We start from the raw sequence: 57,671 nt of genomic DNA on the forward strand, positions 1-57,671 counted from the left end.
GCATGTATTAGGCACGCCGCCAGCGTTCGTCCTGAGCCAGGATCAAACTCTCCATTAAAGACCAACCGAAGTTGGTTATAGAAAGAGCGATTTGCTCATTTTGAAACTGACGAGATAAAATATCTCATTGTTTGATTTTGCGAACAAAATCAGTTTACTCACTCGTTGTTCAGTTTTCAAAGATCAAACATTCTTTGTTTGCTTTAGGTTTTCTTTCGTTCCCCTCAGCAACTTTTATAGTATATCATGTTATTCAGGTTTGTGTCAACACTTTTTTTCAAGAGTGTTTTCTGCTTCTTTTATTTCAACACTTGAAGCGACAAGAAAGAATATATCATAAATCCACTATATTGTGCAACTGTTTTTTTAAAAAAACTCAGTTAAGTAACAATACACTCGATATAAAGCTCTCTTTGAAGCATCAGGTTAATGATCTCGCCATCTACTTGAATCAACGGACGAGTCGGGTGGTCTCGATCAGCAAATATAATTTCCCCTGTACGGTTATCATTGAGACGCACCTTGGTCCCATTATTAAATTGGGTTAGCTTTTGAATGAAGACTTGCACGACACTTGGGTCCAGCTTTCCAAATGATTCTGATTTGATTTGCTCTAGAACCAGATACGGTGATTGGGCAGGTCGGTATGTTTTCTCCAGAGTCATGGCATGGAATACATCAGCCACCCCTACGATTTTAGCGTATATGTGGATTTGCTCCCCTTTAAGACGCAATGGATATCCAGTACCGTCCACTTTCTCGTGATGCTGAAGAGCTGCCAAACGCACACCTTCGTTAATAGCCTTCACATTTTTAAGCAATTGGTATCCTAGTGATGTATGGCGGCGTACTTCTTCTTGCTCTTCCCGCGTTAGTTGGGAGGGCTTGTACAGAATGGACGGGTCCATCTTAGCATTCCCTATATCATGAAGCAACCCGGCAAAAGCCACCTGCATCCAATCCTTTTGAGGCAACCCAATCCATTGTGCAATGGAGTAAGAGGTAAGGGAGGTTAGCACGGCATTGTGAAAAATATAGTCCACTTCGATCATACCAGGCGGAGTATAGGTCATTACATTATAGCGTTGGATATGCGCCAGCAAGGACTCTAGTTGTCCCCGCAACTCATATATAGATAAATTAGAGACGAGCACTGATTGAAACGCATTCTTAACAAGCATCACCATTTTGTCATACTCATCCTGGAATTGTTCAGATTCATCTCGCCCATCTAACGAAGCTCCCTGCGATTCAGCTGTCCCAGATCGAACAGTGGTAGGCTCGCTACCGGATTTTGCAATATCATCCGTCCCTACCTCTACTTGTTGAATCAGGAACGCCTCTAAAATCTCTAAGTCACGTGGTAGCAGAATTCGCCCTTTCGGTAGTAGCAAGCTGCCCATTTCAGTAAAAACGTCGCTTTGCAATTTAAGTCCTGCTTTTAATTCGGATACGGGTACAGTTGTCATGGTCAACCTCTCTGTTCTCACAACAGCTGCTCCAGCTGCCAGTTATGATGTCATTATATTACTTGGAAATGATCCTGTACATTCATTTTATGCCATTTAAAACGTACTGGTCTGAATTGATCAGCCTGAACAAGAAAAAAAGACTCTCTTGACCAAATAGCCAGAGAGTCTCTTCAATCTTTGTTGTTTCTATATTCAGGCCTTATTCGTCCTCAGAAGATTCTGAATCGTTACCTTCCGTATCTTCTGTATTCACTTCAAGAGTTGGTTCAGCAGATGATAGAGTTGGCTCCTCACCAGTTCCTCCATTCTCTAATAAATCCTCAAGCAGTTCATCTTGCTCCTCATTCTTGTTCGCACGACAAACCGTTGCAACCGAATCATCATCGCGAATATTAATCAGTCTTACCCCTTGCGTATTCCGACCCATCGTGGAGATTTCCCCCATGCTAGTCCGGATCAAGGTGCCACTAGCTGTAATGATCATCAAGTCCTCTTCGGCTTTTACAACCTTGAGGCCGACAACTGGACCATTTTTATCGGTAACGTTAATCGTCTTGATTCCCTTGCCTCCACGGCTCTGAATACGATAATCCACAGCAGGGGTGCGTTTGCCATAACCCTTGGCTGTTACGATCAGAATATCCAGGTCGGTATTGACGATATCCATGCCGATTACAGCATCACTTTCATCAAGACTAATCCCTTTAACTCCTGTAGCACTACGTCCCATAGATCGTACATCACTTTCAGGGAAACGGATAGACATACCTTGTGCTGTGCCGATAATCATTTCCTGCTGTCCATCAGTCAGCTTCACTTCGATCAGGGCGTCATCTTCGCGCAAGTTAATGGCAATCAGGCCACCTTTGCGGATATTCGCATAGTCATCAAGAGGTGTTTTCTTAATAATCCCATGTTGGGTCGCAAAGAATAGATAACTGTCCTCCACAAATTCCTCAATTGGAATTACCGCATTGATCGACTCACCCTGTTCAATCTGAATCAGGTTAATAATCGGTGTCCCCCGAGCTGTCCGGCTTAAGTCTGGAATCTCATAAGCCTTAATCCGGTATACCTTGCCCTTGTCCGTAAAGAATAACAAATGATGATGTGAATTCGTAATGAACAGATGCTCTACGAAGTCCTCATCTTTGGTATCCATACCTACTACACCACGACCACCGCGTTTTTGACTGCGATACGTAGTAACAGGAAGGCGTTTGATATATCCAGTATGGGTTACAGTAATAATAACGTCTTCACGCGGAATGAGATCCTCATCAAGAATACTTTCTTCACCCACTGTAATTTCAGTGCGACGATCATCGGCGAAGCGTCCTTTCAGCTCATTCAGCTCTTCGCTAATGATGTTGAGTACCAGATGCTCATTCGCCAAAATTTCACGGTATTCCATTATCTTTTGAATTAGCTCGTTATATTCGTTCTCGATCTTCTCACGTTCCAAACCGGTTAAGCGTTGCAGACGCATATCGAGAATAGCCTGAGCCTGCTCAAGAGTCAGCGAGAAACGCTCAATCAGTCCTTCACGGGCTGCTTCTGCAGTTTGGGAAGAACGAATCAAGGAAATAACTTCGTCCAGATGGTCAAGAGCAATACGCAAGCCTTCCAGAATGTGTGCTCTAGCTTCGGCTTTTCTCAGATCGAATTCTGTCCGACGACGAATAACCTCAACCTGATGCTTGAGATAATAATACAAGACATCTTTCAGGTTCAAAATCTTCGGCTCATTGTTTACAATCGCAAGCATATTGATACCAAAATTGGACTGCATGGCTGTATGTTTAAACAAATTATTCAGAACGACGTTCGGGTTCACATCTCTACGCAACTCGATAACGATACGCATACCCGTACGGTCGGATTCATCTCGAAGATCCGTAATGCCTTCAATACGCTTGTCACGTACTAATTCAGCAATTTTCTCGACCAGGCGAGCCTTGTTCACTTGGTAAGGCAGTTCATGCACGATAATCCGTGCTTTATTGCCAATCTCTTCTATGGTGGTCTTCGCACGCATGGTCACAGATCCGCGGCCAGTCTGATACGCCTGGCGAATGCCTGAGCGACCTAAGATATAACCTGCTGTCGGGAAATCCGGCCCTTGAATGTAATCCATAAGTTCCATCGGCGTAATGTCAGGGTTTTCGATCAGCGCTTGTACACCATCGATAACCTCTCCCAAGTTATGCGGAGGAATATTGGTTGCCATACCAACTGCAATCCCGCCGACACCGTTAACCAGCAAGTTAGGATAACGTGCAGGCAATACGACAGGCTCGTTCTCTTCACCATCGTAGTTAGGCATAAAATCAACGGTCTCTTTGTTCAAATCACGGAGCATTTCCATGGCTATCTTGGACAGCCGTGCTTCAGTGTAACGCATTGCTGCTGCCATATCTCCATCCACGGAGCCAAAGTTACCGTGTCCATCCACCAACATATAACGCAAGGAAAAATCCTGCGCCATCCGCACCATCGTATCATACACAGCCGTATCACCATGAGGGTGGTACTTACCGATAACTTCACCGACGATTCTTGCCGATTTTTTATAAGGCTTATCTGGCGACATGCCTAGCTCGGACATCGCGTACAGAATACGACGGTGTACCGGCTTCAGTCCGTCCCGCACATCAGGCAAGGCACGGCTAACAATAATACTCATGGCATAATCCATAAAGGATTCGCGCATTTCCACTCCGATATCCCTATTGATGATTTGCGAGTTATTTTGATCCGCCATGCTGGTCCTCCTTCTCATCCTTCAATACAGCGCTCTCTATGTGAAAAGCCTAACAAGACACTGCCTATATACTCCGCTCCTTGCGCAGGATTTTGGCTGAAATCCTCATCTGTATAATTATATTACTTTCACAAAAAGAGCACAATTAAACGCATTTGTCCTCTTTACAGCGTAAAACCCTCGTCATTCCCCTTCTGCCTGTAGCAGATTGCTATTTTCTTGTACAACTTACAAGCCCTGATTATAACAAATTCCCCTGAACTGGGGATTAGCCCCCACCCTAAGGGCCTTTTCCACATACAATACGTATACGGTCAGGGTTCTACTTAGCAAAATTCCGAAAAACGCCGTATTTCTCTATTATATCATTGTTTTACGCGCTTGTCCTTTAGTTTCCCTTGTTTTGTTAAAGGGTGTGAATTCCAGGTACATGACTCATATATCGAAAAGAAAGGGATGAGAATACTTGTCTATTCAGCGAGTATCCAGTAAGTGGGCCAAAACAAATGCCATTCTTCCCCATCCGACATTGGCCGCTTATATACCGGAAACACGTTTGTACACGTTTGAGCACCTGAATGAAATGTTGGCGGTGTATGGAACTGTCTATATTAAGCCGGATAATGGTACTTATGGTAAAGGGGTTATGCGCGCAGAAAGGCAGACAGAGCAGCTTCCGCCGACAGAAGAAGGAATCATCGAGGAGAGAACTTGGTATGTGCTTCGCTATGAAGTAGATATCCTCACCTTTGAAAGTCTGGATGAGTTGCATAGGGCGGTTTCTTCTCGTATAAAGAAACGTCCATATCTAATACAGCGCGGAATTCCTCTTCTTCAGCATGAAGCCCGTCCCTTCGATCTGAGGGTATTAACCCAGATGAACTTGAGGCGTCAATGGGAAACAACGCTTATTGTAGGACGTGTAGCTGCTCCTGACAAAGTCGTCACCAATCATCACAGCGGTGGGACAACGCGCTTTTTCAATGAATTGGTGGCTCCATACATGGATGTAAAGGAAGCCGTTCGACTGGAGCAAAAATTATCGAAAATGGGCGAGCGAGTAGCTTGGCAGCTACAAAAAAGATACCCTCGTTTAAGGGAAATCGGGTTAGATGTAGGATTGGACCAGCAAAACTATCCGTGGATTTTGGAGGTCAATACAAGACCAGCCATCAAAGTGTTCGCTTCTCTCCCAAACAAAAGCCTCTATCATAAAATATTCAGATATGCAGTAGGCTACGGCCGGTATACGGCATCCACAGGTAAACCTGTACGCTCTAAGAAAAAGGCCTAAAACATTGAAATTAAATATTCAAATCCATCCGGGCTGGTTAATGAAAAGAAAAGGGACGCCCCATTTGGGCGCCCCTTGTGCACTCTTTCCTATACAATCCTAATGAACAGATATAACATAGCCATCAGGATGAAATAACACACATTAGAAATCTAGGTTTTTCACGTACTTCGCATGTTCTTGGATAAAGTCGCGGCGAGGTTCTACATTGTCACCCATTAAGGTATTGAACAGCGTATCAGCCAGCATCGCGTCACTGACAGTTACCTGCAGCATTGTACGGCTCTCTGGGTCCATCGTGGTTTCCCAAAGTTGGGTCGCATTCATCTCACCCAAACCTTTATAACGCTGTACATTGTACTTCGCATTTTCTCCAAATTCCTTAATGATCTCGTCACGTTCCGCCTCAGAGTTCGCATAACGAACAACTTTGTTACGCTCAACTTTGAATAGTGGTGGCTGAGCAATGTATATATAGCCCGCATCAATGATTTTGCGCATGTAGCGATAGAAGAACGTCAGCAACAATGTGCGAATATGAGCACCATCGACATCGGCATCTGTCATGATAATGACCTTGTGGTAACGGGCTTTGGTGATGTCAAAATCATCTCCGATCCCTGTACCCATTGCTGTTACCATTGAACGTATTTCATCACTGGACAAAATACGGTCCAAGCGTGCCTTTTCAACATTCAGGATTTTACCGCGAATTGGCAAAATCGCTTGAAAGTGACGATCACGCCCCTGCTTGGCCGATCCCCCTGCTGAGTCACCTTCGACGATGTACAATTCACTGATCGAAGCGTCCTTAGAGGAGCAATCCGCCAGCTTACCTGGGAGCGAACTAATTTCCAACGCACTTTTGCGACGTGTAAGTTCACGCGCTTTGCGCGCTGCTTCCCGGGCTCGAGCTGCTTGTAATGATTTATCAACCACACGGCGGGAGACGGACGGGTTTTCCTCCAGGAATTCCTGGAGTTTCTCTGCGAACAGAGACTCGACAATTCCTCGCACTTCACTGTTGCCGAGCTTTGTTTTAGTCTGACCCTCAAACTGTGGTTCTGGGATTTTGACGGAGATGATCGCTGTCAAACCTTCGCGTACATCGTCACCGGTCAAATTGGCGTTGTTATCCTTAATCAAGCCATTTTTGCGTGCATAATCGTTAATAATCCGGGTTAATGCACTCTTGAAACCTGATTCATGAGTTCCGCCCTCATGGGTGTTGATATTGTTGGCAAAAGAATAAATATTCTCGGTGTAGCTGTCGTTATATTGCAATGCAACTTCGACCTGAATCATGTCACGAGAGCCTTCGACATAAATTGGCTGTTCATGCAGTGCTTCTCTTTTTTGATTCAGAAACTGCACATATTCACTGATTCCACCCTCATAGTGGAATGTATCGCTGGCGCCTGTCCGTTCATCGGTCAAGCTAATTGCAATGCCTTTGTTCAGGAAAGCCAGCTCACGAATCCGCGTCTGCAGCGTATCATAGTCATATACGGTCGTTTCGGTAAAGATTTGTTCGTCCGGATAGAAGGTTGTTTGGGTACCTGTCTCTTCTGTATCACCGATGACTCTGACATCATACTGTGGAGCACCACGATGGTATTCCTGCTCATATACATGTCCATCCCGTTTGACATGAACGATCATTTTGCTGGAGAGAGCGTTCACCACGGATACACCAACCCCGTGCAGACCACCAGACACCTTGTACCCTCCGCCTCCGAATTTACCACCTGCGTGAAGTACGGTCATTACGACTTCCAGCGCTGATTTTTTCATTTTGGCGTGTTCACTTACCGGAATACCGCGGCCGTTATCTGTAACGGTAATGCTATTATCTTTGTGAACGACAACTTGAATGCTGTTACAATAACCCGCCAGCGCTTCGTCAATACTGTTGTCCACAACTTCCCAGACCAGATGATGGAGCCCCTTGACGCTCGTGGAGCCAATATACATACCGGGACGTTTCCGAACCGCTTCCAGGCCTTCGAGGACCTGAATCTCGCCCGCATCATAAGACGGTTGATTCATAGACATGCCTTTCACCTACTTCTATAGATTTCTATGGTTAAGCATTGGCAACAAACTGGTTTGCCCGCTTTTTGAGTGTTGTTGAGGAGATGGGGGAATAATACACCGTATTCTGAGTCACTACGATGGACTTGGCTTCCTCTTCACCAATCATCTCGACATGCTTTTGCTGCTGAGCGTGGTTCACGTATTGTTTGGAGATTTTAGAGGATTTTTCAATCGAGATATCGAAAATAGCCACAAGCTCTGACGAGCGGATGATCTTTTCTCCACCCAGATGAATATACATACCGGTCACTCACTCCTTAGTGTTCCACATGCCCGTCGTGGACGTGATAAATATGGGCACCCTTAAGTCGTTCTGCGTTCAACGTCTCAATCCCGGTTGCCGTGATAAAGGTCTGTACCTTGCTTTGGAAAGTCTCGATCAGCTGAGTCTGACGATAGGGGTCCAGCTCGGACAATACATCATCCAGCAGCAGGATAGGATACTCCCCAATTTCCTCATGAATTAATTCTATTTCGGCCAGCTTCAAAGACAGGGCCGTCGTCCGCTGCTGCCCCTGAGAGCCATACGTATGCACTTCTCTGCCGTTAATGGCAAAGGCCAAATCATCACGATGGGGTCCCGCCAAAGTCATGCCACGGCGGATTTCCTGTTCCCTCATTTGGGATAACTTTATCATAAATCGCTCCAATAAGACAGCTTCATCTTCTTCCTCTGGCTCACCGAAAGAGGGAACATAGGTTAATTTTAACTCTTCTGTCCCACCTGCAATCCCTTCATGAATGGCCTGGGCCCACTTTTGTAGCTTTGTTATAAATTGTTTCCGCTTTTTTACAATTTTAACACCATGCTCAACAAGTTGCTCATTCCATACCTCCAGCATCAGCTGCACGGACGCCATATCTTTACCCCAAGCTTGCTTGAGCAGGTTATTCCGCTGAACCAGCACTTTCTGATATTGCTGCAAATGATACAAATATCCTGGCGCAACTTGTCCAATTTCCATGTCAAGAAACCGGCGGCGAACCCCCGGTGTTCCTTTGACAATTTCCAGATCCTCGGGCGCAAACATGACCACGTTTAACGAACCGATAAAATCGCTCAGCTTTCGCTGCTCTAGCCCGTTGATCTTTGCTTTTTTGCCTTGTGTGGATAACGAGAGATCCAACCTGATTTTCCCATATTTCTTATCCACATCGGCAGCTAGATGGGTGGAAGTAGCCCCGAAAGAAATTAATTCCTTGTCGCGGGACGTTCGGTGACTTTTAGTTAAAGCCAATACAAAAATCGCCTCAACCAGATTCGTTTTGCCTTGCGCATTTTGTCCGATCAGCAAATTAACGGGCCCGAATTCATTCAGCTCCAGCTGTTCATAGTTCCGGTACTGCTGCAAAACAATGTTGTTCACAAACACATAGGGTCCCCCTTGTTATTCCGCACCTAAAAGGAGTCCTTGCCGTTCAGGCGATCATGCTCCTGCCGTAACCTCGAAACGTCCAATGTCCTCTACTTCTACGGTATCGCCTGGGTACAATTTTCTTCCGCGACGTTCTTCTGGCTCACCATTAACGCGGACTTGCCCCTCCTGCAGTAGGGCTTTAGCCATGCCTCCTGTGGATACACAATCGGCTAATTTCAAAAATTGATCGAGCTTGATGTATTCGGTCTGTATAGATATTGCTTTCAAGGCCTGTTCATCCTTTCGCTTGTTCGGGTGGGTGACGCTAGTTGGTTGTGCGATATGGCAGGATGATATACAGCGCATTGCTGGAATCTGCCGGTTTTAAAATAATGGGGCTCATAATGCCGGTAAAAGCAATCGTCAGCTGCTCGCTGTCAATTACCTTCAGCACGTCGAGCATATATTTGGAGTTGAACGAGATTTTGAGTGGTTCTCCCTCAAATTTAGATACATTTACTTCCTCACGCACTTTACCAAGTTCAGATGAGCTGGAGGAAATCTCTAGATCACCGTTTTCCAACGATTGCATTTTTACAATATTCGTTTTTTCCTCACGGGACAGCAAATAAGCACGGTCAATAGACTCGCTCAAACTTTTTGTGTCCACAATCAGTTCTGTTTTGTAAGAAGTCGGAATAATTCTAGAAGTATCAGGATAGGTGCCGTCCAAGATGCGGGAGTAAAATAACACGCGATCCACCTTAAATAATACCTGATTGTCCGCTACGACGATATCCACAAGCATATTTTGATCCGGAATAATTCTGCTCAGCTCATTGAGCGTTTTGCCTGCAATGACAACATTGCTAAAACGCAAGCCTTCAGACGTCTCCAAATGAGCGCTACGGGTGGCAAGGCGGTGGCGGTCCGTTGCGACAAATTTCAATTCGCCCTCAGCCAGATTCCACAATACACCAGTCAAAATAGGTGTCGTTTCATGGGTAGAGATGGAGAATACCGTCTGTTTAATCATATTTTTAAGCAAATCACCTGGCACAGAGATCACTTGATTTTCCTCAATGTTGGGAAGCACCGGAAATTCTTCAGGGTCCAAACCAACGATCTGAATTTCAGTAGCACCGGATGAGATAAAGGTTTGGAATTGGTCTTTTACCTCCATACGGATCTCCTGAGACGGCAACTTTTTGATAATTTCGACAAAGAATTTAGCGGGTAGCACTACACTGCCGGGTTGTTCGATCTGAACGACCGTTTGGTCACCATCCTCCATCGGAATAAAGGATTGAATAGAGATATCTGTATCGCTGGCGGTCAGTGTGACTCCCTGGTGATTCACATCCAGCTTAATACCACTCAAAATTGGAATTGTCGTCCGACTGGATATCGCTTTGGATACATGTTGTATGGCCTCGTTCAAAACGTTTTTCAGAATGCTAATCTTCATAAGTTCCTCCTACGGGTTTTAATCCTTCAAGCACGCGTTGACGCGGGCCTTATATAGGTGATGTATATCTTTAAAATATATTAGTAATAGTAATAGGCGCACTGAATATGTGGATAACTATCTGTAACCCTAATAAAATCAAGCCTATCCACATGTGTATAAATTGTGTATAGGCTCCGAACTTGTTCAGGTTGGATTTTTGATTTTTTCTATTAGGTTGTTGATAACTTTAAATAGATCCTGATCCACTTGAATGGATTTGGAGATTTTTTCGTGCGCATGAATGACAGTCGTATGATCACGTCCGCCGAAAGCTTCACCGATTTTCGGCAAAGAATAGTCGGTTAACTCACGGGAAAGATACATGGCAATCTGCCGTGGAAAAGCCACAGCCTTCGTCCGCTTACGTGCTTTGAAATCTTCCAGTCGTAGATTATAAAATTCCCCGACTTGATGCTGTATATCCTGAATCGTGATCATTTTTGGACGGCTGGATGGGATAATATCCTTTAACGCCTCAGCCGCGAGATGGCTTGATACATCCTGATTGGTTAAGGAAGAATAAGCGACAACGCGAATGAGCGCTCCTTCCAGCTCACGGATGTTTGTATCAATTTGATTCGCGATATACATCATGGCCTCATTAGGAATATCCAGGTTTTCCGCCCGCGCCTTTTTCCGAAGAATAGCAATTCTCGTCTCCAGATCCGGCGGTTGAATATCCGTAATCAGTCCCCACTCGAAGCGAGAACGCAGCCGTTCTTCCAGCGTTGGAATTTCTTTAGGCGGCCGATCGCTTGAGATTATAATCTGCTTGCGTTCCTCATGAAGCGCATTGAACGTATGAAAGAATTCCTCTTGCGTCGATTCCTTGCCCGCAATGAATTGAATATCATCAATGAGCAAAATATCAATGTTGCGATATTTATTCCGGAAACTTTCCCCACGGTTGTCGCGGATGGCATTAATGAATTCATTCGTAAACTTCTCCGACGATAAATAAACGACCTTGCTGGTCGGATTGTGCTCCAAAATATAGTGTCCGATAGCATGCATCAGATGCGTTTTCCCCAGACCTACACCACCGTATAGAAACAGCGGATTGTAAGCTTTGGCCGGCGCCTCGGCGACGGCCAGCGATGCCGCATGGGCAAAACGGTTCCCCGATCCGATGACAAATGTATCGAATGTATATTTGGGATTCAGCATATGGGACACAGCTTCTTCTTGAACGACTGGCTGCTGCTGAGGTTGTTGCTGAAGGTCGACCTCGGCGGGCTTGTTCTCTTCAATAACGAACTTGACCTCTAAATGCTTGCCCAAAATCTCATAAACCGTTGCTCCGACTAACTTGGTATAGCGGCTTTCAAGCCATTCCACGGCAAAAGTTGTCGGTGCAGAAATCACAATGGAGTGGTCATTTAGTTTCGCTGCCTTGGTAGCCTTAAACCAAGTATCGTAACTCGGCTTACTCAGCTTGGTTTGTATAATGGATAGAATTTGCTGCCATAGTTCAGAGGTATGGCTGTCCACAGACGTCACTCCTTTTAAATCCTGACATTTTACCGAATTAAGCTGCAGAGAGCTGCTCTCGGCGCTTCGGCAAAACGCCTAAAATCACAAAAATATTGTTTGAAGGCCATAAAAAGACATACCGCCGCCTAAATCATGCGGCAGTGTAGTGAGAGAACGCAGCACAAAATGCCCTGAAAAATAGTAATGGAAAATTCCACTGCTGATCAGCAGAAGAAGGGCGATATTTCTCAGGAGGGAATGTGCGGCACGATCCGTTCTCTTGATCCCGCAGGCCAAAACGGGACTGCAATATGTCGAAATCAAATGAAAAATGTAGAATATATCCCCAGAATCCCGAATCCGCACAAAAATAAAAAGATGGATAAATTGAACTTGTTCACAACTTTATCCACAGGGTGTTGATAATATGGAGGGTAAAACAACATATTCACATTCAAAAGTAATATCATCATAGCAAAAGAAGCCTTGTATTTCAATGACTCGTGGTTATTTATCCACAAATTCAATCTGTTGTGTACAATTTTTATTCACAACACAAGATATTGTTTATAATTTGTTCAGTTTTCGACAATAACTCTTTTTCACTCTAAAATGTTATGCACAGGTTATGACCATTTAAATCACAATTCCATTCTTTTTGTGGATCTGTGTATAACACCTGTTGCCTTTTGGTTACAGCGGCTTGTTTTTGTGTTGAAAATTTCCGGTAACGTTTCCGACATTATTTTTGGCAAATCAGATGGTGGGGATCTGAAACGATGTGGGTTCAAATGCGGAACTAAATAAATGAAAAAAAGAGCAGTTAAAAGAGCGGTATATGTGAGGGACGAAATTCACAGTAAAATGTTGATGAATCTTGAGCATGGAGAAGAAGCGAAAAAATCAGGAATAAAGGGGAAGAAAAGAGTAGAGTGAATGATGGGGGAGACGGAGAGGGTTACTGAATGTGAAAAAGAGGGAGAGAATTCAGAAGTACATTGACTTTGGCCGCTATTTGTGGTTAAATGTACAAAGGTGTTTTTTGTGGAGATTGCTATGTTAGGTATATTCCATATAAAACGTATTCCTTGTAAGGAGGTGCAGCACAATGAGACCGACTTTCAGACCGAATGTCAGCAAACGTAAAAAAGTTCACGGCTTCCGTAAAAGAATGAGCACGAAGAATGGCCGTAAAGTTTTGGCAGCTCGTCGCCAAAAAGGTAGAAAAGTATTGAGTGCGTAATGCGTGCATAAAGACCACTACGGTGGTCTTTTTTTTCATAATTGAAGTATTTATGGATCGGATTGCTTCTTCTGATTGTAGAAATGTAGTGTAAAAAGAGGGACAAGTCCTGCATCCTGCTCTATATTAGATGAGGTTTTTGAAAACGGATATAAAATAAGCGAGATTACCATGTTGGAATATTGTCCATACTTCTTACTATATAAGAGGTAAGGGTTGCTTACCGATATGTGTAAAAGAGATGAGCAAGGAGAAGCGCCGTGCAAAAAAAATTGCGTCTACGAAACCGGGCGGACTTTGGGCGCGTATACCGCCATGGCAAATCTTTTGCCAACCATCAGTTTGTGGTGTACTGGTTCCGCCGCAGAGAGGTAGAGCAGTTCCGCGTCGGAATTTCGGCTAGCAAGAAGATCGGCAATGCAGTTGTCCGCAACCGGATGCGCAGGATCGTTAAGGAAATCGTGCGCCATCATGAGCAGGAATTGGTGGAGCAAATTGACCTGATTTTTATCGTTCGTAAGGGTGCGGTTACAAAGTCGTATCAAGAGCTGGAGAAAAGCGTGCTGCACGTTTTGCGCAAAGCCTCGCTGCTCAAGTCTACGCGCCGATAGTCAGTATCTTTGTCCTACAGGATATGGTATGATTTACGTTGGAATGGATTGGTTAAGAAAGGGGTTATGAAGTGTCGCGTTTGAAGACTCAACGGGGAAAATGGTTCCTCCTGATTGCCTTATTGGCACTTGTTGCTGTGCTGTCCGGATGTACCCAGGCGGCTCACAATTCTTACACGACGGCAGACTTGGCCAATGGATCTTGGTGGCAAAGATATGTCGTTTACTGGTTTTCGTATGCGCTGGATACATTTGCCCAATGGTTCTCTGGAGAATATGGCCTGGCCGTACTGATTCTGGTGATCATCGTGCGTACCATTATTTTGCCGCTTACACTCAAGCAAGTACGCAGTTCCAGAGCAATGCAGGCTATTCAGCCGCAATTAAAAGAAATTCAAGCGAAATACAAGGATACACCTGAGCGAGTTCAGCAAGAAACGATGAAATTGTTTCAAGAAAACAAGGTTAACCCAATGGCGGGCTGTCTGCCTTTGTTAGTACAGATGCCCATTTTTATCGCGCTTTATAATGCCATTTATTATAACTCGGCATTGCGGGATCATGACTTTTTGTGGCTCCAGTTAGGTAAACCGGATCACTTCTTTATCCTGCCGATTCTAGCAGCGATTACGACTTTTATCCAAACTTGGATGATGATGAAAATGAATCCGACACCGCAGCAAGGACCAATGCAATTTTTGCTGTATGTCTATCCGGTGCTGATTCTATTCATGTCGTATAACTTCCCGTCTGCTTTGCCGTTGTACTGGTTTTTCAGTAATATTTACACGATTGTTCAAAACTATTTCCTTTATCGGAATAATGATAAGGACGCAGCATTGGCTAATGTGAAAACAGCCAGTCTCACGAAAACAGGTTCCTCTAATAGTAAGAAAAAAAGTGGTAAAAACACGAAGGGGGCTAAAAAGTCGAGATGACCAAAGTCGTGACATCAGGAAAAACCGTTGAAGATGCTGTAAGACAAGGACTCTCCCAGCTGGGAGTAAGCCGTGAACGGGTAACCGTAAACGTGTTGGAACAGCCGTCAAAAGGATTCCTGGGGTGGCTAGGGGTCAAAAAGGCGAAGGTGGAGCTTACGCTGCTTTCTGAGCCGTCTCCTGAAACCACACACACGGCTGAACCTCATGTATCGGCTCAAGCACCTTCTGACGTGGGACAGGCTGTATCACAAGCTGGGTCTGTTGCGCAGGAAGCGCAGAGGAACATGGAAGCATCCAGGGGACATATAGATCCTTATGAAGAGGCGGTGCGTTTCATCCGTGAAACTGCTGCAGGCATGGGACTGGACGTCGAAGTCGATGTCCGTCATCGCAAGGATGAAAGTACTCTGGATATCTCCGGTCCATCGCTCGGTATGCTAATTGGCCGCAGAGGACAGACATTAGATGCCTTGCAGTACCTGACGAATATTGTTGCTAACCGTCATTCTGATAAATTTATCCGAATTGTGCTGGATGCCGAGCAATTTCGTGCACGTCGGCGGAAAACGCTGGAGGATTTGGCGGAACGATTAGCGAACCAAGCTGTTCGCTATGGCAAGGAAGTGGTACTGGAGCCAATGCCGTCCCAGGAGCGGAAGCTGATTCACGCCAAGCTCCAGCAGCATGCGCTGGTTAGAACATACAGCAAGGGGGACGAGCCTAATCGGCGCGTTGTCATTGCCAAGAAATAATCCGACGCAATGGCTCTCTGCAAGCTGCAGAAGCCATTGCTTTTTTTCTTATATTTCACACTGAAACGGGTGCCGTCCTTGATGAAGGGCGGCAATGCCGTTTTTACTTGATAGGAGGTAGAAACGATATGCTGAGCGATACCATAGCTGCCATTGCAACGGCTGTCGGCGAGGGCGGCATTGCAGTTGTGCGGGTCAGCGGTCCAGAAGCGGTCACGGAAGTGGAGGCTTTGTTCCGTAGTAAAACGCCCTTAAGTAAGGTTCCGACGCACACGGTACACTATGGACATATTATAGATCCTCAAAGCCAAGAGAAGGTGGAGGAAGTTTTAGTTACAGTGATGCGGGCACCACGCTCTTTTACAACAGAAGATGTGGTAGAGATCAGCACTCATGGCGGGGTGGTAGCCGTTAAACGAGTGATGGATTTGTTACTGCTGCAAAATATACGTCTGGCTGAGCCAGGTGAATTTACGAAACGTGCTTTTTTGAATGGTCGTATTGATCTGAGTCAAGCGGAGGGCGTCATTGACTTAATTCGCTCCAAATCGGATAAAGCCTTTTCGATGGCTTTGAAGCAGGTGGATGGTCAACTGTCCCAGAATATTCGTCGTTTGCGTCATGTTTTGGTTGAGACACTTGCTCATATCGAAGTAAACATTGATTACCCTGAGCATGATGTAGAATCCTTTACGTCTGAGTTAATCAAGGATAAAAGCAGCCAGGTCATGGCGGAAATTGATCGGCTGTTGCATACAGCGGAGCAGGGGAAAATTTTGCGTGAAGGGCTGACTACAGCGATTGTCGGAAGGCCGAATGTAGGCAAATCGTCACTGCTAAACACACTGGCTCAGGGCGAACGGGCGATTGTGACCGATATTCCGGGTACGACCCGTGACGTTATTGAGGAGTATGTGACGATTAATAATATTCCGCTCAAGTTGCTGGATACAGCTGGAATCCGGGAAACGATGGACGTCGTGGAACGGATCGGGGTAGAGCGTTCGAGAACGGCAGTGAGTGAAGCGGATCTGCTGCTCATCGTCATTAATGCCAACGAACCACTGCACGAGGATGAAATGGCATTAATGGAACAAATCCGCGGTAGACAAGCGATTGTTATTATGAATAAAATGGACTTACCGGCCCAAATAGACCGGGATTTGTTGCTGCGCTATGTTCCTGAAGAGCTTATTGTGCCGATGTCTGTGAAGGAAAATGAGGGAGCAGATCGGCTGGAGCAGGCTATATCGAATTTATTCTTTAGCGGCAAGCTGGAATCAGCGGATATGACGTATGTCAGCAATGTACGGCATATTGCTTTGCTGAAGAAAGCGCGCCAATCATTGGTAGATGCCTATGAAGCTGCTGATCAATTAGTTCCGATTGATATGATCCAGATTGATGTAAGGCTGGCATGGGAGCAGTTGGGTGAGATTGTAGGCGATACTGCGCATGATGCGTTAATAGATCAAATATTTTCACAATTCTGTCTGGGTAAGTAGAACATTCAAGCATGGCTGTTTTAAGCCTGCTATCGTTATAGATACACAAGAACATACTCGGGGTGAAAACTCGAATGTATAAGGAGGTAAGAGAGGTATGGGATATCAAGGAGGCGACTATGATGTGATTATCGTCGGTGCGGGCCATGCGGGCGTAGAATCCGCCTTGGCAGCAGCACGGATGGGCTGTCGTACATTGATGATCACAATTAACCTGGATATGGTCGCATTCATGCCCTGCAACCCGTCTATTGGTGGTCCCGCAAAGGGTCATGTAGTACGGGAAATTGATGCATTGGGCGGCGAAATGGGTCGGAATATCGACAAGACATTTATCCAAATGAGAATGTTAAATACTGGCAAGGGTCCTGCCGTGCATGCCTTGCGTGCGCAAGCAGACAAGTTTTCTTATCAGCATGCGATGAAGGAAACGATGGAGAAGGAACCGAATCTGACCTTACGCCAAGGTATGGTTGAAGAACTGATTATAGAAGACGGTAAATGCGTAGGTGTAATTACGAAGACGGGCACAGAGTATCGTAGTAAAGCAGTTGTCCTGACTACTGGCACCTATCTGCGCGGGAAAATCATTATGGGTGAGCTGATGTATGAGAGTGGTCCGAACAATCAGCAGCCTTCGTTGAGACTTTCTGAACATTTGAGAGAGCTTGGTTTTGATCTAGTTCGGTTTAAGACAGGAACACCACCACGTGTGCATAAGGATACAATTGATTTTAGTAAAACAGAAATACAGCCAGGCGATGATCAGCCGAAGTTCTTCTCCTATGAAACGAAGTCCTCGGATAATGAGCAGCTTCCTTGCTGGCTGACGTATACTTCAGTGGAAACACATCAGATTATTAATGATAATTTGCATCGTGCACCGATGTTCTCTGGTCTGATTGAAGGAACGGGACCACGTTATTGCCCATCTATTGAAGATAAAGTGGTGCGTTTCAGTGATAAGCCGAAGCACCAAATCTTTTTGGAGCCTGAGGGTAAAAACACATCTGAATACTATGTTCAAGGCTTGTCGACAAGCTTGCCAGAGGACGTGCAATTAGCAGTACTACGTACCATTCCAGGGATGGAAAAGGTAGAAATGATGCGTAACGGTTACGCTATTGAATACGATGCGATGGTACCAACTCAATTGTGGCCTACTTTGGAAACGAAAAAAGTACCTGGCTTATTCACGGCAGGTCAAATTAACGGGACATCTGGTTATGAAGAAGCTGCGGGTCAAGGAATTATGGCTGGTATTAATGCAGCTCGTAAGGTGCAGGGCAAAGAGCCCGTCGTACTGGATCGTTCTCAAGGCTACATTGGGGTTCTGATTGACGATCTGGTGACGAAGGGTACAAATGAGCCATATCGCTTGCTGACCTCCCGTGCAGAATACCGTCTGTTGCTGCGGCATGATAACGCGGATCTGCGATTGACTCCGATCGGGCATGATATCGGCCTGATTACTGATGAACGATACGAGCGCTTTTTGGATAAAAAACAAAAGGTAGAGCAAGAAATTGAGCGTTTGCGTTTAGCTAAAGTTCGTCCGGTTGATGTAAATGAGATGCTGGAGCAAGGCGGATCTGCACCGATACAGGACGGCAGTAATCTGTTGACGGTGCTGCGTCGACCTGAGATCAGCTATGCACAAGTGGCACAAATTTCACCTTCACCTGTAGCCCTTACTGAGGAAGAGCAAGAACAGGTGGAAATCCAAATTAAGTATGCGGGCTACATTGAAAAGCAGTTGATGCATGTAGAACGACTGCAAAAGATGGAGAAGAAGAAGCTTCCAGAGGATATCGCATACAATGAAGTTCAAGGCTTGGCCATTGAAGCCAAGCAGAAACTTGAGAAGATTCGTCCGATGTCCATTGGTCAGGCATCCCGTATCTCCGGTGTAACCCCTGCAGATATTTCCATTTTGCTGGTTTATCTGGAGCACTATAACCGTGTAACGGCAGCGAGGGGATCTTAATGGACGCGATACAACAGCAGTTCAAGCAGCGGCTGGCAGAGCATAGCATTGTGATTAATGACAGTCAGTTAGAGCAGTTTGAAACATATTACCGTGTGCTGGTTGAATGGAATGAAAAAATGAACCTGACGGGTATTACTGAGCGAGAAGCGGTGTACACCAAGCATTTTTACGATTCTGTTTCACTTGCCTTTTATGTTCCGTTAAATGATGTGGAGAGCCTGGCTGACATTGGGTCAGGCGCAGGTTTCCCTGGTATCCCTTTGAAAATATGTTTTCCACATATTCAATTGACCATCGTAGACTCATTGAACAAACGGATACAATTCTTAGCACATGTTGTAGAGCAGTTGGGACTGGAAAATGTCGAACTGATTCACAGCAGGGCAGAGGAATTGGGACGCAAAGCAGGATATCGTGATAGCTATGATCTGGTCACAGCCCGAGCCGTTGCCCGTCTCGCGGTACTAAATGAATTTTGTCTGCCTTTTGTCCGTGAAGGTGGGCACTTTGCAGCGATGAAGGGTAGCGATCCAACCGAAGAAATCAAGGAAGCTTCCTACAGTTTGAAAGAGCTGAAGGGGAGAATCAAGCATGTTCAGGCCTTCCAGCTACCTGTTGAGGATGCAGCCAGACATATGATTATTATTGAAAAAAGAGCAGCTACACCACGGAAATACCCGCGTAAGCCAGGTACTCCTTTGAAGGCTCCGTTAGTGTAAATGTTTGAAAGAAAGTGAATGTTTCACGTGAAACATTCACTTTTTTTATGGTTTATAGATCTTTGCTTAAGAAGACTCCTTGCGTAATACCCTCTACATAATTTTATTCTTTTATCCTTTCGAAAAGCTGGTAGAGACGATAGGATTATGACTGGAAAAGTGATAGAATAGAGATAATCGTTTTAGTGTAAGTTGGCTGCTTCCCGTACTCATGATTTCAGATATACATATAGGGAAGTGGGACAACAAATGTCAGGGGAGTACGTGGAGTGTACCCGCTTACGGCGCTGTTTCATATAGAAGGGTCTACAATCCCCGTAAGGAACTGTTTTTCACGAAGCGCTGTTTGTATGGTGCTATTATGAAATTAGGTGGTATTATACGGAATGAAAGAACAATTTTCCAAGCTATTTGGTTTGACGGAGCGATCCAATGGGGACGAAATAAAACAAATTCCAGTTCGGGATATTGTCAGCAGTCCTTATCAGCCCCGCACCATATTTGACGACGAGAAGATTGATGAGCTATGCCAGACTATTAAGACGCATGGTGTAATTCAACCGATTGTCGTTCGTTTCCGTAATGGACAATATGAAATTATAGCAGGGGAACGTCGTTGGAGAGCTGTCACCAAGCTGGGTATGGAGACGATTCCAGCCATTGTTCGTGAGTTTAATGATTCACAAGCTGCATCCATCGCGTTGATTGAGAATCTTCAGCGTGAGGGTCTAACTGCGATTGAAGAGGCTGTAGCTTATCAAAAGCTGATTGACCTGCATCAACTTACCCAGGAAAGCCTCGCTCAGCGACTTGGCAAAAGCCAATCCACTATTGCTAATAAAATACGGCTGCTTCATTTGCCGGAGAGAGTGAAAGAGGCCCTAATGGAACGGAAGGTGTCCGAGCGTCACGCCCGTGCATTATTGTCGTTAGAGACCGAAGAACTACAGTACAAGGTTTTAGATGAAGTAATTGCTAAGGAACTCAATGTGAAGCAGACAGAGGCACGAGTTGCCTTTTATAAACAAGTATCCACGATTAAGAAATCAAAGCGGATTTCCTTTACTAAGGATGTCCGGCTTGCGCTGAATACGATTCGTCAATCCATTGATATGGTGTCTGGCTCAGGGTTGGATATCAAAACAAAGGAATCTGATCATGAGGATCACTATGAGATTGTCATTCAAATTCCCAAACGTAAGTAAGGGATGAAGCGTACAGCGGCAGCAATTGCCGCTTTTTCTGTCTAACGCCAACATAAAACCGCAGCATACTCGTATTCTATTTTGAAAATTGCCGTTATCCGTAAGTTAAGGACTAAGTAACGTCTTCATAGAGCTTTTGCAATCATGGAACGTAGCAGGATTCCGATTAAATTATGAGGTGAATGAAGTGTCAAAAATAATAGCCGTAGCCAATCAAAAGGGCGGAGTAGGCAAAACGACTACTTCCGTGAATTTGGGCGCCGGACTTGCTTCCCTCGGCAAAAGGGTATTGCTCGTGGATATCGACCCGCAAGGTAATACAACCAGCGGTGTGGGTATCAATAAGGCGGATGTGGCAAATTGTATTTATGATGTACTCATTAACGAGGTTGACCCTAGCGAGGCGATTATCAGTACACAGGTCGAGGGATTGGATATTATCCCGGCAACCATTCAATTAGCAGGTGCTGAAATCGAACTGGTACCAACTATTTCTCGCGAATTGAGATTAAAAAGATCACTTCAGCTCGTCAAGCATAATTATGATTATATATTAATAGATTGCCCTCCATCGCTGGGTATTTTGACGCTCAATTCCTTGACGGCTTCCGATTCAGTCATTATTCCGATCCAGTGTGAATATTACGCGCTGGAAGGATTAAGCCAATTGTTGAATACCGTGCGATTAGTACAAAAACATTTAAATACCTCTTTGCAAATTGAGGGTGTGTTGCTAACCATGTTTGACGCTCGCACAAACTTGGGCATTCAGGTCATTGAAGAAGTGAAAAAGTACTTTCAAAGCAAAGTTTATCAGACGATTATTCCACGCAACGTGAGACTCAGCGAAGCACCATCACATGGCCAGTCCATTATTACGTATGATCCCCGTTCTCGTGGGGCAGAGGTATATATTGAGTTGGCAAAGGAAGTGGTATCTTATGAGTAAACGGTTGGGAAAGGGACTGGATGCACTTATTCCCTCCCTTACAGTTAGTGAAGAGGATAAGGTTGTTGACATTCCGCTCAGCCAGTTGCGGGCGAACCCATACCAGCCTCGGAAAACGTTTGATGAGGAGTCTATTAAGGAATTAGCGGAATCCATTCGTCAGCACGGTGTTATCCAACCCATTATTGCGCGTAGTGTCTTGAGAGGATATGAGATTATAGCCGGGGAAAGGCGGTTTCGGGCATCTCAATTTTGTGGGAATCCGACCATACCCGTGGTTGTTCGCAATTTTACAGATCAGCAGGTAATGGAGATTGCCTTGATTGAGAATTTGCAGCGTGAAAACTTAAATGCAATGGAAGTAGCAGTAGCTTATCAGGGGTTAATGGATCAGTTCTCCTTAACTCAGGAAGAGTTGTCCATGAAAGTGGGAAAATCACGTTCACACATTGCCAATTTCCTTCGCTTGCTCGCATTGCCTGAAGAGGTTAAAGATCATGTTTCACGTGGAACATTGTCTATGGGGCATGCTAGAGCAATTGTTGGGCTCAAAGATCCAGACATGGTAAAACAACTAGCCTTGCAATGCATTGAGCAACAGTGGAGTGTTCGTGAACTCGAGGAAGCCGTACAGCAGTTGGATCATAAGCCTGGAGAAACAAAAGCTAAAGCAAAGGTACGAAAAAAGGACCCCTATATTGACCATATGGAAGAGTCCCTACGCGAGCGTTTTAAAACAACTGTGAAGATCAAGCACAATAAAGATAAAGGCAAAATCGAATTGAATTATTACAGCCAGCAGGATTTGGAAAGATTACTGGAGCTATTACAGTAGTCCGTAAAAATATGGACATGTCTCCTTGAGTGAAATGGAAAGTGAGATATGTCTTTGCTTTGTCTGGAATTGCAGGAATCAGAATGGTTTTGATGGATAAACTAATAGCCTTGTGTTATTTGTCTCGCTGTTCTCAAACGTTTAAAATAAAAGGTAAGCAAAGCAGTAACATGATTTTTGAGGTAGAGGGGTAGAAACAAACATATGGCTGAATTGAATGGACTAATCATGGAGCAGCTTGCTGGAATTGTTGCAGGGATCGTGCTTATTTTGCTTATCCTGTTGATTGTTATTATTGTACAGGGATCAAAGCTGAAGAAGATGCGGCGAAAGTATGAAACCATGATGGCAGGCAGCGGTGTAGAGAATTTGGAAACGCTGCTGATTGATTTAAAGGTGCAGATGGATACGATTGAAGATGAGCAGGAAGCCCACCGTGCAAGTATGAAATCACTACGCAGCAAACTGACTGGCTTGAAGGGACATATAGGCATCAAACGTTATAATGCCTTTGGTGAGAGAGGGAGCGATTTAAGCTTCTCTCTGGCTATTGTAGACGATAATCAGGACGGAATAGTATTGACCGGTATTTATAACCGGGATGGCTCATATGTGTATGCCAAGCCTCTGGAAGCGGGACAATCCGCTTATTCCTTATCACCTGAAGAGAAAGAAGCTATTACTCTTGCGCAGCAAGTAGGACAGACCGGTAATGCCACTCCCTAATTGCGGAGTATAAGCTACTAGCTATGATATCTGATAACTTCATTACCAAATTTAGTCTCGTATTTTGTAACACGAAGTATTCCATGAAGCCGCCGACGTTAACGATACCAGTCAAATGGATATCGCCGACCGGCGGTAATTCTTTATTTACACCTGCTCCAGGCTTGAGAGGACCCTCTGCAACCTGAATGCATCCAACACTGGAGGTTTGTCCAAGACATGCGTCTATGCCAATGATATAAGGCTGTTCGTATCGGTCATGTATGCCGTTCAGTGTGGTTTGCAGGTTCATAGCATGTACAGGCTCATCTAATGTTCCATACAGATTAAATAGGGGGCTTTTGTAGCGGGACAAATGGGTACCCACAAGCGGGCCAAGGCAATCTCCAGTAGAACGGTCGGTGCCAATGCAAATGATGACGATATTTTGTAGACTCCGCGCCTGATGCAGATGGAACAGCAAACGATGGATGATGGCTGATTGGATCCCGGGATCGGTGTGTGATATTTTTAAGCTTAGGGGTTCTTGCCCCGGAATGAAGTCAGATGGATAAGTCATGGAATCTTCCTTTCGTCCTGTGATGAAGTGTGCAGGTTATGCTCGCCTACCTTTAAGAATATACTTGGCCTGCGGGTAACAATTATTCTCAAGATAGTAGCTAGTATATGGATAAACTTGTGCTTTTATACTCGGGAAAAATAGATTATTCATAGCCATTTGTTTGAAGTCGGGAGATATGCTTATATAGATAGGAAATAGAATGTGGGAAATAGAAAGAGTAGTTCCCTGGTTTGAGGAGGAGTACAGCATGACCTTTATACATTGGTTGGCCGGTAATTTAGACACGGATGACGTAGTGCAAGGTGCGATTCATTGGAAGGATGCTGTATGGAAATGGCTTACAGATAGTGCGATGTGGTCGACCTTTTTGTTTGTGATTTTGAAAATCGTAATTATTTTCATCATTACACGTATCTTTATTCGAGTTATTAATAAAATTATAGATAAGTCGATGGAGCAAAAGGGAGATAACGGCAGATTCCGATTGAATACCAGACGGTTAACGACTGTGGGCGAACTGCTGAAAAATGTAACAAATATTGTATTCAATTTCATCTTGATTATGCTGGTGCTATCGCAAATGGGTATAAATCTAGGCCCTCTGATTGCTGGAGCTGGAGTGCTTGGGTTGGCTGTAGGTTTTGGGGCACAGAGCTTGGTTAAGGATGTAATTACCGGATTCTTCATTATATTTGAGGATCAATTTGCCGTAGGAGACGTCATTCAGACGGGGACTTTCAAGGGGACGGTAGAAATGATTGGGCTACGTACAACCAGGCTGGTGAGCTGGAAAGGTGAGGTGTACATTTTACCGAACGGCTCCATTACGACAGTAACGAACTTCTCCATGTCCAACGCGTTGGCGGTGGTAGATGTGCCAATGAAGGCGGAGCGTAGTCTGGAGGAAGCCGTCAGCTTGGTAAAACAGGCGATCCAAGGCATCGAAGAGTCCAATGCGCAGATACTTAATATGCCGGATGTGTTAGGCGTTCAGTCCATGACTACATCAGAGTATATCGTACGTGTTGTGGCGGAATGTATGCCGAACACAGGGGCCTTGGTAGAGCGTGATATTCAGAATAATATCAAGAGGGCTCTGGAGGACGAGGAACATCGTCAGGCCGCACTGGAAACGGCGATCACCCTTGAAAAAGAAGATGAGCCAGGAAGAAAAGGGGGAGAGAAGGGTGGAGCGTAAGTCGTTTGAACTAGGGGATATTGTGCAGATGAAGAAGCCTCATCCGTGTGGAACGAACGAGATGGAAATCATCCGGATGGGGATGGATATTCGAATCAAATGTGTCGGATGCCAGCATAGTGTGCTGATTCCGCGTGCCAAGTTCGAAAAGAATATGAAAAAAGTGCTGCGCTCAAAGTCCAGTGGTGACGAGCAGAACTCGGAAACCATTTGAGCAGAGAAAGTGGATCATGGTGAACAAGAAATCAGCTTGCGTCATGAAAGCAATGATGATATAATTATCCTTGCTGCGGAAAGGTACCCAAGAGGTCCAAGGGGGCTGACTCGAAATCAGTTAGGCGTCGCAAGGCGTGCGTGGGTTCGAATCCCACTCTTTCCGCCACTAACTTTATGAACTAAATCAATCTCTTACGTCTGCTGATGTGGGGGATTTTTTGTTTTATGGCAATAAATAAATCAGATTACTAAAAATGAATGTAACGATATCGAAAAAATGATTAAGAATCTATTGGTGAATGAATAAGGCGTTAGAGCAAAAGAAAGCTCCTAACAGCGTTTGAAATAATAGCTGTTAAGAGCTTTCTTTTGCTATAGCTGATTAGGCGGGTAATGATAGCGTTTGGTTCTCTTTGAGCCAGAGATCATCAGAAGGATGGCTGCAATCAAATGGAGTGCCCAGCCAACAAAAGGAATCCAGGCTAGCAAGGAAGTGAGTACTCCCCAGACAGAACCGTAGATCGCTTCCTGATTGCGTAACGACAGGATAAGTGTTACTGCATGCAGGACAAGCATAAACCCTAAAGCTGAGTAGCCAGTCCCCATGACAATAGCTCCTCCCACAATCGGTACAGCCAGCACCAATTCGAATATACCTGATATCCACTTTAATATACGAGAATAGCTCATCTTTAAACCTCCGTAGATAGTAGGTCTTTGTACTTGGATATATTCTAGCAGAAGGAGCTGAATTAATCTGCATTTTACCAGTATATGCAAAAAGTCCGATAATGCAACAAAGGAGGACCACAAAGGTCCTCCATCGTAGGCGATACATTTTTAACAGGATACGATCTGTCCAATCACATCATGAAACTCGGTGTACTGACTAGCAATACCGTGTTGAAAAGACAGTGTCCTTTTACACAAACCTAACGCTTCTAATGCCCGGAATGGATCTCCTAACAGTTTGTAAGGCTACGTTGTCCAACGGAACCACACCTCTCTGTTGTATCGCCTAATCATAATATGGCCAGGATTCCGAAGAAATATACATTAGTGGACGCGAGCTTTCGTTTTTTTCTTCCACTTGCGATTATGATTGGTGGTCTTCGGAAAAGAATCGCCTCTTTCCAACGTTATTTGCTGCGGGTTTTGGATTTCAGTATGAAAGCTTTTTTCTCCAACCTCCATATATACGCCGTCGTTTGGGACCTTATCCCCGGGTACGAACTCAGTCTTTTCACCCATACGGTTGTGCCTCCTTAGATAATGAATTTGGACTGCAACGGTTATTGTGCGCTGTCTTAAACAGAAACATGCGAAATTAGGGTACACAGATAGTAGTTAATCAAAAATTATTTCCTTTATATATGCAAAATTTGTGGTGTGATATAAAATTGTATAAAACCAGTGATATGATGTGTGTGAGCAGTTTTTAGCCTTATGCTCGAAATTGCAGGTTGCATTCAGGTGCTCGATTTGGTAAACTGTTTTAGTGCGAGTTTAGGCTCGTTCCTTGCTCTCAACTGAGATTGAGGGCCTTATGTCCATAAGGAGGTGTAAAGAATGCGCAAATATGAAGTGATGTACATTATTCGTCCTGACATTGAACAAGAAGCTGTTCAAGCGACAGTCGACAAATTCCAAGGTATCATCTCTAACGGCGGTGGCGAAATTACGAATCACGATGTAACTAAACGCCGTCTTGCGTATGAGATCAAGAAATTCCGTGATGGTTCTTTCGTTCTGGTAAACTTCACAGCAGAACCTGCTGTTGTTACTGAGCTTGAGCGTATCATGAAAATTTCTGACGAAGTAATTCGTTATCTCATTACGAACGACGTAGCTTAATTATTGTACGTGATTATGTAATGAACAACGCTCAAAGGAGGGGATTGGATTGTTGAACCGTGTCATTCTGATCGGTCGTTTGACCAAAGATCCAGAGCTGCGCTATACACCGTCTGGTGTAGCAGTAACCCAGTTCACCCTGGCTGTAGACCGTCCGTTTACAAGTCAAGGCGGCGAACGGGAAGCGGATTTCTTGCCGATCGTAACCTGGCGTCAGCTTGCTGAAACATGCGCTAACTATCTTCGTAAAGGTCGTTTGACGGCTGTTGAAGGCCGTGTACAAGTGCGTAATTATGAGAACAATGAAGGAAAACGTGTATACGTGACTGAAATTGTTGCTGATAATGTACGTTTCTTGGAATCTAACCGCGATAGCGGCAACGGTGGCGGCAATAGCGGTGGAGGTATGCGTGAGGAGTCTCCTTTCGGAGGCGGTAACAGCAATAGTGGGCGCGGGAATAATAACTCGCGAAACAATCAGGATCCTTTTTCCGATGACGGAAAACCGATCGATATTTCGGATGATGATTTACCATTTTAATTGGGAAAGGACTGACAAAGAATGGGCTTCAGACAAAGAGAAGGCGGAGACGATAACAAAAGACCAGCTCGTCGTGGTGGTCGCAACAAACGTCGTAAAGTATGTTTCTTCACTGTGAACAAAATTACTCACATTGACTATAAAGATACAGACTTGCTTAAAAAATTCATCAGCGAACGTGGAAAAATTCTTCCTCGTCGTGTGACTGGAACAAGCGCGAAATATCAACGTATGTTGACAATCGCTGTTAAACGTTCCCGTCAAATCGCATTGCTTCCTTACACTACTGAATAGTAGTGGGTGGAAAAAAAGGATGTCCCCAGAATTGGGGACATCCTTTTTTATGATTTTTTTTATTGACAACAAGTGCCATCTATTGTAACTTACTAATAATACAATCCATGTTTACCCATTAAGTATAAATCACCTTTTAGTGGCTTAAGAAATTACAAGCTCCCCAACTCGCCAGAGTACACATTTCGGTCATTTGAAATGTTATTTTATATTACATAACACTCAGTTTTCTGTCATTTTCCACAAGTAAATTTCATAAACTTTACAAAAATAGATGTTTTGCAATTGCATTTTACATAAAAAAAGATATTGACGTGATATTATTTTACACTTAAGATAAATCTTAATAAAAATGTAATGGTTGTCAGTGCACAAAATTGACCAAGGGTCTAAAACATGTGTTCTACACTATCATTAGGAACAGTAAGGAGGATGTGCAAAACTTCATTTTTGAACCTCAAGCTTTAACGAATCACCGCAGGAATGAGACAGGCTGTTAAATAAAGAACCGACTAAGGGGGATTAACAGGATGATGCAAACGAAGAAATGGGTTTCTTTGCTTATGGTGCTTACGATCGTTGGTGTTCTGTTTGCAGGATGTAGTGGAGGTGCTAATGAGGCACAGCCGCAGCAAGGCAATGCGGATAATAAAACAGAGGGAAATGAAGCAAGCGCACCAGTTACAGAGGGTGTTATTAAAGCGACGGATTTGTCGCAAAATCCTCCAGGAGCAACGAATCGGAAAGATAACATTGTAGTAGGTATGACGTCACCTAAAGGGGTATTTAACCCGCTATTCTGGCAAACAACTTACGATTTATATGTAGTCAGAACAGTATTTGATTCCTTCCTACAGGTGAAGGCAGATGGTACATATGAAAATAGTTTGGCTGAAAAGGTTGATGTATCGCCGGATGGTCTAAAATACACATTCCATCTGAAACCAGGTGTGAAGTATAGTGACGGCACTCCAGTAACCGTAAAGGATTATGCTTTTGTTCTCAAAGTGCTGCATGATCCGAATTATGATGGAGAAAGCGATATATTATCTTTTAAGATTAAAGGCGGTAAGGAATACCACGATGGCAAGGCGAATGATATCTCGGGTATCAAGGTCATTGATGATAACACAGTAGAGGTAACCGTTACAGAAGCAACAGCTTATACGAAGGATTATCTGGGTGAGCAATACTTCATGCCAGAAGCTTATTACGGAAAAGGGTTCAAGAAGGGTAACCTGGACAGCATCAAGGCGCTTAATAATAAACCAATCGGCTCCGGGCAGTATGTGCTGAAGAGCTTTTCCCCAGGTCAACAAGTCGTACTTGAAGCGAATCCAAACTACTTCAAGGGTGCACCAAAGGTGAAATCAGTTATTTTCAAAACGACAACAGAGGAAACAAACTTGTCTATGCTGCAAACGGGCGAAACGGACATGGACAATATCACAGTTACGGAAGACAATGTAGAGGAACTAAAGGCTCTAGGCTTCTTGGACGTGAATATTATGCCGACCAATGGCTATGGATATATTGCGTTTAATCACAAGGAAAAGAAATTCCAGGACCCTAAAGTACGTCAAGCTTTAACTATTGGTTTAAACCGTAAAGAGATTGTGCAGGGCGTGTATGGGCCATATGCGAATGTCATTAATATTCCACAGTCTACAGAATCTTGGTCTTACACGGATGAAGACATCAATAAATATGAGTTTGATACAGCGAAGGCGAAGGCTTTGCTGGATGAGGCAGGCTGGAAGGTTGGGGCTGACGGAATTCGCGAAAAGGACGGAGAAAAGCTGACCATTAACTTCTCCGCAACTGCTGATAATCCAGTAGTAGAGGCCTTGCTACCGATCATGTCCAATAACTATAAGGAGCTCGGCATCAAGCTAACTTCTGAAACTTTAGATTTTAACGCCATTATGGATAAAAAGGATACGGGCAAGTTTGATATGTTCTTTGCGGCTTGGGGCTTAACTCCAGACCCGGACACAACGACTTTTATTACGAATGGTGCACAAAATGATATCGGCTATTCCAATAAAAAGGTTGATGAATTAACACTTGCTGGTAAGCATGAACTGGATCAAGAAAAACGCAAACAGATTTACAAACAGCTCTATCAAGAGCTGAACAAAGATCTGCCAACTATCTTTTTGTACCAACGCAGAGATATGTGGCCAGTGAATGGACGTGTATCTGGCTTAGAAATTACACCATACAAAGATTTTGAGTTCACTCTGCATAACGCTCAAATCGCTCAATAAGGGTTGCCAATTGTATGCTCAGCTCTCACGAGCTGGGCATATCACTTTATTCGTCTGGAGGAATGAATATGAAGCAGTACATTATTCGAAGACTGCTGCAACTCATCCCCACACTTATTGGCATATCCATTATCGTTTTTGCGATTTCAGCCATGGTGCCGGGTGATTATATTACAGCCAAGCAGAACCCGAATATGACCGCCGAGAAGGCGCAGCAGCTACGACATATCTACGGGCTGGATAAACCGGAATACCAACGTTATTTTATATGGGCCGGTAATATGTTAAAGGGGAATATGGGGGATTCATTGCAGCATAAGCAGCCAGTAACGAAGGTCATTGGCAATTATGTATGGAACTCTTTTATTATCGCTTTTTTTAGTCTTATTTTTAGCTGGCTTATTGCAGTTGTTGCAGGGGTATTTTCAGCTAAGTTTCAATATTCGTTATTTGATAAGTTCGTTACGTTATTCATTTTCTTATGTATGTCGCTGCCTTCATTTTTTATTGGTCTATTGGTCATCAAAATATTTGCCCTTGAATGGGGAATTCTCCCGGTTGGGGGTATGACTACAGCAGGGATGGAAGCAGGTTCGTGGGCGTATATGGTGGATGTCCTCAAGCATATGTTCCTGCCGACACTCGTACTTACGATGCTGAGTACAGGAAGCCTGACTCGTTATTTCCGTACAGGCATGTTGGAGGTCATCCGTCAGGATTATATCCGTACCGCACGCGCCAAGGGTTTGAAGGAACGGACGGTTATTTTCAAACATGCACTGCGCAATGCCCTGATTCCAGCAATCACACTGCTCGGGTTCGAGCTTCCAGCCTTATTTGGTGGGGCGATGATCCTGGAAAAGGTATTTGTATGGCCAGGTGTGGGGCAGGTTTATCTGGAGTCGATTAGTATGCGGGATTATCCGTTTATGCTGGGCTTCACCATTTTTCTGGCTGTTCTCACGCTCATTGGCAATCTACTGTCTGATGTATTGTATGGCATGGCAGATCCAAGAATTCGCTTGAAGTAGGAGGGATACTATTGTCCGCAGAAACAGTCACGATTGAAACGAATCAAAAGGCGGCGATCCGTCCTGAAGCGTCTCCATGGAGAATCGCCATTCGTCGTTTTAACCAAAACCGCCTGGCTTTGGCAGGTCTCGTTATATTAATTCTGATGGTTATCATTTGTGTATTTGGCCCCATGATTTCACCTTATCATTTAGATGATTACAAGCTATCTGACAAAAATTTATCCCCTAATGCGAAGTACTGGCTTGGTACGGATAAGTTTGGTAGAGATATTTTACTGCGTACGATGCTGGCCGGCCGTATTTCTTTGACAGTGGGGCTGGTCGCCACGTTTATTTCGGTCATGATCGGGGCGACGTTGGGTGCGCTGGCAGGGTTTTATCGTAAAGGCGTGGATACGGTTATTATGCGGATTGCCGATATTTTCATGGCCCTGCCTACATTGCCGCTGCTTATTATTTTAGGTGCTGTTCTGTCGGATTTGAAGGTTGATCCGTCGAACCGTATTTATTTTCTGATGCTTATTATCGGAATTCTAAGCTGGACGAGCTTGTCCCGTCTGGTCAGAGGGCAGATTCTTACACTGCGTGAACAGGAGTTCATGCAGGCGACGGAAGCGCTGGGGTTGAGAGACCGCCGTAAAATATTCCGGCATCTGCTGCCGAACACGATTCCTACTATTATTGTTACGGCTACGCTTGGAGTAGCTGGTGCAATTATTACAGAATCTGCGCTCAGTTACTTGGGGATTGGCGTTGTGCCGCCTACACCTTCGTGGGGGAACATGATATCGGCTGCGAATAACCTGATTGACTTCCGCAAACGGCCCTGGATATGGGTGCCACCGGGAATGTGTATTCTAATTACTGTTGTAGCGATTAATCTGATTGGAGACGGTTTGCGGGACGCGCTGGACCCTAAAATGAAGAAGTAGGAGACGAACGTTTATGGAAAATGCTTTGATTGAATTTCGTAACCTGAAAACCCACTTTCATACCTCTAACGGAACTGTCAAAGCGGTCAATGACGTCAGTTTTAAAATTCGTGAGGGTGAAACGCTCTGTGTGGTAGGAGAATCTGGCTGTGGTAAGAGTGTAACTGCAATGACGATGATGCGGTTGATTGATTCTCCCCATACCTCAGACGGACAAATCTGGTTTGAGGGCAAAGACCTCCTAAAACTCAATAAAGGTCAAATGCAGCAAATTCGCGGCAATGACATTTCGATTATTTTTCAGGAACCGATGTCTTCGCTGAATCCAGTGCTTACGATTGGGGAACAGATTACGGAGCCGTTGCTGATGCATACATTAATGAGTAAAAAAGAAGCACGCGCCCGTGCAATTGAACTGATTAATTTGGTGGGCATTTCGCGATCGGAGGAAATATTCCATTCCTATCCTCATGAATTGAGTGGCGGTATGCGCCAGCGGATTATGATTGCTATTGCTTTAAGCTGCAATCCGAAGCTGTTGATTGCGGATGAACCGACAACGGCACTGGATGTAACAATTCAGGCGCAGATTCTTGATTTAATGCGGGATTTGAAGGATAAGCTTAAAACGTCCATTATGCTGATTACGCACGACTTGGGTGTCGTGGCAGAAATGGCGGATTATGTGGTGGTTATGTATGCTGGGAACGTTATTGAAGAGGCTCCTGTCATTGAGCTGTTCAAAAATCCGCAGCATCCGTATACTCAAGGGCTATTAAAGGCTAAACCTGTCATTAATCAGAAAATGGATCGGCTGTATTCCATCCCAGGACAGGTGCCAAACCCCATTGAGCTGGGTGAAAATTGCCATTTTCATGATCGGTGCGCACATTGCATGCAAATATGCAAGGATCAGGCTCCTCCCTTGAATGAAAAGGAGAATGGTCATAAGGTTGCCTGCTGGCTATATGAGAAAGAAGGGGGGCAACGAGTATGAGCGAGCCTTTGATTCAAGTGGAAGGGCTGAAAAAGTATTTCCCGATCACAGGCGGGGTGTTTCAGCGTACGGTCGGACATGTAAAGGCGGTCGATGATGTATCCTTTCACATACAGAAGGGTGAGTCCTTTGGTCTGGTAGGAGAATCTGGCTGCGGTAAAAGTACGATTGGGCGCACGATTCTCAGATTAATGGATAAGACAGAGGGATCAGTACGGTACAAGGGCGAAGACTTGCACGCGTTAAACAAGGAGCAGATTCGTGCGCTTCGTCCAAAGCTGCAAATCGTCTTTCAGGACCCCTTTAGCTCACTGAACCCGAGAATTAAGGTTGGTGAGGCGATCGGAGAGGCTTTGCTGGATCACGGGTTGATTGATCGTAATGAGCTGCGGCAAAAGGTCAATGAAACGCTGAATATTTGCGGTCTATCCTCGTATCACTATGATCGTTATCCGCATGAGTTCTCAGGCGGTCAGCGGCAGCGGATCGGGATTGCACGGGCCTTGATTTTGAATCCTGATTTTATTGTGGCTGACGAGCCGGTATCTGCCCTGGATGTATCGATTCAGGCCCAGATCATTAACTTGTTAAGCGATTTGCAGCAGGAACGCCAACTGACGTACCTGTTCATCTCACATGATCTGAGTGTGGTCGAGCATCTGTGTAGCCGGATTGGTGTGATGTATCTGGGCTCAATGGTAGAGTTGGCCTCCAAGGAGGAGCTGTTCAGCAATCCGCTTCACCCGTACACCAAGGCTTTGCTATCAGCAGTACCGATTCCAGATCCGACGATCAAAAGACAGCGGATTGTGTTAAAAGGGGACATCCCATCTCCGGCTAATCCGCCGTCAGGATGCAAGTTTCATACACGTTGTCCTATGGCGGAAGCACGCTGTAAAACAGAGGCTCCAGTATATCGAGATGCAGGCGACCAGCATTTTGTAGCCTGTCATTTTGCTTAATACGTCATACTGAAGAAGTAAAATATCCGCCTTCCTGTAACAAGGATTGGCGGGTATTTTGTTGTAAAATAAAAAAAGGTAAAAAAATTGTATCTTTTTTTCGAAAAATTGCAGACAAAATGGATTTTTCATCGTCTAATAAGGTATGGAGGTTATTACGATGATGAAAAAACATTGGTTACGTTGGGCTATTGTCGTCCCGGTACTTATTATATTGATTTTTATTACACTTGGACCCCGCTTGTTGATCGGAAAGCCGAATGTAGATGCAGACGCTGCGGTGCTAATGGACATGCATACCGGGGAATTACTAATGGATGTGAATGGCGATAAGCCTATGCCCTCCGCAAATATGTCCAAGCTCATGACCGAGCTACTGGTACTGGAGGATATTCGGACCGGACGGTTAGGCTGGAATGATGAGGTGCGCATTAGTCGTTATGCCAGTACGGTGGGTGGTGTGAATCTATCCCTCCGGTATGGAGAAAGAATGACCGTATCTGAATTGTTTCAAAGTATGGTAGTGTATTCAGCGAATGACGCAGCTGTGGCACTGGCGGAACGTTCATCAGGGAATGAGTCCGCTTTTGTAAAGCGCATGAATGAAAAAGCTGCCCAAATTGGGTTGTCGCCCGATAGTCGCTTTAGTAATGCCTCTGGGGCAGGTCAGAGTGAATTAGGGCCGAACCATCCTAAGGACATTCGCGGAGAAACGAAGATGACGGCAAGCGACACTGCAAAGTTGGCCTCTTACTTGATTACATCACATCCTGAGATTCTCAGAACGTCCAGCCGTACACAGATGGAATTGAAGGATAAGGGCATTTACATCAGCAATACGAACTGGATGTTGCCTTCCTTGGCTGGACCGTACTCTTATGCGGGCACGGACGGATTGAAAGCAGGATACACAAGCGATGCTGGATATTGTTTCACGGGTACAGCTGAGCAGCATGGCAAACGGTTAGTTGCTGTAGTACTGGGTGCACCGAGCAAGGAGGAGCGTTTCGAGCAGACACGGAAGTTGTTCGATTATGGTTTTTCTCTGTCCACCTCTTTCCCTGTGCGTTTGCAAAATTTGGTGAAATTGGCTCCGCATTAAAAATAAAAGATAACTTTGAAGGCTACATAGAATACTTATATATACATTACTGAGGGCTTTGACCGTAAGGGCGAAGCCTTTTTTGTCATGAATTTGAGGAACTGACCACGCCATGGCACTTTTGACAACAAGGTAGCTGACCTTTTATGCTTTGAGGGGAAGTTTCCGCTTCATGAGGGACCCATCCGGTTTAATGAAGAGATGGGATTTGTGGACGAAAGAAGGAAGGAAGCCATGATGGAGAGAAGACATAAGAGAAGGACCCGTGGAAAGCCCAAAAAGAAAAAGAGGTTTACCGCTCTATATATTTCATGTATTGTCTTGCTTTTAGTTGCAGTGGGAGGCTATCTATTCCGCAAACAGCTGACGCTCGTGGCTTTCGACTGGTTTGTGTCACCGACGCTGGAAAGCAAACTGGAGAAATCCTACCAGCCTCGTCAATCCGCGGAACAGCAGCCGCAAGAGAAGGTGGCTTACCAAAAGGAGCCTTTTTCGGTGTTGCTACTGGGAACGGATCAAAGGCCAAACGAAAAGGCACGTGGTCGCTCAGATACGGTGATATATGCTGCTGTACGGCCCGCAGAATCGCGTGTGCTCTTGGTCTCCATTCCAAGGGATACGTATGTACAGATTGCCGGACATGATTCCAATCGAGATGGCGAGGATGATTTTGATAAGTTAGGGCATGCTTATGCGTTCGGAGGCGAGGATATGTCCATGGCCACCGTAGAGAAGCTGATGGAGCATAAGGTCGATTATTATGCTACGATTAATTTCCAGGGGATTCAGGATGCCGTGAATGCAGTGGGTGGAGTTGTGCTTCCTATCGATCAGCCCATCGAGAATAAAAACCCGCTGCATATCAAGTTCCGTATTGAGGCGGGCAAGCCGCTTTATAATGGTGAAGAAGCCATGTATTATGTTAGGTATCGGGAAGATAGCGACTTCAACCGTACAAAACGTCAGCAAATTTTTTTGAACGCTATGGCCGATAGGCTGCTGAATATCGATGGAATCACCAAGATCCCGGAGCTGCTCGATATTATGGGAGCCAATTTCACAACGGATATGGAACCTGCCTTTATTACTGGGTTTGGCAAGCAAGCTATTTCACAGGGGAATCCACAAATTTCAAGTTTTACGATTACGGGGGAAGGGTTCAAGAAAAAGGGCCTGTACTATGACCGGGCTAATGAACAGGAGCTTGAATATGCCAGACTTATGATTGCGAACTGGCTAGACTCTGATACAACCCCGCAGACGCTGAGGCTTCCCGACAAGCAGGACATTCAGTGAGTAATCAATTGATTTATATTTGATTTTGAGGGGGATTCGTTTCTCATGAATATCGCTTTTTTCTTGCTTCCCAAACAAGAGGTCGCTTGTGTAACGGCGGATGCTACTCTACGGCAAACATTGGAACGAATGGAATATCACCGGTTCACAGCGGTTCCTATTTTGGATAAGGAAGGTAGATATACGGGTACGGTTACAGAGGGTGACCTATTGTGGCATATGAAAGAGTCTGAGGGGAAAATCACCTTTGAAAACGCTTCTAAGTTTATGCTCAAGGACGTTCCGCTGCGGGTTTCGATGAAACCTGTATCCATTGATGCCAATATGGAGGATCTGATTAATTTGGCGAAGGTACAAAACTTTGTGCCCGTCGTGGATGATATGGAACGGTTTATCGGTATCGTGCGCCGCAGCCAAATTATTGAGTATTGTGAGAAATTTGTGTCTAAGGAATCGCTTAATACTTCAAGCTAAAATAAGCAGCAGAGCTGCTTTGAAAATAACGATTTACCCTATGGGGTAACAGTTATTTTCAAAATAGGATATGCTATAATGGAGAATAAAGCTTTTTCAGAGGGGTGTGACTCTTCATCATATGCCTAAAGAAATGGATGTAGTTAAACGAGCCAAGGTTATTGAATGGCTTAAAACAGAGGTGCTTGACCAAGTCTCCCGTCTGTTTAGGGCGATGTGGGAAGGCAGTACAGTCCGTATTGGTGATTGTTTGGCCAGCCTGGTGATGAGCAGTTATATTCTGGGGAGGCGTCTTGGGGTGTCTTACCGTGAATTGGATGATCTACTCATCGACAAGCTAAGAAAGCACAGAAAAGAAGGACACCAGTTGGAGGATTGGTATCAGGACATTTCCGCACTGGAAGAACATATGCGTAAGAGGTGAAAACGTTGAAATTCCGCTTGGCCACTGTAGCATGGAGCATTATTTATTTGCTTCTGCTGCTGACTCTATTGACACCATTTAGAATTATTACCGTATTTTTTCTGATTGTGCCTGGCGCTGTATTGTTTTCATCGCTGCCTTTCAAAGGTTTTCTGGTTCACGTCATACCGGTGCTTTTAATTATAGCGCTACTCGATGTGTATTCGCTGCTTCCTGCGATTTACTTTCTGATTCCTTCTATATTGATGGGACGGGTATATAAAAAAGGAGGATCTGCCTTTCAGGCGTTGATGACCGGAACGGGCATTATTTTAGCCGAATTGTTGTTTGTACTGTTTATCGCTACGTATTCCTTCGGGTTTGATCTTTCACAGTCCCTTCGTGATCAGGCTGAGATGTCGGCCAGTATTGTACAGCAGATTTTGAGTGCGAATCCGATGTTTGCGAATATGAGCTGGACAGCTGAAGATACGCAGAAACTCGGTACAATGCTCATTGGTAAAGTTCCATATGTGATGATTGTCAGTTCGTTCATACTGGCAGTGATCACACATGCTTTGGCACGTCCAGCATTGAATAGTCTCGATGTGCCGGTACGTAAAATGAAGCCTGCCCGCGAGTGGATGCTACCGCGTACGCTGATCTGGTACTATCTGCTGGCAATTGTAATTGGATGGATAGCGGATTCTTCCGATAGCAGCTGGATTCAAACGGTCTCCATTAGTATGCTACCGCTGATCCATGCATGTTTTATTATCCAGACAATTGGTTTTGTATACTTCTGGACGCATAGCCGTAAAAAGAGCCCGGTGATTGCGTTGCTGCTGTCGCTCGTCGTTCTGGTGTTCCAGCCGCTCCGCATTATAGGTATTATTGATTTGGCCTTTCCGCTGCGTGAAGCTATTACAAGATCAAAGAAATAGGGTGAACAGTCATGCCTAAATTTCTACAAAAACGCTGGCACGGCTATCAGACGGTCTGGGCGTTTTTACTGCTGCTGGTGCTTGTCATATGTATTTCCATGTACAACTGGGAACTGGGTGTGATAGGACTGCTGCTATCATTCTTGCTCGGCGGACTGATGCTGAAGACGGAGCTGGATTTTCGTCGGGAACTGAATCAATATATCAGTGGTCTTTCCTTCCGGATTAAGCGGGTGGAGGGAGAAGCGATCAGTACACTGCCGTTCGGTATCATTTTATACAGTGAAAATCGAACCGTAGAATGGCACAATCGCTTTGCCAGTGAGATGTTCGAGGAGCAATCGTTGATTGGAGAGCCACTTCAAGATTTGTTTCCTCAACTCGCAAATGCTCTAAGCACTAAAAAGGAAACGAAAGAGCCTGCTCGTGAACTAAAGGTGGAATTACAGCATGATGAGCGTCATTATCAGTTTCTAATCGTGCCTGATGAGCGTCTGATATATTTGTATGAAGTGACGGAGCTCGCGGTACTGCGCAAACAGTATGAGAACGAGCGGTTGGCGCTTGGTATCGTCATGCTTGATAATATGGACGAGGCTGCTCAGGGAATGGACGATCAGCAGCGCACCGCGCTTATTGCGAAGGTTTCCAGCGAGATTACGTCTTGGGCCAATCAGTACAATATTTATTTGCGCCGGTTGTCATCTGAGCGTTATCTGATTATGCTGAATCATAAAGCACTCCAAGAACTGGAGCAGAGCCGATTCGTCATTTTGGATACCGTGAGGGAAATGACGGCGGATTTGAAAGTACCGATGACATTGAGCATTGGCTTGTCTTTCGGCGCAGAGAGTATCAAGGAGCTGGGCGAGTTGGCCCAGTCCAGTCTAGATATGGCGCTTGGACGCGGGGGGGATCAGGCAGCAGTGAAAGCGGGACAGCGCCTGTCCTTTTATGGAGGCAAGTCCAATGCTGTCGAGAAGCGTACCAGGGTGCGAGCCCGAGTCATTGCACATGCGCTGCGTGATCTGATGCAGGAGAGCGACCGCGTGCTGATTATGGGACACAAAATACCGGACATGGATGCAATAGGAGCAGCTATCGGTGTATGGAAGGCCGCGGCACTTTACAATGTAGAGGCCCATATCGTACTGGACAAATCCAATCCGTCTATTGACCGAATGATGGAGCAGGTAAACAAGGATGAGAAGCTGTCGCAAGCGCTCATGACACCGGAGCAGTCGCTTCAGGTGATGACCGAGCACAGCCTGCTGGTTGTGGTGGATACGCACAAGGCTTCAATGACGATTGAGCCTCGTCTGGTGCAGACGGCCAGCCGGGTGGTGGTTGTGGATCATCACCGTCGGGGCGAGGAATTTATTAATGATTCTGTTCTAATCTATTTGGAGCCATACGCGTCATCGGCCTGTGAACTGGTGACCGAGCTGCTGCAATATATCCATGAGAAGGTCCAGCTGACACCGCTGGAGGCAACATCACTGCTGGCGGGGATTACGGTGGATACCAAGCATTTTTCCCTGCATACAGGCTCACGTACGTTTGAGGCTGCTGGCTTCTTAAGACGTAGTGGAGCAGATACAGTCATGATCCAGCGCATGTTAAAAGAGGACCTGGATGAATATATTGCTAAGGCGGAAATTATTAAGCATGCTAAAATGATATATGGGCATATCGCAATTGCGGTGACCGAGCCCGGACAAAAAATACCGCAGCTTCTGATTGCTCAGGTGGCGGATTCATTGCTCAATATGACGGATGTACTGGCCTCCTTTGTGGTCAGTGAACGTCCTGACGGCCTGGTGGGGATCAGCGCCCGTTCACTCGGACGCATGAACGTACAGGTCGTCATGGAACGGCTAGGCGGCGGAGGACATCTGACAAACGCAGCGGTTCAGCTGGATTGCTCGCTGGAGGAAGCTAAGCGCAGAGTGGTCGACGTTCTGGCCGAAATTGATGGGGAAGAGGGGTTATTTGAATGAAAGTAATATTCATTAAAGATATGAAGGGCCAAGGTAAGAAGGGGCAGATTAAGGAAGTGTCGGACGGTTATGCAGCAAATTTCCTGTTGCCACGTGGGATTGCCCGCCCAGCAACGGAAGGAAATATGAAGACGCTGGAAAACCAAAACGCTGCTGAGGAAAAACGCAAGCAAGAGGAAAAGGAAGAGGCACAAATACTCGGCAAAAAGCTGGAAGAGACAACAATTCAGCTCAAAGCAAAGGCTGGAGAAGGTGGACGTCTGTTCGGCGCGATTACAAGCAAGCAAATCGCAGAGGCTGTTGCTAAAACAGGCATCAAGCTGGACAAACGCAAAATCGAACTGGAAGAACCGATTCGTACGTTGGGCGTGACTCAAATGACCGTCAAGCTTCATCCTGAGGTCAAAGCTACGCTGAAAGTACAGGTGACTGAAGAATAATTATGGGCGGCGAATTTTTTGATCGGATTCCTCCGCAAAATCTGGAGGCTGAACAGGCGGTTATCGGGTCTATTTTGCTTCAGTCCGAAGCACTGATTACCGCAATGGAGCGGGTGCAGACCGAGGACTTTTACGATAAAGCTCATCAGATGATTTACGAAGCAATGATTGAGCTGGGTGAATCCGGACAGCCGATTGACTTGGTTACGCTGACCTCGAAAATTCAAGACAAGGGACAGCTAGAGGATATCGGTGGTGTCAGTTATCTGGCGAAGTTGGCTCACGGGGTGCCAACAGCGGCTAACGTGGATTACTATGCCCAGATCATTGAAGAAAAAGCGATGCTTCGTCGCTTGATTCGTGCAGCTACACAGATTGTGAGCGAAGGCTATAGCAGTGGCGAGGATGTCGCCGGTATGCTGAGCGATGCCGAGCGCAAGATTATGGAAATCTCCAACGGGCGCTCAGGCAGTGGCTTTATTGCCATCCGCGATGTCGTGATGGAAGTGTTTGACCGCGTTGAATTGCTGCATCAGAACAAGGGCAACACGACCGGAATTCCGTCCGGCTTTGTTGATTTGGATAAGATGACAGCGGGTTTCCAGCGCAATGACTTGATCATTGTGGCTGCTCGTCCATCTGTAGGTAAAACGGCATTTGCCCTGAATATTGCACAAAACGTTGCAGTACGGGCAAAAGAGACGGTTGCCATCTTCAGTCTGGAAATGTCTGCGGCTCAGCTCGTGCAGCGGATGATCTGTGCCGAGGCAAACTTGGACGCGAACGTCATGCGGACAGGTGAATTTAAGGGCGATGACGATTGGGCGAAGCTGACGATGGGCATTGCAGCCTTGTCAGAGGCGGAAATCTATATCGACGATACGCCCGGCATCACTGTGGCTGATATCCGAGCCAAATGCCGCCGTCTCAAGGCGGAAAAGGGACTGGGTATGATCGTTATTGACTACTTGCAGCTCATTCACGGACGCGGCAAAGCGGGCGAGAACCGGCAGCAGGAGGTATCCGAAATTTCACGGACATTGAAACAAATCGCCCGTGAACTTGAAGTGCCTGTAATCGCCCTTTCCCAGCTGAGTCGGGGTGTAGAGCAGCGTCAAGATAAGCGGCCAATGATGAGTGACTTGCGGGAATCGGGTTCCATCGAGCAGGATGCTGACATCGTTGCGTTTCTGTACCGGGATGATTACTATAATCAGGAAACAGAAAAGAAAAATATTATTGAAATTATCATTGCCAAGCAGCGTAACGGCCCGGTCGGTACGGTAGAGTTGGTATTTCTTAAAAATTATAATAAATTCGCTAATTACGAGCGTGCCCATTCGGATGCGTTCGCCGGTTAATATATTAGTATGTTTAGAAAAGGCTCTTTCGACGCGGGTATCGCGATTTCGAGAGAGTCTTTTTTATAGAATTCATATATTTTCATAGAACGATTGAAACTCTCAATTACGAACAATACTATTTTCATGTAATATAATGTTCGCTTTTTATTTGACTTTGAAAAATGGTACTGGTACACTTATAGTGCTGCTTCAACGTAGCGGGAGATCATTACGCCCGGGGCTTTCCGAACTTGTGGAATGTCTGCGACGGACGTTTTTTCCTGCTGTCCGAGAACGCTTCATATCTGCCCGCTGAGGCGGCTGAAGCCAGATATGTGTTAGCGCGTCAGCTCAAAATCAGAGTGTCTGTGGGCACTCCACGGAGGAATGAAACATGTCAACTGTAGTCGTTGTGGGAACACAATGGGGAGACGAAGGCAAAGGTAAAATCACGGACTATCTGGCGGAAAGCGCTGAAGTGGTGGCCCGTTACCAAGGCGGAAACAATGCTGGTCATACGATTCTCATTGACGGTAAAAAGTATAAGCTGAGCCTGATTCCATCCGGCGTTTTTTATGAAGATAAAAAGTGTGTTATTGGCAACGGCATGGTAGTGAATCCAGCCGCTCTTATTGAAGAAATTACTTATATTCATGATAATGGATTTTCCACAAAAAATTTGGTCATTAGTGACCGCGCACATGTCATTATGCCTTACCATATGACGTTGGATGTGCTGGAAGAAGACCGCAAAGGTCCTAACAAAATTGGTACTACCCGTAAAGGGATCGGTCCTGCTTATATGGATAAAGCTGCACGTAACGGTATTCGTATTGCTGATTTGCTGGATGCAGAGGAATTCGAAAAGAAACTGCGCCATCTAACGAAGGAAAAGAATCAAGTGATTGAGCAAGTATACGGCGGCGAGCCGCTGGATGTTGAAGAAATATTGAAACAGTACCTGGAATACGCTGAGTTTATCCGTCCTTATGTAGCGGACACGTCTGTTGTGCTGAACGATGCAATCGACGCGAATCGTAAGGTATTGTTTGAAGGTGCGCAAGGCGTTATGCTCGATATCGACCAAGGTACGTATCCATACGTTACGTCCTCTAACCCGTCGGCTGGCGGCGTATGTATCGGTTCCGGTGTAGGCCCGTCCAAAATTCAACAAGTGATCGGTGTAGCTAAATCATACACAACTCGTGTAGGTGATGGACCTTTCCCAACGGAGTTGAACGATGAAGTCGGCGATTACATTCGTGAAACAGGTCATGAGTACGGTACGGTTACAGGACGTGCTCGTCGTGTTGGCTGGTTTGACAGCGTCGTTGTCCGTCATGCCCGTCGTGTCAGTGGATTAACGGGTCTTTCCCTGAACTCGCTGGACGTTTTGACAGGCCTGAAAACAGTCAAAATCTGTACAGGCTACAAATATCGCGGTGAGATCATCACGCATTATCCAGCTAGCTTGAAAATGCTGGCGGAATGCGAAGCGGTATATGAGGAATTGCCAGGTTGGAGCGAAGATATTACTGGCGTCAAAACGTTGGAGGAACTGCCTGAGAATACACGCAATTACGTACAACGCGTATCCGAGCTGACAGGCATTCCAATCGCTATTTTCTCGGTTGGTCGTAACCGCGATCAAACGAACCAAGTGCTTCCGATTTATTTGTAAGACATCTATAGGATTCTATGAAGGCGTCATGCCTGTTCTAAAATATAGCTATTCCTGCACGATTAGGAGAGAGAGGTGGTTAATTCCTTTCTCTCCTTTTTTCTGTGTAGTTGTGTTTGTGCTAGTTTTACATATTCCAAGGGTTAAAAATCGTCATATCTCGTCAATACTGGTCTATATGCACTTCATGATGTACACATGGCAAGATGCGTATAAGGAGGTAACGGGATATGAGGTGGCTTGGATGGCTACTTAAAAAAGGAATGACGGTGGTGCTGGTCAGCGCGCTGACACTGGCAGTGACCGGTGTGGTCGTGAATGCTTATGTTCAATCGTTGCTACGGCAATTTAACATTCAGCTCGATCATCAGCCGATATGGGGATGGGGCTGGCTAAAAGGCAGCGCTGGTACTGATCAAAGTACAGGTACAGGGAAGAGCAAGACGACAGGGAGCGACTCTGGAAGTGTAACACCGCCTGATAATGCTTTGCCTGTCATGGGACAGGGCTTAGAAGAAAGCGGAAATAAGACAGGTGGTGCATCCAACGACAAGGGATCTCAGGAAGGGGCCACGTCGGCGGGAACACCAGACAGCGAGCCGCGTCAGCAGGCAGAAGGTACAGCTACACCTGAAACGAGTATCGAAGGCCATGATTTGGTCATTACGCCCGACCATCTGACGGAGAAAAAGAACAATTTACCGGCGGCTCAGAAGCAGGAGATTTTTACGATTCTTATGAATAAACTTCCGCCGGAAGAGATGCAGAAAATATCAGCTGCGATGGAAGGCGGTCTCACCGAGCAGGAGCTGCAAGATATTCAGCAGGTGCTTGCGAAGTATTTGACCAAAGAGGAATATAACAAATTGATGGGTATGCTTAAATAATGCATAAATAAAACGCATAAATGTATGGGCAATGTTAATGCTCAAAACAGGACTGTAGAATCCGCGCCGGGCGCGGATTTTTTTGCGTGCTAGGAAGTAATTGGAGTGCAGTTGAATTCTTTGTAAAAGCTATGTTAAAGTAAACTGTGTTGTGAAAAGGTTAAATTTTTGAAACCTTTTACATAACTATGCAATGCTAGATAGCGACTATTATCATAGATAAGCTTGTAAAACGGCTACTTTTATCATGTAAAAGGACAATAATGAACGCATTTAATAGAGATAGGATATGCTGAAAAGGAGAGAACCATGGAGGTTTCTAAGGGGAAGTTATCACCAGACCACAGGAATGGAAATTCAAGCGTTGAAAGCAATTCTGCTGATAAAGCAGGGAAAATAGCAACATGGTGGAACGGACGGAAAAGATGGTTAAGTTGGACGGCAGGCGGCATTGTGATTGTTGGCGGTCTTATTTTTGCTAGCAATCAGTATGTTGGTGCCAATACGGTTCCTTATTATAAAGTGTATGTTAAAGGCGTTGAGGTCGGCAGTATCCTGAATGAGCAGCAGCTTAAGCAGCTGTATACAACGAAGAGCAAGCAGTATAAAGACAAGTATCCTGACGTGCAAATGGTGCTCAATACGAGCGCGGTCACGACGAGCACGGAAAAGGCATATAAGGCAGATATCGATAGCGCAGCCACGTTGAAGAAGCTGGATGGCATGCTGACTGCCTATGCCAAAGGAGTAGAAATGAAGGTCAACGGACAGACGGTTGGCATTGTAAAGGATAAAGCGACGGCACAAGCGGCTTTAAAGCAAGTGCAGAAGAAATACACACCTGCGGGTGAAGGTACGGCTTCAGGCATCAAGGGGCTAGTTCGCAAAACATCCGTGGGGAGTAGTCATGCTAGCGCAAGCACGAAGGCGCCTAAAGCATGGCTGGAGTCTGCCAGTATCCGTGAAAAGATTGCGTATGAGCCTGTGAAAGCAGATCCGAACAAGGTGCTGACGGAGGAGGAAGCGGTTAAAGTATTGACCGAGGGACGTGAAGCTCCTACAACCTATACGGTGCAAGAAGGCGATTCTTTGTCGTCGATTGCTACGAAGTTCGATACGACGGCTTGGGAGATTAAGCAGAACAATCCCGGTCTGCGTGAGTTGTACTTGCAAATTGGGGACGAGTTAAAGGTCACGGCTCCCAAGGTACCTGTTACGGTACGAACGGTAGAAAAGGTCGTCGAGCAGATTGCTATCGAGCCTGAAGTAGAGATTCGCCAGAGCGATGAATTGAAAGCAGGAGTTACGAAAGTAGTCAGACCGGGACAAGCAGGTCTTAAAGAGATGGACTACCGTTTGACCAAGGAGAACGGTGAGGTCGTGCAAGAGGAATGGCTCGGTCAAAAGGTGTTACAGCCGTCTGTTACCGAGGTGGTTCTGAGAGGAACGAAAGTCGAGGGGGAAGGCTCGGGCCAATTTGCCTGGCCGACTGCGGGTGCAATCATGACGAGCAGCTTTGGAGGACGTTGGGGACGTATGCATGAAGGTGTTGACTTGGTCGGCGATCATACGATTCAAGCTTCTGATGAAGGTGTCGTCACATTTGCCGGTCAGCAGAATGGCTATGGTAATGTCATTATGATTGATCATCGCAACGGCTATCAAACAGTATACGGGCATTTGAATAGTATTGGTGTTCATGTGGGACAGGTTGTTCAGCAAGGTGAAGCGATTGGTATCATGGGAAGCACCGGACGTTCCACAGGCACACATGTTCACTTTGAGATTCGCAAAAATAATACGCCACAAAATCCAATGACGTATTTAAGGTAGATTGGATGTTTAAATCGAGAGTTATGTGATTCGATGAGGATCAAGGAGAAAGACCATGTTTTCTGCATGCTTAACAGCCAGGTGCAGGCATGGTTTTTTCTGCGTAAAGAAAAGGGTCTGGAAAAGTAATGGAATAGCGTACGGGTATGATAGAATAGAATAAGCATCTTATGGGTACTGACAAACGAAAGTTAATAATAGATGATGATCCGTGAGAAGAGGTGAACGCTGTATGCAAGGGACGATTCTAGTAGTGGATGATGAACAACCTATCGCTGATATTTTGAAATTTAATTTGGAAAAAGAGGGCTACGAGGTCATTTGCGCCTTTGATGGAATCAGTGCGGTGGATATCGCGGTTAAGCAACAGCCAGACCTGATTTTGCTGGACCTGATGCTGCCGGGCATGGACGGTATGGACGTATGCCGCGAGGTGCGCGGACATCAGCTTCAGACGCCAATTATTATGCTGACTGCGAAGGATGGGGAAATCGACAAAGTGCTAGGGCTGGAGCTGGGTGCGGACGATTATGTGACGAAGCCGTTCAGCACACGTGAATTGCTGGCACGGGTAAAGGCACAGATGCGTAGACAGCAACGCGGCGTAGCAGGCACGCCGGAAAGCCGCCCACAGGAGGATAAGCAGGGGCTGCGCGTAGGCGATCTCTTTTTTGATGCGGATATGTATACAGCCTATAAAAACGGAACTCCACTTGACCTGACGCACCGCGAGTATGAGCTCCTGTACTATATGGCAAAAAATGCAGGCAAGGTCATGACTCGCGAGCATTTGCTTCAAGCGGTATGGGGATTTGAGTACTACGGGGATGTGCGGACGGTAGACGTGACGATCCGGCGACTGCGCGAGAAGATTGAGGAGAACCCGAGCAAGCCGGAGACGATCCTGACACGGCGTGGCCTCGGATATATCGTTAGCGGGGGCAAAGGTGGCCTGCGGGCATGAGATGGCTGTCCTTCTTTCGCACCATTCATGCCAAGCTGATTATTATCTATGTGCTGCTAATCTTGGTGGCCATGCAGTTGATTGGAGTCTATTTTGTCAGCTCGATGAAGAACTCGTTGACGAGTAATTTTACGCAGGATTTGCAAGCACGGGCGGAGATGCTGTCCGTGCTGGCGGAGCAGGATCTGAGTGGCAGTGATGGCAAAATGGAGGAAGATAGCGTCGAAAGTCTGCGTGCACGCGTGAATAACTTGTTTGATTTCAGCGGCGCGGAAATTCAGGTGCTGGATGCCAGTGGCAAAGTACTGATTACTTCTCAAGGCTCTCATGCTGACTATGTCGGACGTAAAAATACGCAGACAGTGGTTAGCCGCGCACTCCAAGGAATCCGTGATAACGAGGAATATATGGTGGACGAAGATAACGTCCGCAAGAAGGTCGTCGCCAAGCCTGTCATCAGCCAAGGCAAAATTGTCGGTGCTGTGTACATCGCTGCTTCGATGGCTGAGCTGTACGATACGATGAAACGCATTAACAATGTGTTTCTCTCAGGTATGCTGATTGCGCTCGCGTTGACGGCTGTGCTGGGCGTGGTGTTGGCCCACACGATTACGCATCCAATCAAAGTGATGACACGTCATGCAACGGAGGTCGCTGAGGGCAAGTTTGACCAGCAGATGCCAGTGTTTGGCGAAGATGAAATCGGCAGGCTGAGCGTGGCCTTTAACTATATGACAGGACGTCTACGTGAGGCTCTGTCGCAGAATGAGGAGGAGAAGGAAAAGCTCTCCTCCATCTTGACCAATATGAGCGACGGCGTAGTCGCTACCGACGATCATGGCCGGGTCATTCTGGTCAATCGCCGGGCCAGCGCCATGCTGGGCGTGAACGAGAATGAGATGACCGGCAGACATATCGCGGTATTGCTGGGGATCGACCCGGAGGAAACCGAGGCCCTGTACAGCGGCTCGTCCGCTTCTACGCTCTTGCAGCTGGAGCCGGCCGGTCAGGATGAACCCATCGTCATCCGCGTGACCTTTACACCCATTCATCGGCGCGAATTTGGCATTACGGGCACGATTGCTGTGCTTCAGGACGTGACGGAGCAGGAAGAGATGGAGACGACGCGGCGGGAATTCGTCGCTAATGTATCTCATGAGCTGCGCACACCGCTGACGACGATCCGTAGCTACGCTGAAGCGCTGGATGACGGCGCGATGGCTGAGCCGCAGCTCGCAGAGCGTTTTGTAGGTGTCATCCGTAACGAGACGGAGCGTATGATCCGGCTGGTTACGGATTTGCTGCATCTGTCGCGGCTCGATTCCAATGAGGCGCCTCTGCGGATGCAGCCTGCCGATGTGATGGAGATGCTGGATGAGGTCGCGGATCGGTTTTCTTTTCAAATGAAGCAAAAACACATTCGCTCAGGCATGTTCGTAGAGCAGGGGATTGGCAAGGTCGTGATCGACCGCGATCAGATTGATCAAGTGCTGGACAATTTGATGTCCAATGCATTGAAATATACGCCGGAAGGTGGAAGTATCCGGATCGAGGCTCGCCGCAACCATGAGGGAATGCTGGCTATTTCGGTGCAGGATACCGGAATTGGTATTCCCAAAAAAGATTTGGACCGAATTTTTGAACGGTTTTATCGTGTGGACAAAGCGAGATCGCGCAATATGGGTGGCACAGGACTGGGACTGTCGATTGCCCGGGAAATTGTAAAGGCCCATGGAGGTCAGATTTTCCTGGAGTCTGAATATGGTCAGGGAACTTGTACAACCTTTACGCTGCCTATGTCGGGTGAAGGGAGGGAAGCACAGTGAAGGAACGTTTGAAGTCCTGGACGCTTGTTTTGCTGGTGGCTTCCAGTCTGGTTCAGACTTATTTTTTGATCTACCGTCTTCCAGGCAGTGATTCTGTACTCACTTCAGAAACGAACTATGTCAAAACTGAAAGCATGGGGCAGGAGAGAAAGATTGAAAATCTTGTATTCCCTGATAGGATGCTAATTCATCAAGGTGAGAAGAAACATACCGTTTTTTATCCGGGGGTTACTTTTTACGATTTGATTTATACACGGCTGGAAAGCCGAAGCTTTAACAATTTCCAACGTCGGAGTATCCAGTCAGCGGACTGGGCACGGATTCGCAGTGAGAATGAGGGGATCGAATTATCATTTTCCGGCGGGGTTCCGGTTTCATTACTGGAGCGGGTCATGCGTCTGACGCCGGATTCAGTATTTCAGGGGGAGACGATTAACCGCATCTGGATCTACATCGACGAAAAGAATGCCAAGCCGCACGCACTCTTTTTCAGTGCCAGAGGTGATGTGGTGTATGAGGCGAACCAGTTCGATATGACGGTAGAAGACATTCGGCAGCATGTGAATTTTGGAAAAAATGCCCCGTTGTACAAGCTGGTGAATAATCAGTATTACATTCCCGTGGATGACCTGGAGACTGTACAGCCTGTGGTATATGCCGGGTTGTTTACGACAGAACAGATGCAGCGGAATTTATTTTTCGATCCGGGCATTACGCGCAATATTCAGGAAAAAGATGGTTCACAGATTTATACAGATAGCAAGCGTAGCTTACAGATCAAGCAGGATCAACGTTGGATGAGCTATACCGATCCTAGTGCACCGGGAGCGGATGGAAGCAGCCCAATTAGGGACGTGTTGGCCGCAGTTGATTTTGTGAATCAGCATGGCGGCTGGGATGCTGCGTATCAGCTGAAATTGAGAAGCAGCAATGAAAATCGCACGAGCGTGATGTTCCAGCAGTATTATGGCGCTTATCCGGTGCTGGACACGCCATCGTTCCGCTTTGGTACGATCTCCTTGCAAATCCAGCAGGAAACGGCATCTGTCTATGATCGTTCGTTGCTGTATCTCAAGGGCGGGGAGCAATCCTCAAAGAAAGTGATGCTGCCAGGTGGTGAGACCTTGGAGAAGCAACTGCAAACGGTAGGCGACGGCAAGTCGATTAGAGATCTAACTCCTGTATATCAGCCAGAGCTGATCAATGACGGATTGAAGCTCATCCCAGAGTGGCGTGTTACGTTCAACGACGGTTCTGTTGCAGAGATTCATGCTGTTCCTGTAACGACAGCATCCAATACAACATTAAAAAAGTCAGACCAAGAGACAAAGTGATAATAGGAAGGGGGAACGGGAATGGATTGGAGCCGCGCTAAAAACGTACTGATCTGTACATTTTTGCTGCTCAATGTGGTATTGGGTTATCAACTGTGGCATGATGCGCAGGAAACGGCCGGGCCGAATCTGGATTTTACTTCACTGGATGAAAACACGCAGCGTTTAATGGAAGAGAAAAGCATTCAGGTGCTGGCTCCGATTCCCGGAGATACCCCGCAGCTGCCCAAGCTGTCTTACACCTATGTCCATAGTGGAGAGAAAGATGAACTTGTGCAGCTGCTGAGACCAGTGGACAGCAAGCTGGTATTCACTCATGATGCGCTAGTGGAGGCTTTGGAGCCGCAAATCAAGGATATCGATAGCTATCAGTATGATCCGCTGGATGTCCAGGAGGAGTTCGTATCCGGACAGGCAGATGCTTTTGTACTGCATCCGTTGGTACAGGGCAAGTGGCCGCTCTTTAATGTGAAGCTAGCTCTGTTTTACAGCAATCAGAAGATTACAGGGTATCGCAAAATTCAGGTAGAGCTCCAGCCCTCGGATGAGGCAAAGAAAATGCTGCCTGCGTCCAAAGCCTTGGCGAGGCTGATCGATGGCTATTTGCCGCGTGACTCCGTAGTGAAGGATATCCGGCTCGGATATTACGGACAGACCTTTAACTCCGATAGCCAGGTGGCTGCTCCGGTGTGGCGGTTTATGCTGGACAACGGAAAAGGCGTGTATTATGTACAGATGAACGGAGATGTCATTAGTCCAAAGACAGAACATACAGAAGGGTCTTGAACAGATATGGGGATTTCTTTTACCGTGCTGTCGAGCGGTTCGACCGGCAACGCTACTGTTGTACGGAACGAAGACACGACATTGCTCATCGATGCAGGTCTCAGCGCAAAGCGTATTGACGAATTGCTGAAAGAACGCGATCTGAGCGGAGAAGAGTTGGATGGTATTTTGGTCACGCATGAGCATTCCGATCATGTTAAAGGACTAGGCGCCATGGCGCGTAAATATAATTTACCTATATATGCTAACGAGAAGACATGGTTTGCCATCAGCAACGCTGTTGGGCAAATTGCGGATGATAACCGCAGAATATTGGAGACAGGCGCGACACGGGAATTTGAGTCATTGCGTGTAGAGTCTTTTGGCATCTCCCATGATGCGGCTGAGCCCGTAGGATATAGCTTTTATGATGGGGCAGAGAAGCTTAGCGTAGCGACCGATCTCGGCTATGTCAGCGATAAGGTAAAACAAGCGATATCAGATGCAGATGTATTGGTGCTGGAGGCTAATCATGATGTAGAAATGCTGCGTATGGGCCGCTATCCTTGGAACATCAAGCGCCGTATACTCAGTGATATCGGCCACTTATCCAATGAGATGGCAGGTGCGATTCTTAGCGAGCTGTTGACCGGACGGACAAAGCGGACGTATCTGGCACATTTGAGCCGCGACCACAATATGATGGAGCTTGCGAAGCTGACCGTACGCGGGGCAATGGAGGACCGCGGCTGTTTTTACAAGGATAGTGAGTTTCGATTGTGTGATACGTATTATGATCGTCCTACACCTTGGGATAAGGTAAGTGAGCCATAAAGCTGTCCAGCTCGGCGGCTTTGCGCTCGACCTCTTCACGGGTCACTATGCCTTTGTCCACCAGTAGCTCAATCAATGTACTTAGCGCCAGTGTATTACGGTAGTGCTCGTCTTTCAAATCCGCAAGCTTGGCTGCCATGCGAACTTCATCCATAGCGGAACGATGGGAATTCATCCTATATTCCTCCTGTAAAAATATTTTTAAAATGGCGTGCAATAAGCTTGGTTCTGCCTGTGGTTTTGCCAAGTGCTGTGATACAATAAAGCTAACAACAGAAAGCTTTCTGAAGGAAGGCTCTCATCGAAAGTATAGGCTGCTTTAAGCGGACGGGAACAAGCCAGAACGTCTCTATGAGACGATCATTTTGTAATAGAATAGAAGACTTGTTACTATTGTAGTCCATTGGTTTGGAAATCATTCCTCTTTTTTCCTCTATTCGGGGTCAGATTCGGCGTGTATGCTAATTTATGAGATTTGGTTGCTTAGGAAGGTTCTATTTGTGGTGATTAATAAGTAGACCGGAACGATTAGTTGCTGAATTCCGATGGTAGGGGATATTCAATCCATTTGAGATGTTCAACGGAGCAGGTTCTCTGTAGCATAGGTTGGCGCAAGCCCGAATAGCCCTAATTTTTTAGTGAGTGTCGGTGCATGACAACGAAGGGGAGAGGATTAGCATGGGCTTGTTTGATGATGATTTTTATTCAACGAAGGTGTCCACACGTGCGGCTAAAAAAACGGCATTTAAGGCGCGTCGCGGAGGACGAGGACGTTGGCCGCACAGGAATCGTCGGGTAAGTCCGGTGCAGGCTGCTGTCATTAGCGGTGCGGTGAGTGCAGTGGTTTCCGTGCTGCTGTTCAGCTTTGTTACAGGTCTGCCCTCCACTACAGCGGTAACCGGAGCAAGTCATTATCCCTTGCGGCAAGCAGCGGGCGATCCGTATGATCGGATTGTGCAGGCGGCAGCCAAGGTACGCCCAGCCGTCGTCAGCATCGTAAACCTGAAGGGGGAAGACGGTAAAAGTACGGAACAATCCGCGCTTGGATCGGGCGTCATTTTCCGTGTGAGCTCAGGCAAAGCCTTTATTATGACAAACAACCATGTCATTGAAGGATCGGATGATCTGGATATTGTAACCGTAGACGGTGTCAGAAAAGAGGCGAAGCTGGTCGGAAAGGATCGCATTAGTGATATCGCTGTACTGGCCGTTGATGATAAAGGTATTAGCACAGTAGCGGATATCGGGGACTCCAGCAAACTTCGTCTGGGCGAGACGGTCATTGCGATTGGCAACCCGCTCGGATTGGGAGACACCCTGACCTCCGGCATTGTGAGCTATACGAATCGCATCATTCCGATCTCCATTAATCAGGATGGTGTATATGACTGGGAACAGCATGTGATTCAGACCGATGCAGCAATTAATGAAGGAAACAGCGGCGGAGCGCTGGTCGATCTGGACGGACGGGTGATTGGCATCAATACGATGAAAATCGCCGATACAGGTGTTGAAGGACTGGGCTTCGCCATTCCTGCTAATGAGGTAATGAAGACGGTGAATGAACTGGTTGAGGACGGCAAGATTACCCGCCCTTATCTGGGGGTGTACACGGTGGACCTCAATAATGAATATGCACCGCTGGATGAAACTCAGCGCAAGGAACTCAAGCTGCCTGACAGCGTCAAGGATGGAGCCGTTGTTCTGGAGGCCCATGGTCCTGCCAAGGAGGGCGGCTTGAAGCTGAACGATGTCATTACAGCGTTTGATAGCGAACCGATTAACTCTACGCTTGATTTGCGTCGCTACCTGTACGATAACAAGAAGATTGGCGATGAGCTTAAAGTTACCTTTTACCGGGCAGGCAAGGAAGAGTCGGTGACGTTAAAATTAACAGATAAGCCGGAAGGCTAAGGTTGAATGATAGACTTAACTATAAAGAAGGCGCTCTCCGGCTTATTTCCGGGAACGCCTTTTTTTGATTTCTGCAGTGCCTTGGATTAAGATGTCGTACCCGTCACGCGGGTTCCGCTCTTGGTGATTTTGTATGTCACTACATCGCCGCTCCAGAAGTGGAACTTCAACGTGACTTCACCATCCTTCACACTGTTGAAAAATTCAGGCAACAGCTTGATGCCATTCGTATCATAGGCAGGGGCAAAAGTATTGCCAAACTCTTTATAAGGTGTCCAATCCTGTGGACCGGCATTGCCACCATTCGTATACACGGCTTCCATCGTCGCAAGCTGGCTACCACGGAAGTCTGTTGGAATGGTAAAGGCTTGTGTAGTCCCTTGGACAGCACTTAATTTCGGTGTATCATACACGACGACTCTAAAATTCCAATCTGCCCCCTTATTAAACTTGGCGGTAATAACGGCATTCTCACCATATTTACCGGAAGTAATTAGGCTGGTGAGCAAGCTGGCTTTGAAGGTTAATGTATCTCCACTCAGCGTATAGTCGGTGCCCTGTTTCAGCTGCTTGCTGTTGGCATTGAGCGATTTCAACTGGTTGCCGTTCAGATTTAGAGTGATCTTGGTATCCTGAACAGAAGAGCCTTTCTTCAAGTGAATGAGATCACTAGCTGCATTGGAGGAACGTCCTTTCAGGCTGGCCTTAATGACATTAAAGAGTTCATGATCAGACCACTTGTAAGTGCTCCGATTCAAATGCTGGCCGTTATCCCAGAGCATGCCTGTTACTTTCTTCTCTTTCATGTAATAAGTCAAAAATTCAAAAAACTTCAGCTTTTCACCCTGTTCAATAACACCTGTATGTTTATCAAAACCGAGCAGGCCATATTCACCGACAATAACCGGGATTCCCTTGGCTACAAAGGTGTTATAGACATTATCAAAGGTTTGAACAATATCGTTTTGGGAAGCTTTATCAAATGTTGTATTCCCGGCAATGTTCACACTGAAAGGCCAGAAGCCATAATAGTGAACGGTTGCAATCAGGTTGGGATCGTTCAGCTTGGTTATCGTGTTATACAGTTCGTTGATTTTGACCTGAGCAGGTGAAGTATCTAATCCAGGCAGAACAAGGGGACGAGTGGCATTCTTACCGCCAGAGGCGCGGACAATTTTGTGAAAGGATACGTTCAGTTCTTGGAGCATCTGATTCATTTTCGTTTCATCCGTAGTCCCTCCTTCGGAGAAACGGGGTTCGTTAATACTTTCAAACATCAACTTGTTGGGCTGATTTTTAAAGCGGTCGGCAATTTGTGTCCATAATGCGTTATAGCGTGCTAACACTTCATCATGCTTGGGCTCCATACTGCTTACCCACGTCCATGAATCATGATGGACATTGATCATGACGTACAGATTGGCATCCAGTGCCCAGCGAACAACCTCTTCCACACGGTTCATGTAAGCAGATTCAACGGTATAATGGGGTGCGGCTCCAATATGCTTATCCCAGGTGACGGGAATCCGAATACTTTTGTACCCTTGGGCAGCAATTTGCTGGATCAAAGCTTGGGTAATGCGCGGATTACCCCAGGCGGTCTCATCCGCCCCGACAGCATCCAGCGAATTTCCTAAATTCCATCCAGGCTGCATGGCTTCCACGTATGACTGCATATTGCTTGTTGCAGCAGCTGGTTGTGCTTGTTCGTCCGTTTCAGCAGCAGCGGCAACGGATGCGAACGTGGATAACAATAGGGTGATGGCAAGCGTCAACGACAGCAATGAAATGGGTCTTCGTTTTAACATAACAGGCCCCTTTACAAAGTTATTTTTGAAAGCGCTTTCTAATAAAACACTATCATACTAATGAAATATGGAATACCTGCATAATTCAAGTAAAAATCATGTGTGAATTAGTTATTTTACAATTGTAAGCGTTATTATTGAAAAAATACAGAAATGAGTGTAGAATCTATGACCCTACGCGAAAGATGGATTCGCAAAGGGCTAATGAGTACGGAAGGGAGATGGAGCTAAATATGGGGACATGGAACACCGAAGAGGCCATTCGACGCTGGAATATGCATGCAGAAAATTTTACTGCTAAGTACACTGAAGAAGGGGATCGGTCTCGTGAAGTGCTGCTAAATCCTGCTTTGCAAGAGTGTATGGGACTGATCGCAGGCAAAAAGGTGCTGGATGCCGGCTGTGGCGAAGGTTATCTGAGCCGGAAAATGGCCAAGGCGGGTGCTTTGGTAGAGGCTGTCGATTACTCGACAGAGATGCTGAGGCTAGCCAAAGAGCGAACGCCGTCAACGTTGGGAATTACATATCACCATGGCAATCTGGAGAAGCTGGAGATGTTCGGGGACCAGAGCTTTGATCTGATCGTGTCCAATATGGTCATACAGGACTTGGCTCATTATGAGCAGGCGATTGCCGAAATGCGGCGATTATTAGTTCCAGGAGGCCGCTTTATTTTTTCTATTCTGCATCCGTGCTTTCTGACGCCGCAGAGTGGATGGGTGAAGGATGAGACAGGGAAAAAGCTGTATTGGAAAGTGGATCAATATTTCAATGAAGGCCCATTGGAGCAAGCCATTCCTTATGATCAGGAGGAAAAGCTTTTGTATTTTCACCGTACGCTGGGCAGCTATGTACAGACCATTGTGGAGTCGGGTTTGTTGTTGGATGGGATGGTCGAACCGAAGCCGTCTGCTGACATGTTGGAGAAATATCCCCATTTCCGTGAAGACCTGAACGTCAGTAATTTTCTCATTTTTAAGACCAAACGTCAGGGATAGTGGGCAAGCCCTTTCCTTTCCGCGTCAAGTGTGGTAGAACAAAAGAAGGCGGTTTTGACACACCTACAACAGGAAGAGCTTCAAACGGAAAGGGATGCAACTGGAATGTACGTGGTATGTAAAGAGCATGTGGAACTGGCAATTGATATGTTCGTCGATGAATACGAGGATGCACCGGATGTCGTCGATCTCAAAGAAACGAAATTTTCGGATTGGGACCCTCCAGTGAAGTGCAAGGAATGTGAGAAGAAAGCAGAGTTTTTGGTCGTCTAAAAAACAAGCACGGGCGTTTCGGGCAGAAACGTCCTTTTTGTATATATCCCCACCACGTACTGAGACAGGAGTGAACGTTGGATGGACCCTTTGCTGCATTCACTGTTTCGTCCGCTTCAAGTCAATGGAAGTGATCCCTATACATATTATATTGAGCAAAAGCCGACTGCTGCGCTGAGGGCATACGTAGCCTGCTATTGGGAGTCGGGTCCGGCTACCAGAGAAGTTTCTGAACGGAATATGGCAGT

56 protein-coding genes, 1 tRNA gene and 1 rRNA gene (1 of these 58 running past the window's edge) are annotated in these 57,671 nt (G+C 46.0%); 44 read left to right on the forward strand and 14 right to left on the reverse strand.

Features of this window, described 5'->3' with window-relative positions; all coding sequences use genetic code 11:
* The 3 genes from KSP24_RS03235 to gyrA all read right to left on the reverse strand — a co-directional run.
* Positions 1 to 58: ribosomal RNA gene (locus KSP24_RS03235) — 16S ribosomal RNA — on the reverse strand; the annotation flags it as partial.
* Positions 59 to 380: 322 nt separating this feature from the next.
* Entirely contained in the window at positions 381 to 1,469 is a 1,089-nt protein-coding gene (locus KSP24_RS03240; protein WP_025679408.1) for an HD-GYP domain-containing protein, read from the reverse strand.
* Between the two features lie 202 nt (positions 1,470 to 1,671).
* On the reverse strand, positions 1,672 to 4,236 hold the full coding sequence (gyrA, locus tag KSP24_RS03245) for a DNA gyrase subunit A (protein ID WP_064963824.1): 2,565 nt from the start codon (positions 4,234 to 4,236) through the stop codon (positions 1,672 to 1,674).
* A 466-nt stretch (positions 4,237 to 4,702) separates the two neighbouring features.
* Between gyrA and KSP24_RS03250 the strand changes: the two genes are divergently transcribed.
* Positions 4,703 to 5,530 (forward strand): YheC/YheD family protein, encoded by an 828-nt coding sequence (locus KSP24_RS03250; protein ID WP_064963823.1) that lies wholly within the window; start codon positions 4,703 to 4,705, stop codon positions 5,528 to 5,530.
* A 144-nt stretch (positions 5,531 to 5,674) separates the two neighbouring features.
* Here KSP24_RS03250 and gyrB read toward each other — a convergent pair whose 3' ends face one another.
* The 6 genes from gyrB to dnaA form a co-directional block, all read right to left on the reverse strand.
* Entirely contained in the window at positions 5,675 to 7,585 is a 1,911-nt protein-coding gene (gene gyrB, locus KSP24_RS03255; RefSeq protein WP_013368648.1) for a DNA topoisomerase (ATP-hydrolyzing) subunit B, read from the reverse strand.
* 31 nt (positions 7,586 to 7,616) lie between these two features.
* Positions 7,617 to 7,868: an extracellular matrix regulator RemB gene (gene remB / locus KSP24_RS03260; protein WP_007433255.1), complete on the reverse strand. Its 252-nt coding sequence runs from the start codon at positions 7,866 to 7,868 to the stop codon at positions 7,617 to 7,619.
* 16 nt (positions 7,869 to 7,884) lie between these two features.
* A complete protein-coding gene (recF, locus tag KSP24_RS03265) occupies positions 7,885 to 9,000 on the reverse strand; it encodes a DNA replication/repair protein RecF (protein WP_013368647.1) in 1,116 nt (371 codons plus the stop codon).
* 54 nt (positions 9,001 to 9,054) lie between these two features.
* Positions 9,055 to 9,273 carry a S4 domain-containing protein YaaA gene (gene yaaA, locus KSP24_RS03270; RefSeq protein ID WP_013368646.1) on the reverse strand — a complete coding sequence of 73 codons (219 nt, stop codon included), beginning with the start codon at positions 9,271 to 9,273 and terminating at the stop codon, positions 9,055 to 9,057.
* A gap of 37 nt (positions 9,274 to 9,310) precedes the next feature.
* The gene (gene dnaN, locus KSP24_RS03275) at positions 9,311 to 10,453 is read right to left on the reverse strand and encodes a DNA polymerase III subunit beta (protein WP_013368645.1); all 1,143 of its coding nucleotides are present in this window, start codon (positions 10,451 to 10,453) and stop codon (positions 9,311 to 9,313) included.
* A gap of 186 nt (positions 10,454 to 10,639) precedes the next feature.
* Complete coding sequence (dnaA, locus tag KSP24_RS03280) at positions 10,640 to 11,986, reverse strand: chromosomal replication initiator protein DnaA (RefSeq protein ID WP_013368644.1); 1,347 nt, start codon at positions 11,984 to 11,986, stop codon at positions 10,640 to 10,642.
* 789 nt (positions 11,987 to 12,775) lie between these two features.
* On the opposite strand from dnaA, the gene KSP24_RS25450 reads away from it, so the two are divergent.
* The 12 genes from KSP24_RS25450 (at position 12,776) to KSP24_RS03335 (ending at position 23,444) form a co-directional block, all read left to right on the forward strand.
* The gene (locus KSP24_RS25450; protein ID WP_274597489.1) at positions 12,776 to 12,904 is read left to right on the forward strand and encodes a hypothetical protein; all 129 of its coding nucleotides are present in this window, start codon (positions 12,776 to 12,778) and stop codon (positions 12,902 to 12,904) included.
* A gap of 172 nt (positions 12,905 to 13,076) precedes the next feature.
* A complete protein-coding gene (gene rpmH, locus KSP24_RS03285; protein ID WP_007433250.1) occupies positions 13,077 to 13,211 on the forward strand; it encodes a 50S ribosomal protein L34 in 135 nt (44 codons plus the stop codon).
* Positions 13,212 to 13,471: 260 nt separating this feature from the next.
* Positions 13,472 to 13,822 (forward strand): ribonuclease P protein component, encoded by a 351-nt coding sequence (gene rnpA / locus KSP24_RS03290; protein WP_013373922.1) that lies wholly within the window; start codon positions 13,472 to 13,474, stop codon positions 13,820 to 13,822.
* Positions 13,823 to 13,893: 71 nt separating this feature from the next.
* Entirely contained in the window at positions 13,894 to 14,760 is an 867-nt protein-coding gene (locus KSP24_RS03295) for a YidC/Oxa1 family membrane protein insertase (RefSeq protein ID WP_013373921.1), read from the forward strand.
* A complete protein-coding gene (gene jag, locus KSP24_RS03300) occupies positions 14,757 to 15,515 on the forward strand; it encodes an RNA-binding cell elongation regulator Jag/EloR (protein WP_013373920.1) in 759 nt (252 codons plus the stop codon). Before KSP24_RS03295 ends, jag begins: the two co-directional genes overlap by 4 nt.
* A gap of 128 nt (positions 15,516 to 15,643) precedes the next feature.
* Positions 15,644 to 17,020, forward strand: coding sequence for a tRNA uridine-5-carboxymethylaminomethyl(34) synthesis GTPase MnmE (gene mnmE / locus KSP24_RS03305; RefSeq protein ID WP_013373919.1), 1,377 nt, complete (start codon positions 15,644 to 15,646; stop codon positions 17,018 to 17,020).
* Between the two features lie 97 nt (positions 17,021 to 17,117).
* Positions 17,118 to 19,007: a tRNA uridine-5-carboxymethylaminomethyl(34) synthesis enzyme MnmG gene (mnmG, locus tag KSP24_RS03310; protein ID WP_013373918.1), complete on the forward strand. Its 1,890-nt coding sequence runs from the start codon at positions 17,118 to 17,120 to the stop codon at positions 19,005 to 19,007.
* Positions 19,007 to 19,729, forward strand: coding sequence for a 16S rRNA (guanine(527)-N(7))-methyltransferase RsmG (gene rsmG / locus KSP24_RS03315; protein ID WP_040102455.1), 723 nt, complete (start codon positions 19,007 to 19,009; stop codon positions 19,727 to 19,729). The genes mnmG and rsmG overlap by 1 nt, the downstream gene beginning before the upstream one ends.
* 386 nt (positions 19,730 to 20,115) lie before the next feature.
* The gene (gene noc / locus KSP24_RS03320) at positions 20,116 to 20,934 is read left to right on the forward strand and encodes a nucleoid occlusion protein (RefSeq protein WP_013373916.1); all 819 of its coding nucleotides are present in this window, start codon (positions 20,116 to 20,118) and stop codon (positions 20,932 to 20,934) included.
* Positions 20,935 to 21,121: 187 nt separating this feature from the next.
* The gene (locus KSP24_RS03325) at positions 21,122 to 21,883 is read left to right on the forward strand and encodes a ParA family protein (RefSeq protein ID WP_013373915.1); all 762 of its coding nucleotides are present in this window, start codon (positions 21,122 to 21,124) and stop codon (positions 21,881 to 21,883) included.
* The gene (locus tag KSP24_RS03330) at positions 21,876 to 22,718 is read left to right on the forward strand and encodes a ParB/RepB/Spo0J family partition protein (RefSeq protein ID WP_013373914.1); all 843 of its coding nucleotides are present in this window, start codon (positions 21,876 to 21,878) and stop codon (positions 22,716 to 22,718) included. The genes KSP24_RS03325 and KSP24_RS03330 overlap by 8 nt, the downstream gene beginning before the upstream one ends.
* 204 nt (positions 22,719 to 22,922) lie before the next feature.
* The gene (locus tag KSP24_RS03335) at positions 22,923 to 23,444 is read left to right on the forward strand and encodes a DUF4446 family protein (RefSeq protein WP_040102457.1); all 522 of its coding nucleotides are present in this window, start codon (positions 22,923 to 22,925) and stop codon (positions 23,442 to 23,444) included.
* Here the strand turns inward: KSP24_RS03335 and yyaC are convergent.
* Positions 23,398 to 24,003, reverse strand: coding sequence for a spore protease YyaC (yyaC, locus tag KSP24_RS03340; protein ID WP_080771881.1), 606 nt, complete (start codon positions 24,001 to 24,003; stop codon positions 23,398 to 23,400). The two genes, KSP24_RS03335 and yyaC, sit on opposite strands and share 47 nt — an antisense overlap.
* Before the next feature lie 250 nt (positions 24,004 to 24,253).
* Here yyaC and KSP24_RS03345 point away from each other — a divergent pair, with 250 nt between their 5' ends.
* From KSP24_RS03345 to KSP24_RS03355, 3 genes are all read left to right on the forward strand, one after another.
* Complete coding sequence (locus KSP24_RS03345; RefSeq protein WP_013373910.1) at positions 24,254 to 25,204, forward strand: mechanosensitive ion channel family protein; 951 nt, start codon at positions 24,254 to 24,256, stop codon at positions 25,202 to 25,204.
* On the forward strand, positions 25,194 to 25,418 hold the full coding sequence (locus tag KSP24_RS03350; protein WP_013373909.1) for a DUF951 domain-containing protein: 225 nt from the start codon (positions 25,194 to 25,196) through the stop codon (positions 25,416 to 25,418). Before KSP24_RS03345 ends, KSP24_RS03350 begins: the two co-directional genes overlap by 11 nt.
* Before the next feature lie 77 nt (positions 25,419 to 25,495).
* A tRNA-Ser gene (locus KSP24_RS03355) sits at positions 25,496 to 25,586 on the forward strand.
* Positions 25,587 to 25,792: 206 nt separating this feature from the next.
* On the opposite strand, the gene KSP24_RS03360 is transcribed toward KSP24_RS03355, so the two are convergent.
* Complete coding sequence (locus KSP24_RS03360; RefSeq protein WP_016822453.1) at positions 25,793 to 26,110, reverse strand: hypothetical protein; 318 nt, start codon at positions 26,108 to 26,110, stop codon at positions 25,793 to 25,795.
* A gap of 366 nt (positions 26,111 to 26,476) precedes the next feature.
* Positions 26,477 to 26,671 (reverse strand): YjzC family protein, encoded by a 195-nt coding sequence (locus tag KSP24_RS03365; protein ID WP_013373906.1) that lies wholly within the window; start codon positions 26,669 to 26,671, stop codon positions 26,477 to 26,479.
* Between the two features lie 318 nt (positions 26,672 to 26,989).
* Here KSP24_RS03365 and rpsF point away from each other — a divergent pair, with 318 nt between their 5' ends.
* The 24 genes from rpsF to KSP24_RS03485 all read left to right on the forward strand — a co-directional run bounded on the left by rpsF (position 26,990) and on the right by KSP24_RS03485 (position 52,430).
* A complete protein-coding gene (gene rpsF / locus KSP24_RS03370) occupies positions 26,990 to 27,274 on the forward strand; it encodes a 30S ribosomal protein S6 (protein ID WP_007433230.1) in 285 nt (94 codons plus the stop codon).
* 49 nt (positions 27,275 to 27,323) lie between these two features.
* Positions 27,324 to 27,815: a single-stranded DNA-binding protein gene (gene ssb, locus KSP24_RS03375; protein WP_010346813.1), complete on the forward strand. Its 492-nt coding sequence runs from the start codon at positions 27,324 to 27,326 to the stop codon at positions 27,813 to 27,815.
* A 21-nt stretch (positions 27,816 to 27,836) separates the two neighbouring features.
* Positions 27,837 to 28,109, forward strand: coding sequence for a 30S ribosomal protein S18 (gene rpsR, locus KSP24_RS03380; RefSeq protein ID WP_013312800.1), 273 nt, complete (start codon positions 27,837 to 27,839; stop codon positions 28,107 to 28,109).
* 530 nt (positions 28,110 to 28,639) lie between these two features.
* Positions 28,640 to 30,379 (forward strand): ABC transporter substrate-binding protein, encoded by a 1,740-nt coding sequence (locus KSP24_RS03385; RefSeq protein WP_216974472.1) that lies wholly within the window; start codon positions 28,640 to 28,642, stop codon positions 30,377 to 30,379.
* Positions 30,380 to 30,447: 68 nt separating this feature from the next.
* Entirely contained in the window at positions 30,448 to 31,410 is a 963-nt protein-coding gene (locus KSP24_RS03390; RefSeq protein WP_016822455.1) for an ABC transporter permease, read from the forward strand.
* Between the two features lie 11 nt (positions 31,411 to 31,421).
* Positions 31,422 to 32,345, forward strand: a complete 924-nt coding sequence (gene opp4C / locus KSP24_RS03395) for an oligopeptide ABC transporter permease (protein ID WP_013373903.1) — start codon at positions 31,422 to 31,424, stop codon at positions 32,343 to 32,345.
* 13 nt (positions 32,346 to 32,358) lie between these two features.
* Positions 32,359 to 33,342 (forward strand): ABC transporter ATP-binding protein, encoded by a 984-nt coding sequence (locus KSP24_RS03400; protein WP_013373902.1) that lies wholly within the window; start codon positions 32,359 to 32,361, stop codon positions 33,340 to 33,342.
* Positions 33,339 to 34,304, forward strand: coding sequence for an ABC transporter ATP-binding protein (locus tag KSP24_RS03405; protein WP_216974473.1), 966 nt, complete (start codon positions 33,339 to 33,341; stop codon positions 34,302 to 34,304). The genes KSP24_RS03400 and KSP24_RS03405 overlap by 4 nt, the downstream gene beginning before the upstream one ends.
* A gap of 160 nt (positions 34,305 to 34,464) precedes the next feature.
* Positions 34,465 to 35,406 carry a D-alanyl-D-alanine carboxypeptidase family protein gene (locus KSP24_RS03410; protein ID WP_090737523.1) on the forward strand — a complete coding sequence of 314 codons (942 nt, stop codon included), beginning with the start codon at positions 34,465 to 34,467 and terminating at the stop codon, positions 35,404 to 35,406.
* Positions 35,407 to 35,640: 234 nt separating this feature from the next.
* A complete protein-coding gene (locus KSP24_RS03415; protein ID WP_216974719.1) occupies positions 35,641 to 36,702 on the forward strand; it encodes an LCP family protein in 1,062 nt (353 codons plus the stop codon).
* Positions 36,703 to 36,747: 45 nt separating this feature from the next.
* Positions 36,748 to 37,176, forward strand: coding sequence for a CBS domain-containing protein (locus tag KSP24_RS03420; protein WP_013373897.1), 429 nt, complete (start codon positions 36,748 to 36,750; stop codon positions 37,174 to 37,176).
* A gap of 121 nt (positions 37,177 to 37,297) precedes the next feature.
* The gene (locus tag KSP24_RS03425) at positions 37,298 to 37,600 is read left to right on the forward strand and encodes a MazG-like family protein (protein ID WP_216974474.1); all 303 of its coding nucleotides are present in this window, start codon (positions 37,298 to 37,300) and stop codon (positions 37,598 to 37,600) included.
* Positions 37,601 to 37,605: 5 nt separating this feature from the next.
* The gene (locus KSP24_RS03430) at positions 37,606 to 38,523 is read left to right on the forward strand and encodes a DUF2232 domain-containing protein (RefSeq protein WP_216974475.1); all 918 of its coding nucleotides are present in this window, start codon (positions 37,606 to 37,608) and stop codon (positions 38,521 to 38,523) included.
* Between the two features lie 11 nt (positions 38,524 to 38,534).
* Positions 38,535 to 40,523 (forward strand): DHH family phosphoesterase, encoded by a 1,989-nt coding sequence (locus KSP24_RS03435; RefSeq protein WP_013373894.1) that lies wholly within the window; start codon positions 38,535 to 38,537, stop codon positions 40,521 to 40,523.
* On the forward strand, positions 40,520 to 40,963 hold the full coding sequence (gene rplI / locus KSP24_RS03440; protein ID WP_040102463.1) for a 50S ribosomal protein L9: 444 nt from the start codon (positions 40,520 to 40,522) through the stop codon (positions 40,961 to 40,963). The genes KSP24_RS03435 and rplI overlap by 4 nt, the downstream gene beginning before the upstream one ends.
* A gap of 2 nt (positions 40,964 to 40,965) precedes the next feature.
* Positions 40,966 to 42,324, forward strand: a complete 1,359-nt coding sequence (gene dnaB / locus KSP24_RS03445; RefSeq protein ID WP_013373892.1) for a replicative DNA helicase — start codon at positions 40,966 to 40,968, stop codon at positions 42,322 to 42,324.
* Positions 42,325 to 42,700: 376 nt separating this feature from the next.
* Entirely contained in the window at positions 42,701 to 43,987 is a 1,287-nt protein-coding gene (locus KSP24_RS03450) for an adenylosuccinate synthase (RefSeq protein ID WP_040102464.1), read from the forward strand.
* 230 nt (positions 43,988 to 44,217) lie between these two features.
* On the forward strand, positions 44,218 to 44,874 hold the full coding sequence (locus tag KSP24_RS03455) for a hypothetical protein (RefSeq protein WP_017425989.1): 657 nt from the start codon (positions 44,218 to 44,220) through the stop codon (positions 44,872 to 44,874).
* 309 nt (positions 44,875 to 45,183) lie between these two features.
* A complete protein-coding gene (locus KSP24_RS03460) occupies positions 45,184 to 46,707 on the forward strand; it encodes a M23 family metallopeptidase (RefSeq protein WP_216974476.1) in 1,524 nt (507 codons plus the stop codon).
* 232 nt (positions 46,708 to 46,939) lie between these two features.
* Positions 46,940 to 47,671 (forward strand): response regulator YycF, encoded by a 732-nt coding sequence (gene yycF, locus KSP24_RS03465; RefSeq protein ID WP_013373888.1) that lies wholly within the window; start codon positions 46,940 to 46,942, stop codon positions 47,669 to 47,671.
* A gap of 71 nt (positions 47,672 to 47,742) precedes the next feature.
* Positions 47,743 to 49,497 (forward strand): cell wall metabolism sensor histidine kinase WalK, encoded by a 1,755-nt coding sequence (gene walK / locus KSP24_RS03470; protein ID WP_373364934.1) that lies wholly within the window; start codon positions 47,743 to 47,745, stop codon positions 49,495 to 49,497.
* Positions 49,494 to 50,831, forward strand: a complete 1,338-nt coding sequence (locus KSP24_RS03475; protein ID WP_017425993.1) for a YycH family regulatory protein — start codon at positions 49,494 to 49,496, stop codon at positions 50,829 to 50,831. The genes walK and KSP24_RS03475 overlap by 4 nt, the downstream gene beginning before the upstream one ends.
* Positions 50,832 to 50,852: 21 nt before the next feature.
* Complete coding sequence (gene yycI / locus KSP24_RS03480) at positions 50,853 to 51,617, forward strand: two-component system regulatory protein YycI (protein ID WP_016822470.1); 765 nt, start codon at positions 50,853 to 50,855, stop codon at positions 51,615 to 51,617.
* A 6-nt stretch (positions 51,618 to 51,623) separates the two neighbouring features.
* Positions 51,624 to 52,430 carry an MBL fold metallo-hydrolase gene (locus KSP24_RS03485; protein WP_016822471.1) on the forward strand — a complete coding sequence of 269 codons (807 nt, stop codon included), beginning with the start codon at positions 51,624 to 51,626 and terminating at the stop codon, positions 52,428 to 52,430.
* Here KSP24_RS03485 and KSP24_RS03490 read toward each other — a convergent pair.
* Complete coding sequence (locus KSP24_RS03490; protein WP_013373883.1) at positions 52,399 to 52,605, reverse strand: hypothetical protein; 207 nt, start codon at positions 52,603 to 52,605, stop codon at positions 52,399 to 52,401. The genes KSP24_RS03485 and KSP24_RS03490 overlap by 32 nt on opposite strands.
* Before the next feature lie 503 nt (positions 52,606 to 53,108).
* Between KSP24_RS03490 and KSP24_RS03495 the strand changes: the two genes are divergently transcribed.
* Positions 53,109 to 54,344, forward strand: coding sequence for a S1C family serine protease (locus tag KSP24_RS03495; RefSeq protein ID WP_102997369.1), 1,236 nt, complete (start codon positions 53,109 to 53,111; stop codon positions 54,342 to 54,344).
* Positions 54,345 to 54,430: 86 nt separating this feature from the next.
* On the opposite strand, the gene KSP24_RS03500 is transcribed toward KSP24_RS03495, so the two are convergent.
* Positions 54,431 to 56,152 (reverse strand): cellulase family glycosylhydrolase, encoded by a 1,722-nt coding sequence (locus tag KSP24_RS03500; RefSeq protein ID WP_216974477.1) that lies wholly within the window; start codon positions 56,150 to 56,152, stop codon positions 54,431 to 54,433.
* Positions 56,153 to 56,385: 233 nt separating this feature from the next.
* Between KSP24_RS03500 and KSP24_RS03505 the strand changes: the two genes are divergently transcribed.
* The 3 genes from KSP24_RS03505 to KSP24_RS03515 form a co-directional block, all read left to right on the forward strand.
* Complete coding sequence (locus KSP24_RS03505; protein ID WP_216974478.1) at positions 56,386 to 57,150, forward strand: class I SAM-dependent methyltransferase; 765 nt, start codon at positions 56,386 to 56,388, stop codon at positions 57,148 to 57,150.
* A 105-nt stretch (positions 57,151 to 57,255) separates the two neighbouring features.
* Positions 57,256 to 57,423: a CxxH/CxxC protein gene (locus KSP24_RS03510; protein ID WP_013373879.1), complete on the forward strand. Its 168-nt coding sequence runs from the start codon at positions 57,256 to 57,258 to the stop codon at positions 57,421 to 57,423.
* A gap of 81 nt (positions 57,424 to 57,504) precedes the next feature.
* Positions 57,505 to 57,671, forward strand: the start of a protein-coding gene (locus tag KSP24_RS03515; protein WP_216974479.1) for a helix-turn-helix domain-containing protein. It continues 799 nt past the right edge of the window; 167 of the gene's 966 nt are visible here — the first part of the coding sequence; the start codon lies at positions 57,505 to 57,507; its stop codon lies off the right edge, out of view.

It is taken from the genome of Paenibacillus sp. AK121, assembly GCF_019042715.1.
GTDB lineage: Bacteria > Bacillota > Bacilli > Paenibacillales > Paenibacillaceae > Paenibacillus > Paenibacillus polymyxa_C.

Coding starts and splice junctions, on each gene's coding strand:
- KSP24_RS03240 (WP_025679408.1), bottom strand. CDS start 1,469: ATGACAACTGTACCCGTATCCGAATTAAAAGCAGGACTTAAATTGCAA.
- gyrA (WP_064963824.1), bottom strand. CDS start 4,236: ATGGCGGATCAAAATAACTCGCAAATCATCAATAGGGATATCGGAGTG.
- gyrB (WP_013368648.1), bottom strand. CDS start 7,585: ATGTCTATGAATCAACCGTCTTATGATGCGGGCGAGATTCAGGTCCTC.
- remB (WP_007433255.1), bottom strand. CDS start 7,868: ATGTATATTCATCTGGGTGGAGAAAAGATCATCCGCTCGTCAGAGCTT.
- dnaN (WP_013368645.1), bottom strand. CDS start 10,453: ATGAAGATTAGCATTCTGAAAAACGTTTTGAACGAGGCCATACAACAT.
- KSP24_RS25450 (WP_274597489.1), top strand. CDS start 12,776: ATGAAAAAAAGAGCAGTTAAAAGAGCGGTATATGTGAGGGACGAAATT.
- rpmH (WP_007433250.1), top strand. CDS start 13,077: ATGAGACCGACTTTCAGACCGAATGTCAGCAAACGTAAAAAAGTTCAC.
- jag (WP_013373920.1), top strand. CDS start 14,757: ATGACCAAAGTCGTGACATCAGGAAAAACCGTTGAAGATGCTGTAAGA.
- mnmE (WP_013373919.1), top strand. CDS start 15,644: ATGCTGAGCGATACCATAGCTGCCATTGCAACGGCTGTCGGCGAGGGC.
- mnmG (WP_013373918.1), top strand. CDS start 17,118: ATGGGATATCAAGGAGGCGACTATGATGTGATTATCGTCGGTGCGGGC.
- rsmG (WP_040102455.1), top strand. CDS start 19,007: ATGGACGCGATACAACAGCAGTTCAAGCAGCGGCTGGCAGAGCATAGC.
- noc (WP_013373916.1), top strand. CDS start 20,116: ATGAAAGAACAATTTTCCAAGCTATTTGGTTTGACGGAGCGATCCAAT.
- KSP24_RS03330 (WP_013373914.1), top strand. CDS start 21,876: ATGAGTAAACGGTTGGGAAAGGGACTGGATGCACTTATTCCCTCCCTT.
- KSP24_RS03335 (WP_040102457.1), top strand. CDS start 22,923: ATGGCTGAATTGAATGGACTAATCATGGAGCAGCTTGCTGGAATTGTT.
- yyaC (WP_080771881.1), bottom strand. CDS start 24,003: ATGACTTATCCATCTGACTTCATTCCGGGGCAAGAACCCCTAAGCTTA.
- KSP24_RS03345 (WP_013373910.1), top strand. CDS start 24,254: ATGACCTTTATACATTGGTTGGCCGGTAATTTAGACACGGATGACGTA.
- KSP24_RS03360 (WP_016822453.1), bottom strand. CDS start 26,110: ATGAGCTATTCTCGTATATTAAAGTGGATATCAGGTATATTCGAATTG.
- KSP24_RS03365 (WP_013373906.1), bottom strand. CDS start 26,671: ATGGGTGAAAAGACTGAGTTCGTACCCGGGGATAAGGTCCCAAACGAC.
- rpsF (WP_007433230.1), top strand. CDS start 26,990: ATGCGCAAATATGAAGTGATGTACATTATTCGTCCTGACATTGAACAA.
- rpsR (WP_013312800.1), top strand. CDS start 27,837: ATGGGCTTCAGACAAAGAGAAGGCGGAGACGATAACAAAAGACCAGCT.
- KSP24_RS03385 (WP_216974472.1), top strand. CDS start 28,640: ATGATGCAAACGAAGAAATGGGTTTCTTTGCTTATGGTGCTTACGATC.
- KSP24_RS03390 (WP_016822455.1), top strand. CDS start 30,448: ATGAAGCAGTACATTATTCGAAGACTGCTGCAACTCATCCCCACACTT.
- KSP24_RS03400 (WP_013373902.1), top strand. CDS start 32,359: ATGGAAAATGCTTTGATTGAATTTCGTAACCTGAAAACCCACTTTCAT.
- KSP24_RS03405 (WP_216974473.1), top strand. CDS start 33,339: ATGAGCGAGCCTTTGATTCAAGTGGAAGGGCTGAAAAAGTATTTCCCG.
- KSP24_RS03410 (WP_090737523.1), top strand. CDS start 34,465: ATGATGAAAAAACATTGGTTACGTTGGGCTATTGTCGTCCCGGTACTT.
- KSP24_RS03415 (WP_216974719.1), top strand. CDS start 35,641: ATGATGGAGAGAAGACATAAGAGAAGGACCCGTGGAAAGCCCAAAAAG.
- KSP24_RS03420 (WP_013373897.1), top strand. CDS start 36,748: ATGAATATCGCTTTTTTCTTGCTTCCCAAACAAGAGGTCGCTTGTGTA.
- KSP24_RS03425 (WP_216974474.1), top strand. CDS start 37,298: ATGCCTAAAGAAATGGATGTAGTTAAACGAGCCAAGGTTATTGAATGG.
- KSP24_RS03435 (WP_013373894.1), top strand. CDS start 38,535: ATGCCTAAATTTCTACAAAAACGCTGGCACGGCTATCAGACGGTCTGG.
- rplI (WP_040102463.1), top strand. CDS start 40,520: ATGAAAGTAATATTCATTAAAGATATGAAGGGCCAAGGTAAGAAGGGG.
- dnaB (WP_013373892.1), top strand. CDS start 40,966: ATGGGCGGCGAATTTTTTGATCGGATTCCTCCGCAAAATCTGGAGGCT.
- KSP24_RS03450 (WP_040102464.1), top strand. CDS start 42,701: ATGTCAACTGTAGTCGTTGTGGGAACACAATGGGGAGACGAAGGCAAA.
- KSP24_RS03455 (WP_017425989.1), top strand. CDS start 44,218: ATGAGGTGGCTTGGATGGCTACTTAAAAAAGGAATGACGGTGGTGCTG.
- KSP24_RS03460 (WP_216974476.1), top strand. CDS start 45,184: ATGGAGGTTTCTAAGGGGAAGTTATCACCAGACCACAGGAATGGAAAT.
- yycF (WP_013373888.1), top strand. CDS start 46,940: ATGCAAGGGACGATTCTAGTAGTGGATGATGAACAACCTATCGCTGAT.
- walK (WP_373364934.1), top strand. CDS start 47,743: ATGCAGTTGATTGGAGTCTATTTTGTCAGCTCGATGAAGAACTCGTTG.
- yycI (WP_016822470.1), top strand. CDS start 50,853: ATGGATTGGAGCCGCGCTAAAAACGTACTGATCTGTACATTTTTGCTG.
- KSP24_RS03485 (WP_016822471.1), top strand. CDS start 51,624: ATGGGGATTTCTTTTACCGTGCTGTCGAGCGGTTCGACCGGCAACGCT.
- KSP24_RS03490 (WP_013373883.1), bottom strand. CDS start 52,605: ATGAATTCCCATCGTTCCGCTATGGATGAAGTTCGCATGGCAGCCAAG.
- KSP24_RS03495 (WP_102997369.1), top strand. CDS start 53,109: ATGGGCTTGTTTGATGATGATTTTTATTCAACGAAGGTGTCCACACGT.
- KSP24_RS03500 (WP_216974477.1), bottom strand. CDS start 56,152: ATGTTAAAACGAAGACCCATTTCATTGCTGTCGTTGACGCTTGCCATC.
- KSP24_RS03505 (WP_216974478.1), top strand. CDS start 56,386: ATGGGGACATGGAACACCGAAGAGGCCATTCGACGCTGGAATATGCAT.
- KSP24_RS03510 (WP_013373879.1), top strand. CDS start 57,256: ATGTACGTGGTATGTAAAGAGCATGTGGAACTGGCAATTGATATGTTC.